The sequence below is a fragment of the Acidovorax sp. NCPPB 3576 genome, assembly GCF_028473605.1.
Classification (GTDB): domain Bacteria; phylum Pseudomonadota; class Gammaproteobacteria; order Burkholderiales; family Burkholderiaceae_C; genus Paracidovorax.
Genome location: NZ_CP097267.1, coordinates 3,245,315 through 3,299,646 on the forward strand (window position 1 = coordinate 3,245,315; position 54,332 = coordinate 3,299,646).

Annotated in this window: 57 protein-coding genes, 1 tRNA gene and 2 pseudogenes (1 of these 60 cut by a window edge); 28 read left to right on the forward strand and 32 right to left on the reverse strand. The window is 65.3% G+C overall.

Annotated features, from left to right (window positions below):
* The 4 genes from M5C98_RS14915 to M5C98_RS14930 form a co-directional block, all read right to left on the reverse strand.
* Positions 1–240: the 5' portion of a hypothetical protein gene (locus M5C98_RS14915; protein ID WP_272548228.1), read on the reverse strand. It extends 654 nt beyond the left edge of the window; only the first 240 of its 894 coding nucleotides appear in the window; its start codon is at positions 238–240; its stop codon lies off the left edge, out of view.
* On the reverse strand, positions 233–367 hold the full coding sequence (locus tag M5C98_RS14920) for a hypothetical protein (protein ID WP_272548229.1): 135 nt from the start codon (positions 365–367) through the stop codon (positions 233–235). Before M5C98_RS14920 ends, M5C98_RS14915 begins: the two co-directional genes overlap by 8 nt.
* A 7-nt stretch (positions 368–374) precedes the next feature.
* A complete protein-coding gene (locus M5C98_RS14925; RefSeq protein ID WP_272548230.1) occupies positions 375–968 on the reverse strand; it encodes a phage regulatory CII family protein in 594 nt (197 codons plus the stop codon).
* Positions 969–1,285: 317 nt separating this feature from the next.
* The gene (locus M5C98_RS14930) at positions 1,286–1,513 is read right to left on the reverse strand and encodes a helix-turn-helix domain-containing protein (protein ID WP_272548231.1); all 228 of its coding nucleotides are present in this window, start codon (positions 1,511–1,513) and stop codon (positions 1,286–1,288) included.
* An 81-nt stretch (positions 1,514–1,594) separates the two neighbouring features.
* Here M5C98_RS14930 and M5C98_RS14935 point away from each other — a divergent pair, with 81 nt between their 5' ends.
* The 6 genes and pseudogenes from M5C98_RS14935 to M5C98_RS14960 all read left to right on the forward strand — a co-directional run bounded on the left by M5C98_RS14935 (position 1,595) and on the right by M5C98_RS14960 (position 6,417).
* On the forward strand, positions 1,595–2,356 hold the full coding sequence (locus M5C98_RS14935; protein ID WP_272548232.1) for a S24 family peptidase: 762 nt from the start codon (positions 1,595–1,597) through the stop codon (positions 2,354–2,356).
* 690 nt (positions 2,357–3,046) lie between these two features.
* Complete coding sequence (locus M5C98_RS14940) at positions 3,047–3,433, forward strand: hypothetical protein (protein WP_272548233.1); 387 nt, start codon at positions 3,047–3,049, stop codon at positions 3,431–3,433.
* A 27-nt stretch (positions 3,434–3,460) separates the two neighbouring features.
* Positions 3,461–4,230, forward strand: a pseudogene (locus tag M5C98_RS14945) (DNA/RNA non-specific endonuclease).
* Positions 4,231–4,368: 138 nt separating this feature from the next.
* Positions 4,369–5,286, forward strand: coding sequence for a hypothetical protein (locus M5C98_RS14950; protein WP_272548234.1), 918 nt, complete (start codon positions 4,369–4,371; stop codon positions 5,284–5,286).
* A gap of 250 nt (positions 5,287–5,536) precedes the next feature.
* Positions 5,537–5,995, forward strand: a complete 459-nt coding sequence (locus M5C98_RS14955) for a hypothetical protein (protein ID WP_272548235.1) — start codon at positions 5,537–5,539, stop codon at positions 5,993–5,995.
* A 191-nt stretch (positions 5,996–6,186) separates the two neighbouring features.
* The gene (locus M5C98_RS14960; protein ID WP_272548236.1) at positions 6,187–6,417 is read left to right on the forward strand and encodes a hypothetical protein; all 231 of its coding nucleotides are present in this window, start codon (positions 6,187–6,189) and stop codon (positions 6,415–6,417) included.
* Between the two features lie 245 nt (positions 6,418–6,662).
* Here M5C98_RS14960 and M5C98_RS14965 read toward each other — a convergent pair whose 3' ends face one another.
* Positions 6,663–6,941: a hypothetical protein gene (locus M5C98_RS14965; RefSeq protein WP_272548237.1), complete on the reverse strand. Its 279-nt coding sequence runs from the start codon at positions 6,939–6,941 to the stop codon at positions 6,663–6,665.
* 266 nt (positions 6,942–7,207) lie between these two features.
* Between M5C98_RS14965 and M5C98_RS14970 the strand changes: the two genes are divergently transcribed.
* Complete coding sequence (locus M5C98_RS14970; RefSeq protein WP_272548238.1) at positions 7,208–7,780, forward strand: hypothetical protein; 573 nt, start codon at positions 7,208–7,210, stop codon at positions 7,778–7,780.
* Between the two features lie 716 nt (positions 7,781–8,496).
* On the opposite strand, the gene M5C98_RS14975 is transcribed toward M5C98_RS14970, so the two are convergent.
* Positions 8,497–8,727 (reverse strand): hypothetical protein, encoded by a 231-nt coding sequence (locus M5C98_RS14975; RefSeq protein WP_272548239.1) that lies wholly within the window; start codon positions 8,725–8,727, stop codon positions 8,497–8,499.
* A gap of 128 nt (positions 8,728–8,855) precedes the next feature.
* Positions 8,856–9,344 (reverse strand): Arc family DNA-binding protein, encoded by a 489-nt coding sequence (locus tag M5C98_RS14980; RefSeq protein ID WP_272548240.1) that lies wholly within the window; start codon positions 9,342–9,344, stop codon positions 8,856–8,858.
* Positions 9,345–9,367: 23 nt separating this feature from the next.
* On the opposite strand from M5C98_RS14980, the gene M5C98_RS14985 reads away from it, so the two are divergent.
* From M5C98_RS14985 to M5C98_RS15025, 9 genes are all read left to right on the forward strand, one after another.
* Positions 9,368–9,643 (forward strand): hypothetical protein, encoded by a 276-nt coding sequence (locus M5C98_RS14985; RefSeq protein ID WP_272548241.1) that lies wholly within the window; start codon positions 9,368–9,370, stop codon positions 9,641–9,643.
* Between the two features lie 137 nt (positions 9,644–9,780).
* The gene (locus M5C98_RS14990) at positions 9,781–10,611 is read left to right on the forward strand and encodes an ORF6N domain-containing protein (protein WP_272548242.1); all 831 of its coding nucleotides are present in this window, start codon (positions 9,781–9,783) and stop codon (positions 10,609–10,611) included.
* A gap of 264 nt (positions 10,612–10,875) precedes the next feature.
* Positions 10,876–11,094 (forward strand): hypothetical protein, encoded by a 219-nt coding sequence (locus M5C98_RS14995; RefSeq protein ID WP_272548243.1) that lies wholly within the window; start codon positions 10,876–10,878, stop codon positions 11,092–11,094.
* Positions 11,095–11,271: 177 nt separating this feature from the next.
* The gene (locus M5C98_RS15000) at positions 11,272–11,610 is read left to right on the forward strand and encodes a hypothetical protein (protein WP_272548244.1); all 339 of its coding nucleotides are present in this window, start codon (positions 11,272–11,274) and stop codon (positions 11,608–11,610) included.
* Between the two features lie 202 nt (positions 11,611–11,812).
* On the forward strand, positions 11,813–12,613 hold the full coding sequence (locus tag M5C98_RS15005) for a hypothetical protein (RefSeq protein WP_272548245.1): 801 nt from the start codon (positions 11,813–11,815) through the stop codon (positions 12,611–12,613).
* Positions 12,610–13,794: a hypothetical protein gene (locus tag M5C98_RS15010; RefSeq protein ID WP_272548246.1), complete on the forward strand. Its 1,185-nt coding sequence runs from the start codon at positions 12,610–12,612 to the stop codon at positions 13,792–13,794. The genes M5C98_RS15005 and M5C98_RS15010 overlap by 4 nt, the downstream gene beginning before the upstream one ends.
* Positions 13,787–14,161, forward strand: a complete 375-nt coding sequence (locus M5C98_RS15015; RefSeq protein ID WP_272548247.1) for a hypothetical protein — start codon at positions 13,787–13,789, stop codon at positions 14,159–14,161. Before M5C98_RS15010 ends, M5C98_RS15015 begins: the two co-directional genes overlap by 8 nt.
* A 97-nt stretch (positions 14,162–14,258) precedes the next feature.
* Complete coding sequence (locus M5C98_RS15020; protein ID WP_272548248.1) at positions 14,259–14,474, forward strand: excisionase; 216 nt, start codon at positions 14,259–14,261, stop codon at positions 14,472–14,474.
* A complete protein-coding gene (locus M5C98_RS15025) occupies positions 14,453–15,613 on the forward strand; it encodes a tyrosine-type recombinase/integrase (RefSeq protein WP_272548249.1) in 1,161 nt (386 codons plus the stop codon). Before M5C98_RS15020 ends, M5C98_RS15025 begins: the two co-directional genes overlap by 22 nt.
* A 90-nt stretch (positions 15,614–15,703) precedes the next feature.
* Here M5C98_RS15025 and M5C98_RS15030 read toward each other — a convergent pair.
* The 3 genes from M5C98_RS15030 to M5C98_RS15040 all read right to left on the reverse strand — a co-directional run bounded on the left by M5C98_RS15030 (position 15,704) and on the right by M5C98_RS15040 (position 19,055).
* Positions 15,704–15,780, reverse strand: a tRNA-Val gene (locus tag M5C98_RS15030).
* Between the two features lie 69 nt (positions 15,781–15,849).
* Positions 15,850–18,099, reverse strand: coding sequence for a RelA/SpoT family protein (locus M5C98_RS15035; RefSeq protein WP_442867287.1), 2,250 nt, complete (start codon positions 18,097–18,099; stop codon positions 15,850–15,852).
* A 5-nt stretch (positions 18,100–18,104) separates the two neighbouring features.
* Positions 18,105–19,055 carry an alpha/beta fold hydrolase gene (locus M5C98_RS15040; protein WP_272553296.1) on the reverse strand — a complete coding sequence of 317 codons (951 nt, stop codon included), beginning with the start codon at positions 19,053–19,055 and terminating at the stop codon, positions 18,105–18,107.
* 69 nt (positions 19,056–19,124) lie between these two features.
* Here M5C98_RS15040 and M5C98_RS15045 point away from each other — a divergent pair, with 69 nt between their 5' ends.
* Positions 19,125–19,907 (forward strand): 3-hydroxybutyrate dehydrogenase, encoded by a 783-nt coding sequence (locus M5C98_RS15045; RefSeq protein ID WP_272548250.1) that lies wholly within the window; start codon positions 19,125–19,127, stop codon positions 19,905–19,907.
* A 97-nt stretch (positions 19,908–20,004) separates the two neighbouring features.
* Here the strand turns inward: M5C98_RS15045 and M5C98_RS15050 are convergent, their stop codons facing one another.
* Positions 20,005–20,721, reverse strand: coding sequence for an SIMPL domain-containing protein (locus M5C98_RS15050; RefSeq protein WP_272548251.1), 717 nt, complete (start codon positions 20,719–20,721; stop codon positions 20,005–20,007).
* A gap of 216 nt (positions 20,722–20,937) precedes the next feature.
* Here M5C98_RS15050 and ompR point away from each other — a divergent pair, with 216 nt between their 5' ends.
* Positions 20,938–21,669, forward strand: coding sequence for an osmolarity response regulator transcription factor OmpR (ompR, locus tag M5C98_RS15055; protein WP_092745405.1), 732 nt, complete (start codon positions 20,938–20,940; stop codon positions 21,667–21,669).
* A 77-nt stretch (positions 21,670–21,746) separates the two neighbouring features.
* Positions 21,747–23,246, forward strand: a complete 1,500-nt coding sequence (locus M5C98_RS15060) for a sensor histidine kinase (RefSeq protein WP_272548252.1) — start codon at positions 21,747–21,749, stop codon at positions 23,244–23,246.
* Here the strand turns inward: M5C98_RS15060 and ispF are convergent.
* Both ispF and M5C98_RS15070 read right to left on the reverse strand, forming a co-directional pair.
* A complete protein-coding gene (ispF, locus tag M5C98_RS15065; protein ID WP_272548253.1) occupies positions 23,227–23,715 on the reverse strand; it encodes a 2-C-methyl-D-erythritol 2,4-cyclodiphosphate synthase in 489 nt (162 codons plus the stop codon). The genes M5C98_RS15060 and ispF overlap by 20 nt on opposite strands.
* Positions 23,716–23,745: 30 nt before the next feature.
* A complete protein-coding gene (locus tag M5C98_RS15070; RefSeq protein WP_272548254.1) occupies positions 23,746–24,591 on the reverse strand; it encodes an IspD/TarI family cytidylyltransferase in 846 nt (281 codons plus the stop codon).
* Positions 24,592–24,743: 152 nt separating this feature from the next.
* Here M5C98_RS15070 and mfd point away from each other — a divergent pair, with 152 nt between their 5' ends.
* The 4 genes from mfd to M5C98_RS15090 all read left to right on the forward strand — a co-directional run bounded on the left by mfd (position 24,744) and on the right by M5C98_RS15090 (position 31,361).
* Complete coding sequence (gene mfd / locus M5C98_RS15075; protein WP_272548255.1) at positions 24,744–28,217, forward strand: transcription-repair coupling factor; 3,474 nt, start codon at positions 24,744–24,746, stop codon at positions 28,215–28,217.
* A gap of 252 nt (positions 28,218–28,469) precedes the next feature.
* Entirely contained in the window at positions 28,470–29,447 is a 978-nt protein-coding gene (locus tag M5C98_RS15080; protein ID WP_272548256.1) for a Bug family tripartite tricarboxylate transporter substrate binding protein, read from the forward strand.
* Positions 29,448–29,603: 156 nt separating this feature from the next.
* Positions 29,604–30,317, forward strand: a complete 714-nt coding sequence (gene serB, locus M5C98_RS15085; protein WP_272548257.1) for a phosphoserine phosphatase SerB — start codon at positions 29,604–29,606, stop codon at positions 30,315–30,317.
* Between the two features lie 258 nt (positions 30,318–30,575).
* On the forward strand, positions 30,576–31,361 hold the full coding sequence (locus tag M5C98_RS15090; RefSeq protein ID WP_272548258.1) for a MetQ/NlpA family ABC transporter substrate-binding protein: 786 nt from the start codon (positions 30,576–30,578) through the stop codon (positions 31,359–31,361).
* 92 nt (positions 31,362–31,453) lie between these two features.
* On the opposite strand, the gene M5C98_RS15095 is transcribed toward M5C98_RS15090, so the two are convergent.
* Positions 31,454–32,119 (reverse strand): LysE/ArgO family amino acid transporter, encoded by a 666-nt coding sequence (locus M5C98_RS15095; RefSeq protein WP_272548259.1) that lies wholly within the window; start codon positions 32,117–32,119, stop codon positions 31,454–31,456.
* A gap of 78 nt (positions 32,120–32,197) precedes the next feature.
* Here M5C98_RS15095 and M5C98_RS15100 point away from each other — a divergent pair, with 78 nt between their 5' ends.
* The gene (locus M5C98_RS15100) at positions 32,198–33,136 is read left to right on the forward strand and encodes an HTH-type transcriptional regulator ArgP (RefSeq protein ID WP_272548260.1); all 939 of its coding nucleotides are present in this window, start codon (positions 32,198–32,200) and stop codon (positions 33,134–33,136) included.
* Between the two features lie 90 nt (positions 33,137–33,226).
* Complete coding sequence (locus tag M5C98_RS15105; protein ID WP_272548261.1) at positions 33,227–33,652, forward strand: group III truncated hemoglobin; 426 nt, start codon at positions 33,227–33,229, stop codon at positions 33,650–33,652.
* A gap of 19 nt (positions 33,653–33,671) precedes the next feature.
* Here M5C98_RS15105 and M5C98_RS15110 read toward each other — a convergent pair whose 3' ends face one another.
* Positions 33,672–33,911 (reverse strand): DUF3820 family protein, encoded by a 240-nt coding sequence (locus M5C98_RS15110; protein WP_272548262.1) that lies wholly within the window; start codon positions 33,909–33,911, stop codon positions 33,672–33,674.
* A 6-nt stretch (positions 33,912–33,917) separates the two neighbouring features.
* Complete coding sequence (locus M5C98_RS15115) at positions 33,918–34,277, reverse strand: translation initiation factor Sui1 (RefSeq protein ID WP_272548263.1); 360 nt, start codon at positions 34,275–34,277, stop codon at positions 33,918–33,920.
* A gap of 224 nt (positions 34,278–34,501) precedes the next feature.
* On the opposite strand from M5C98_RS15115, the gene M5C98_RS15120 reads away from it, so the two are divergent.
* Positions 34,502–35,773 carry a DEAD/DEAH box helicase gene (locus M5C98_RS15120; RefSeq protein WP_272548264.1) on the forward strand — a complete coding sequence of 424 codons (1,272 nt, stop codon included), beginning with the start codon at positions 34,502–34,504 and terminating at the stop codon, positions 35,771–35,773.
* A gap of 24 nt (positions 35,774–35,797) precedes the next feature.
* On the opposite strand, the gene M5C98_RS15125 is transcribed toward M5C98_RS15120, so the two are convergent.
* The 8 genes from M5C98_RS15125 to M5C98_RS15160 all read right to left on the reverse strand — a co-directional run bounded on the left by M5C98_RS15125 (position 35,798) and on the right by M5C98_RS15160 (position 44,084).
* Positions 35,798–36,802, reverse strand: a complete 1,005-nt coding sequence (locus M5C98_RS15125) for an aldo/keto reductase (protein ID WP_272548265.1) — start codon at positions 36,800–36,802, stop codon at positions 35,798–35,800.
* 83 nt (positions 36,803–36,885) lie between these two features.
* Entirely contained in the window at positions 36,886–37,104 is a 219-nt protein-coding gene (locus M5C98_RS15130) for a SlyX family protein (RefSeq protein ID WP_272548266.1), read from the reverse strand.
* Between the two features lie 113 nt (positions 37,105–37,217).
* A complete protein-coding gene (locus M5C98_RS15135) occupies positions 37,218–38,414 on the reverse strand; it encodes an aminotransferase-like domain-containing protein (RefSeq protein WP_272553297.1) in 1,197 nt (398 codons plus the stop codon).
* Between the two features lie 176 nt (positions 38,415–38,590).
* Positions 38,591–40,741: a prolyl oligopeptidase family serine peptidase gene (locus M5C98_RS15140; protein WP_272548267.1), complete on the reverse strand. Its 2,151-nt coding sequence runs from the start codon at positions 40,739–40,741 to the stop codon at positions 38,591–38,593.
* Positions 40,742–40,902: 161 nt separating this feature from the next.
* A complete protein-coding gene (locus M5C98_RS15145) occupies positions 40,903–42,489 on the reverse strand; it encodes a RimK family protein (RefSeq protein WP_272548268.1) in 1,587 nt (528 codons plus the stop codon).
* A gap of 1 nt (position 42,490) precedes the next feature.
* On the reverse strand, positions 42,491–43,636 hold the full coding sequence (locus M5C98_RS15150; RefSeq protein ID WP_272548269.1) for a GNAT family N-acetyltransferase/peptidase C39 family protein: 1,146 nt from the start codon (positions 43,634–43,636) through the stop codon (positions 42,491–42,493).
* A complete protein-coding gene (locus M5C98_RS15155) occupies positions 43,629–43,760 on the reverse strand; it encodes a hypothetical protein (protein WP_272548270.1) in 132 nt (43 codons plus the stop codon). Before M5C98_RS15155 ends, M5C98_RS15150 begins: the two co-directional genes overlap by 8 nt.
* 9 nt (positions 43,761–43,769) lie before the next feature.
* Positions 43,770–44,084 carry a hypothetical protein gene (locus M5C98_RS15160; RefSeq protein WP_272548271.1) on the reverse strand — a complete coding sequence of 105 codons (315 nt, stop codon included), beginning with the start codon at positions 44,082–44,084 and terminating at the stop codon, positions 43,770–43,772.
* A gap of 236 nt (positions 44,085–44,320) precedes the next feature.
* On the opposite strand from M5C98_RS15160, the gene nth reads away from it, so the two are divergent.
* Positions 44,321–44,959: an endonuclease III gene (nth, locus tag M5C98_RS15165; protein ID WP_272548272.1), complete on the forward strand. Its 639-nt coding sequence runs from the start codon at positions 44,321–44,323 to the stop codon at positions 44,957–44,959.
* Between the two features lie 132 nt (positions 44,960–45,091).
* Here the strand turns inward: nth and M5C98_RS15170 are convergent, their stop codons facing one another.
* On the reverse strand, positions 45,092–46,162 hold the full coding sequence (locus tag M5C98_RS15170) for a YcjF family protein (RefSeq protein ID WP_272548273.1): 1,071 nt from the start codon (positions 46,160–46,162) through the stop codon (positions 45,092–45,094).
* A 366-nt stretch (positions 46,163–46,528) separates the two neighbouring features.
* Here M5C98_RS15170 and M5C98_RS15175 point away from each other — a divergent pair, with 366 nt between their 5' ends.
* Positions 46,529–47,857 (forward strand): MFS family transporter, encoded by a 1,329-nt coding sequence (locus M5C98_RS15175; protein ID WP_442867184.1) that lies wholly within the window; start codon positions 46,529–46,531, stop codon positions 47,855–47,857.
* Between the two features lie 163 nt (positions 47,858–48,020).
* Here the strand turns inward: M5C98_RS15175 and M5C98_RS15180 are convergent.
* From M5C98_RS15180 to M5C98_RS15210, 7 genes and pseudogenes are all read right to left on the reverse strand, one after another.
* Positions 48,021–48,122, reverse strand: a pseudogene (locus M5C98_RS15180) (AbrB/MazE/SpoVT family DNA-binding domain-containing protein); the annotation flags it as partial.
* A 122-nt stretch (positions 48,123–48,244) separates the two neighbouring features.
* Entirely contained in the window at positions 48,245–48,994 is a 750-nt protein-coding gene (locus tag M5C98_RS15185; RefSeq protein ID WP_272548274.1) for an aspartate/glutamate racemase family protein, read from the reverse strand.
* 31 nt (positions 48,995–49,025) lie between these two features.
* The gene (locus M5C98_RS15190; protein WP_442867185.1) at positions 49,026–49,832 is read right to left on the reverse strand and encodes a GntR family transcriptional regulator; all 807 of its coding nucleotides are present in this window, start codon (positions 49,830–49,832) and stop codon (positions 49,026–49,028) included.
* The gene (locus M5C98_RS15195; protein ID WP_272548275.1) at positions 49,829–50,728 is read right to left on the reverse strand and encodes an ABC transporter permease; all 900 of its coding nucleotides are present in this window, start codon (positions 50,726–50,728) and stop codon (positions 49,829–49,831) included. Before M5C98_RS15195 ends, M5C98_RS15190 begins: the two co-directional genes overlap by 4 nt.
* Positions 50,729–50,820: 92 nt before the next feature.
* Positions 50,821–51,735: an ABC transporter permease gene (locus M5C98_RS15200; protein ID WP_272548276.1), complete on the reverse strand. Its 915-nt coding sequence runs from the start codon at positions 51,733–51,735 to the stop codon at positions 50,821–50,823.
* 87 nt (positions 51,736–51,822) lie between these two features.
* Positions 51,823–53,106, reverse strand: coding sequence for an ABC transporter substrate-binding protein (locus M5C98_RS15205; protein ID WP_272548277.1), 1,284 nt, complete (start codon positions 53,104–53,106; stop codon positions 51,823–51,825).
* Between the two features lie 109 nt (positions 53,107–53,215).
* Entirely contained in the window at positions 53,216–54,304 is a 1,089-nt protein-coding gene (locus M5C98_RS15210; RefSeq protein ID WP_272548278.1) for an ABC transporter ATP-binding protein, read from the reverse strand.
* Positions 54,305–54,332 lie beyond the last annotated feature (28 nt).

Below are 54,332 nucleotides of genomic sequence, written 5' to 3' on the forward strand. Positions count from 1 at the left end.
CGCGAGGACGAACGAGCGCGGGTCTATCCAGGACTCCAACTCACGCGTCGGGCAATCCAGATCAAGTTCGATCGCAGCGCGGTATCGGTTCCAGCCATCCAGCACTTGACCTTGGTAGATCGTGATGGCGTTCTGCACGCCCAGGTCGGTGATGCTGTCCACGAGGGTCTGGTACTCGTCGGCCGTCAGTGGAGGAAAGGCAGCCGAAAGGGGGTGCTGCTGCAGGGAGGAATCAATCACGGGCAATCTCCGCTTCTTCGTATTCGCGCACCCACAGCGCCATGGACAGGGATCGGAAATGCATGGCAAGCACTGCCAGCGTCCAGGCGCGTGACAGCGAACGGGTGAAGGTGGTCAGGATCTGCATGGCCGAGTCACTCGCTGACCAATTGATCTGTCCGCATGCTCTCGGTCGGCTGACCTCCAACCTTTGCGAATGGCGAGGCCGCTTGGCGCTCCATACGATCAAGGACAGGTAGATTCACGTGCGAGCGCTCGCTCTTTGGCTTGCCCTGCGCATTGACCGCCTGGGCAGCGCGTCGCAGTCTGCGAAGAACCTCTTCGGCCTCCGCAATCTCCTGCTCGATGCACGCCAATTCGTTGTCCGAGATCACTCCATCGCTCAGTGCTTCGATCACGATGCTGGTGACATCAGATGTCTCGCGCATCAGCCGGGATACCTTGCGCATCGGGTCGATGGAAGGTTTTGGCTCGGCCTCGTCGTCGGGGACAAAACGCCCCCCGCACTCCTGGGCCACGAACGAGGCGTAATCGAAGCAGTGCGGCGTCTTCGTCTCGACGCAAAGCCGCGCGATCGCCAACGCATCCATGGCACCCAGCTTGTGGGTCGCCGAGCCGGCAAGCTCTTTGCGCAAAACCTCGTCGGTCTTCCCAAGGCGCAGGGAGATGACTGCACGGCCACCGGGGAAGGAGTCAGCGCCACGGCGCAAGGAGTCGTGCAAGCTCATGTCCGGCTCCCGGAAACTTGGACGTGGACGGGACTTCTGGACAGCGCGACCATTGCGACCATGAGAACTACTTGCACTGCCCCTTTGAAGCCGGCCGCGACCCGCCCCTTCCACGCCAGCACGCGCACTGCGGTATCGGAAAACACCGACCCGCATACCGGCGAACGCACACAAACGTTTCTCACGTCCAGAGTGGCGCTGAGGTGGGAAAGCGGAGAACTGCGAATCAGTGGCGTTGCGACGCGGCTCGTCATGCCAGCTGTCGATCGCACGCGTCGGCCAGTGGGGCGGGGGCGGAGTTCCTTTTGAGTCATCTTTCAGACCTTGGCCGTGGGTTCCGGCAACTTCGCGTCTTCGTAGATGTGCTCGAAGGTGATCGGCAACCCTTGGGACTTACAGAACGCGATCAGCTTCCGCGCCATCGCCGGCGGCACCGTCTGCCCGTTTTCGTAGTGCCCGACGTTTCCCTGAGTGCAACCGATGCCATCGGCTACGACCCGCTGGGTGATGCCGAGCCGCTGTCTGATGATTCGGAGGTTTTGCATAGCGCCATCCTAGCGCCTCTATGTGGATTGCGCAATATCGCCAATAGTTTGTTAGTACAGCAGCGCCACTAATAATCGGGCATGGCAGAAAACAAACGTTCGAAGATGACCGCGGAGCTTCTTGAAGAGGCTGCTCGGCTGAAAGCCCTCTGGGATGATGGTCGTCCCCATAGAACCCAGGCTGTGTTCGGCGAGGTGTATGGGCTCGGCAACCAAGCCAATGTTGGCCACTACCTCAATGGGCGCAGTCCTTTAAACCCAAAAGCCGCCGCAGCATTCGCAGCGGAACTAGGATGCAGCGTTTCGGACTTCAGTCCTCGTGTAGCGAAGGAATTGGACCGACTCGCGAGCCCGCAGGCCCATGCAATTGAGGTGTCAGGAGAGCGCGGCGGATTGCAAGATGTCGTGATCGCGCAGTACGACACCGGCGGTGCGATGGGCCATGGGTTCAACCTGACCGACCACCCACCCGGGATGATTAAGAGTTGGCGGGTTGACCACGATTGGCTACGCTTCAATGTGCCCACACACACTGGAGTGAAGAACTTGGCCATCGTCACTGGGTTCGGGCCATCTATGCGTCCCATGTTCAATCCAGGAGACCCGCTGCTCGTGGATACCGGGGTGAAGGTCATCGATCACGAAGGCGTGTACTTCTTCCGCGTGGGCGATGAGGGCTACATCAAACTGGTCCAGCGAGTGCCGGAGTTCGATGGCCCCGGAGTGATCCTGCGGGTGATCTCGAAAAACCCGGACTTCCCGCCCTACGATCTGTCGCCAAAGAATCCGCACTTTGAGGTGCTGGGGAAAGTGCTCACTGTTTGGCGCAGTGAGCAGTTCTAGAAGCGCGGGACCTTAGGCATGGAGCAATCCGCCCCTTGCCTCGGGCATACCCGCAAGCATGGCGAAAGGCTGACGCCGTAACATCCCGTCACAACAAGGAGGATGGGATGAAACGCTATCTGGTTTTAGCTGCTCTTGCGGCTTCGACGTTCGCTCAGGCTGCAGTGCCGCCGATCTTGGCCGAGGCGTGCAATCTCTTTCCTCAGGCGGCCAAGCGTGCCCAGTGTCTACAAGCGGCTGACCAGCAGCCTGGTGGAATGGCGGGCTCCAGCCAGCAACGCAGCCTTGCATCACAGACGCCCTCGAAGGCGGGTTCCACGCAGTCTTCACTGGCCGCGAAGCAATCAAAAGCCCGTACCGGCGCTGGAGGCAGCACCTGTTACACAGGCCCACGAGGTGGCACGTACACAATCACGCCAAGCGGGCGGAAGAACTACAACGGGTGCTAGGTCTGGGAAAGAATCAACAAAAGGAGAGAGGGATGGACGACTTTGTAAGGACGTGCCGGTATGGGCACGGACCCCTTGAAAAAGAGGCTGACGTTTGGCGGCTTCCGTGTTTCCAATTGGATGAGGACATAGAGGACAGGGACCCATTCGAAATGCCGGATGACGTTGTCTACACAGTTCGCCTCTGGCGGTGCTTGAAGTGCGGCTATGTCGAGATGACCGATGCAGATTGGACAAAGTGATGGGTGTTCACAAATTCCCTATTGATAGACCGGACTCAGGAAACGATGAGCCGCCGCATAATGCGGGCATGGAAGACCGCGTGAAGACCCTTGAGCAGTTCGCCTTCGAAGCGAATGGCCGACTTGCGCGCATCGAGACCACCCTGGACCATGTGAACAAGGAGGTCAGCCAGTTCAAATGGTGGGTAGCTGGGTCTGCCGTCGCCATCATCTTGTCCATGATCGCCGCAGTGCTCGGCACCGGCGTGGCAATCCAGCAGATGACCGTGGCGACTTTCCAAGGGGCCGCGCAGGTCGCAAAGGAATCTGCCCCTGTTGCAGCGCCTCAGCAGCCCATCATCATCAACGTGCCGGCCGCCGCTACGCCCGCGCAGCCTGCAAAGTAACAATGTCATCCGGGTTCTAATCCCCGGATGACATCGAAGCGTAAGAAGAAGCCGGCCCAAGCGTCGGCAGCAACCCTGATCCATCGCACCTCCGGCAAGGCCCGGCGTCTCCTGATTTCCCTCTTCACGTCTGCCGTGGTCGGCCTGCAGGTCACCAGCTGCGGCGTGGCGCCCGGCGTGGGGCCCGCCCAGGCCCGGCCACCCTCCTCTACCTTAGGCACTGGGTTTGCCTCATGCCCCCAGCACTTCGCCGGCGGCGTGCCGCCCGTTACGCCAGCAGCGCCCAAGCTGCGCGAGCTGTGCTTCGACGCGTTTGCCATCTTGCATTCGGGCAACACGAAGACCCCGGTGTATGTGGCGCAGCGGCTCAACCGCCAGATCCTGCAAGCTACAAAGGGTCGGGCTACTCCCGCGGCCACATGGCCCCAGCTGGCGACATGGGCACGCCGGAGGCAATGGCCCAGTCGTTCAGCCTGGCCAACATGGTGCCCCAGGACCGCGCGCAGAACAGCGGGCCCTGGGCAAAGATTGAAGAGGACACCAGGCGCTATGTGATGCGGGCACGGGGCGACGTGTACGTGATCACGGGGCCCGTGTTCGAGGCAGGCGCGCAGCGGATCGGCCCAGGCGGCGTGGCCGTGCCGTCGCATATTTTCAAACTCGTGTTCGACCCATCAACGGGCAAGTCTTGGGCGCACTGGCAAGAGAACAATTCAAGCGCCACTGTCGGGCGGCCGATTTCATTGGAGGAGGTGACTCGACGGACAGGCTTGGGTTTCGCACAGCATTCTGATTGATGGCCTGCCACTCACTACTCACCGTTACACGTCGCACCCAATAGACACACAAACGTTCATGTGCCAAGATTCCGACAGGCGGCACACGGAGAGGCAGGAGGTGGCCGCCTAAAATCCAATTAAATCAAGGACTTAGGCATGAAAACAGGTATCCAGGTGGCCGGCGAAAAACAGATACCACTCGACTTGGGCATCGAGGTTCAGAAAGACATCAACGGAATAGAAATGGGTGTTCTTGGAAACGGCATACCCTATCTTACCCAGCGGGGCCTTTCAGGAGTGACCGGGGTCAATCGAAGCGTTATCCAAGCAATAACAAAAGAATGGGAAGAGCAGTTTGAAAATCCAATCATTGGCAAAGATCGGAATTCCTTCCTGAAGCAGCATCTTTTCAAAAACGGCTATAACGAATCCAAACTGCACCTAGAGACAGTTCAAAACGGGGTCATCAATTATGCCTACCCTGACGTGGTATGCATGGCACTTTTAGAATACTATGCATTTGAATCCAAATCAGACAATAAAGATGCGGTAGAAAATTACCGACGATTTGCTGCGTATGGCCTGCGTAAATTCATTTACGATTCGCTTGAATATACTCCTGAAGACAAATGGAAGTATCACCATGACCGTATCTCCTTGCTCAAGGACAGTACGCCAATTGGATATTTCACGATTTTTCAAGAGACCACCGGCCTAATTGTAGACCTTATTTCTGCAGACTTAACGGTTAACAACCATACTGTAGCAGACATCAGCATCGGGCAGCATTGGGGAAAATACTGGAAAGAAAATAGTATGGAAAGCCAATTTGGCGCACGCATTCCATACGAGCACAACTATCCATCATATTATCCGCAGGCAGCCAGCAATCCGCAAGCGGCAAACGCATATCCTGACTCGGCATTGCCTGTATTTCGTCAATGGTTTAGACAGGAATACCTGCCAACGAAATTCCCAAAATACATACTAACCAAAGCTAACATTTTGCCCGGCGACAAAGACGCCGCCCTCCAAATAGGGAATATGTATCAGCCTAAGAAACTGCAAAATTAGCACCGGGATTAATAACTGACACGCGTTCAAGCCCATCCCGCGCGGGCTTTTTTATGCCGCCATTGGCCATAATCATCCAATTCCAATGACACCAACCAACCAGCAAGCCTGAAAGCCGGTTGGTTGAGTTCGACGTGTCGCAGGCGCCAATTTTAGGTAGCCGCCTGCACTATAGCTGTGGTCTTAAATACCAGATATCTGCACCCGTAGTTGATAAGATTGCCGCAAGCCAAAATACGCAGGAGTTCAAATGTTTGCAGAATTATCCGCAGCCCTAGGAGCTGCAAGGGCGATGCTTGATTTCACCAAAGCAGCAAGTGACATGGCGAAGCAGGGCGAATTAGCAGCGCTCGCCCTCGATTTCAACCAGAAGCTCATTGCATTGACGGACACGTGCAATAAATTGCTTGATGAAAATCAATCATTGAAACGAGCTGTCTCTGATCTTGAAAACGACTTGCAGGAGCGCGGTGATTTTGAAAATCAAGCATTGACATTCGAACTCAAGGAGGTCGCATCCGGCGTTTTTGCCCACGTACCAAAGGGAACGACCAATCCAGGCGCGTCTACGCTAAAGTACTGCGCAACCTGTTTTAAGCGTTACAAGCTTTCTCTGCTGCAGCAGTCAGAGGAGCCTTCGCGTCAAATCGGACTTACTTGCAGTGACTGCACAGCGAAGGTAGTGTTTAAGTACTACATTTTGCAGTAGAAGCACAATCAGCCGCCCTGCCCCCGCTTGGTGCGAGATTTTTCACGCCTCCAACTCTCAGCCTACCGTGAGCCATTTGGCGGCCGGCACATCTCGGCCTACGCCACCGCCGGGTAGCGTCCCACTGCCTTAGGGCTGCGGCGGATGCCTTATGGCTACAGGCATTCCCGCCTCGCCCCAAGGAGCAAATCATGACCACCAAGCCCGAAGACCTTCCGTTTGCCACTCAGCCCCCGAACCCTGGTCCAAAGACCCAGCACGAGCAATCGGTGGCGGGAGAGGAAGATCCGGGATCAGCGCTTGATGAGTCGACTCCTGCCCCAGATAGAACCACCCAGACCGGTTCAGCCGAATCGCTCGGCCACGAATGGGCCAACAAGCGCTTGGGCGACGTGCTGGGAGAGAAGCCGAGCGACGGCTGAGGTGCGGCGCTCGGCAGGTCGGCCAGAGTCCTAGCCTTTGTGGCTTGCGCACTTCCCGTCGGCTTTGCGATAGCCAGGCCCACCCCGTGAGCCGCAACCACCGCGGCGTCCACCGCTTCCCCCTCCCCCACTGAAGCTGGCCCTGCGTCCTGTAGAACGACCACCGGAGCGGCCACGCGCCATTGCTTCAGCAGATGTCAGGCCCAGAAGGCTGGCGACCAGTGCTGCACCGAAGAAACGACGCTTCATTGCTTCGTTCCTTCCTTGCCCGTGTACGGGTTGACGTTGCCCTTCTGGCTCCAGTTGTCAGCCTTGCTGCCATTCGGGTTCGTCGCATGGCTGGGCGCGACATAGGTTCCATCCTTGCGGGTGTATCTACTTGTCGAATGGCTTCCACCGTAAGAATGGGTGCTACTGGAACTCGTGTGGCTGCTGGAGTGGCTGCTCGAATGGCCACCGCCCCCCTTGGCAGCAGCAATGGTGCAAAGCGACAACGCCGCGACCAGGATCAGAGTTTTCTTCATGTTGGTATTCCCTCTCACGCCGATGTTGGCGCCAGGGAATGCTGAACCGAAACATTTGGAAGCACAATGGGTTTGCGTCACGGTTCGCCCTATGATTTTCTCGTTCCTATCGGACAGCAACGCGGTCCAAATTAAACGTTGGAAAACCTCTGATTTTGGAGTCGAACACCGTGTCGGCAATTAAGCAGAAATATATTCTCGAAAAAATCCACGTTCACGAGAAACTCTGAATAAAACAGACTAACCCTTGTATTAATAATACACAAATGAAAATTAGCAATAAATCCTGGTTCACCCGCATTAACATTTGGTTGCCCTTTATTATATTAACAGGGATAGCATCCATTTCCGCCTACAAGGCATATAAAATTCATACCACCATGAATACCATAAGGGCTGAAACTTCTAAAACCGACATTCGACTATTAGCACTAAAAACCGACTTGATATTCAATGTGCTTTTAGTGTTAGCCGCATCAGGCGCATCGGTCAGTCATAATAATTTACTGCGTCAAGGCAGAGATAGCCAAGAACTCATTGCGCGCATTAACTGGACTGTTGAGAGATTAGCCGCCTTAGAGTCAAAGAAAATGCCAAGCCAACCACTTGGCGAAATTAGATGGCCATGGGGGAATCACCATACAGAAGCGCTAGGACATCTAGAGGCTGCAGCTAAACGGTTTTGGACAGACCTCTACGATCCGTCCGATCCTTCGACAGCCCCAACGAATGACATGGTCGAACGATGGCTGATCACAGAACGTGGTGTTTCAAAACAAAAGGCAGCCGCCATTGCTTCAATCCTCCGTCTTGACGGCTTGCGCACTGGGCCCAGGTGAGTTCCCCCAGTCCATCAGGTGGTTCCTGCCGATCTAACTGGGGTGGATAGGGCCTATTTATTCATTCTTTCTTTCGCCACAGTCGCTCATCTGCCGGAGCCCACACGATGCAAGGCGGGATTAAACAAAGCGACTTATGGAATCGACCGACCAATCGTATCGCCGCGAGGATGCTGCAAAGCTATTCGAAATAGCCGTTGCCACGTTTTTTCGCTGGGCCAGAGAGCGTCCAGACTTTCCTACGCCAAGAAAGCTGTCCGCTAGATGCACGGTCTTTGATCGAGATGAACTGCTGGACTGGAGAGATGCGGCCTTGCACACCCAGCGAAGCTACATCACTACCGCAGACTGCCCAAAAAAGTAAGGCCGACATATGTCGGCCTTAGGAAAAAAACACGCATCGGCTCAAATAACTCCTGGAAGCGACACAGTAATAAGCATCGGGATCATTAATACAAAGGACAAGAGGCCATTGGAATCACATTTCTGAACCGATTGACCAGCATGCGTCGCTCAGCGGGCTCAAAGTGTTTGGGGACTGCTGCCTGGGCAGCCGACCTCAGGTAACACAGCCGCTGAGCCTTGTTCTGTTGCCGCGTACACAAGACACGATTGCACGATATCAAGACACTGGAAATATGAACCGCACGATCTCACACAGAGCCCTCGCCACATGTCGGCGTAGGCCTATGACATTTCAAGCATTGCGAGCCCCCTCAGAAGGGCGCATCGGGTCCCAAGCTATCAGGTTCGTGGTTCGCTTGGACCGCGAAACTTGCCTGCCAAGCGCCCTCGCCGCTCATAAGTCTCTCAGCCGTGCAGAGCGGTGGATGCTCAATTCCGTTTATGGTTACCTTGACCTCCCGGCCAGTGAGCGCACTCAAGGCTTTGGCCACGCTCTCTTCGATTTGCGCGAGAGAAAAGTTCTTCAAGGATTTATCGGTCATAGGGTGGTCGCGCTGGATATCTGGGAAAACACTGTGCTCCGTAGCGGATGCCCTTCGGCGCTGGCTTGGCGGGCTGTGTGATGGCGAACTCAGCCAGTGTCGGCTACCACGAATCTTTCGTAGTGGGGTCAGGCCTTGTTCCCGCGCGGCTTCTTGGGCAAGCTCTTGGAAGCGTTAGCGCTCTTCCGTGGCCCGTATGGCTCATTGCCCCGCGGCTTCAACTCTGGCTCTTGGCCGCCCGGGAAGGATGCATTCGCTCGAGCGCCGCGCAGAATTATGTTCGCGTAGAAATCGTCGTACACACTTCGGAAGTCAGGCGATCTATCGAGGTTGTTTGGAATGACGACTTTGGTAGGAGTGTTGCGCTTTTTGCGCCCTTCGAGACGCTCCACCACCTTGTCAGCGATCTCATCTGCATTGAACTCAAAGCGCTTCTCTTGCGCGCCTGGCATCACTCGCGCTTCAACAGTGGTAACGACAGTCTCGTCGTAGGTCGCTTGAAGGCGCGCGACGATCTCGCTGTTCATGCTGCGCCCCGCCGCCTCGGCCGAACGCTCAATCTTGGCCTTCAACGCTTCCGGGAGGCGAATTTTCAACTGTGGGTCTTCGCGGCTCATGGGCCGAATGATAGACCACGGTGGTGCAAAACCCCCACGCCCACATCAACCAATTGCAGGATGGACCACGGTGGTTTACATTTCAAATCATGGACCACGGTGGTTCAGAAAGGCTCAGAGTGATCGCGATAAAGCCTGAAACGTGCCAATTCAAGGTGCGAGTGCAGAAGCCGCTTAAAGACTGGCTTCAGCAACAAGCGAGTGCGGCGAAACGCAGCCTCACGGCCGAAATTGAGCTGCGCCTAGAAGCCAGCCGCAAGACCGACCAGCAGCTCCAGCAGAAAGGACAGCAGCAATGAGTCAATTCGTTTTTTATAGCGCGCAATCCTTTGTCAGCAGGGGCTTTCAGACAATCAACCCCGGAGCCCCCCAGTAGGGTTTTCCGAAAGCAACCTTCCTATTGACAATTTCCGAACCGCAACTTCAAGGAAATCAGATGCCCGATATCGTGACCATCGGCGGCGTGGAGTCCACGCTCATCACGTACAAGGACCGCCCGGTTTGCACTACGTTTCAACTCGCGCAGTTCTATGACTGCTCGGAAAAGAACCTGAGCGACAACTACGGCAACAACCGCGAGAGGTTCGAGGAGGACAAGCATTTCGTGCTGCTCGAAGGGGAAATGCTGCGCGCGTTCAAGGTGGGGTTGCCCGACCAAATCGGGGAACCTCTGAAGTTTGCTCCGAAAGTCATTCTCTGGACTGAGTTGGGCGCAGCTCGCCACGCCAAGATGCTTACTACCGACAGGGCCTGGGATATTTTCGAGCAGCTAGAAGACGCGTACTTTCGCGCTGAGACCGGCACCTACACCGCTAGTATCACTCCGCTCAAGGCAACGGCCGAAGCGGCGAAGGCGCTCCCCCATCTGGTACGCGCTGCCCGCCTGTTCGGCTGCGACAAGAACGCTGCGGCGATTTCCGCCAACCAAGCCATCTACTCGATGACCAAAATTAACCTGATGCAGCAACTCGGGCACACGCACCTAGAAGCTGAAAAGCAGGATCACTGGTACTCGCCGACCGAGTTGGGCAAGCAGATGACTCCGCCTGTCTCAGCACGTCAGGTCAATCTGCTTCTGGCTGAAGCTGGCCTGCAGTTCAAGCGCGGTGATGTGTGGGAGGCAACCGAGGCGGGGAAAGACTTCGCGCGGGTCTACGACACCGGCAAGCGCCATGGCAGCGGAGTTCCGGTCACGCAGATGAAGTGGTCGGCCACAGTGATGGCCGTAATGCAGGCCCTTCCCGCAGAGCAGAAAGAGGCCGCATGAAAACGAAGCATGTACGAAGTCGAGAGGGCCCGCCCCGACCACTAGACATATGGTGTAAACCGGGAAGGTGCACCCCTGAAAAAGCGAAGCCGGTAAGCGCTTGGACCCGCAAACCGGCTTCTAGACCAAAAACCCCGTTGAAAAAGGATCGGATCTATGTCTGAGGTTACCACTCGCCCCTACGCAGGCGCAATCCCGCCCGCGGCTGCCGCATCTGAAGGCGCCTCCCACCCTTCCCTTTCTTCTCTATCTGGCAGTCAGCTCTTGACCGTGCTGCAAGCGATCGCCAGCCAGATGGAAACCCTTCACCAGCTGCTCATCCAGGCAAATACGCCCAGTGAGGCTGCGCGCGCCGAGGTGCTCATCGATGCGGCGCAGTCCATCTGTGTGCTCGTGGGCGGCATGGCAGACCACGCCTCCGGCTGCGGCGTGTGTGGCGACTACGACGCGTGGAACTACGGCCAAAACTTTTCTGGTCTGTGACTCGATGAATAGCAGTAGCGCTATTGATTAAATTAAGTATCAGCGCTATTATTCATCCCATCAAAGCACTCCACAGGAGCGAAAAATGCAAGCCTCCAACCGTCACCAGAATTCGCGAGCGGGCGCCTTGCTCCAGCCAGAAGCGCTGCGAATCCGTATGCCGAAAGGTGCTCTGGCATGAACACGCTTTCTAGCTTTCTCAAGACCGCTCACGCCCGAGCATGCAGCCAAGAAGCCCTGATGCTGGAACAGGCCGCGAAGAAAGCCATGGGCGCGCTGCAGTGGCGCTTGGCGGCCGAGCTGTACACACAGGCTGCCGACTGTCTGCCAAAGGACCCGCACACTGGCGGAGACACGATCCAAGCGCAAGCACATCGACGCGCCGCTGCGAACTGCACCGCGATGGGGAAGACGCGCACGCCCAACCAGTTGATCAAGGACGCACCGGACTACGGGCACATGACACGAGCAGCGATCGCTGAACACGACGCCGAATGGAAAGGATATGGACGATGAAACACATCACCTTGTTGTGCCGCCTGGCTGGCATGCGACACCGCACTGGCGCAGGGACTGTCGAGTCCGTCACTTGGGCTGCAGGCCTGCTGTGGCGCACTCGAAGCACTCGCACCTAACTCTCCCAAAAGGCGAAACCCGGGCGCTCTGACCTGCCCGGGCTTCTAGAAACCACCCACCATTTCACAGAAGGAGTTCCTTTATGGATGCTACCGTAGCTGCGCCCGTGCGCGCAAAAAAAGCCCTCGCCCGCCGCAAGGCAACACCAGTCCGTGTCGCGGCACCTGCTGATCAGACACCCCAGTCGAAAAGGCTCACCGCAAGCGAGCAGACGGTGGCCGCTGCTGGTGCCGGGTTGCTCGGACAAGCGGCTGGACTAATTCACGAGGAAGATGGCGACGCCTACGCTTCAACCCTCTTGCAACTTGGGCAGAAGGTGTTGCTCCAGGCTTCTGAGGGCTCTGTTGCGCTGGGCAAGCCACAAGATGTTTTCTTCTTCGCAGCTGGCGCATGCTCAGGCGCTCTCGCTATCGAGCGGCAGACTGCCCCGGGCTCGATCCACCGGCATGAGCTGATCACCTCCGCTTTCGAGTTGCTGAACAACACAGCCCTCGGATACGACCTCCATCTGCATCCATGCGTGGAGGCTGCGGCAGCAATCGAAGCCGGCGCACGCGCAAACGATCCCACGCCGAAACGCCGCCGCGGCCCCTCGGACATGGACATCGCCAAAGCGACCGGTTCTTACGCTGCCTTCGGCCGCAACCTGCCGGGCCATGTGATCTTTGACGACCGTGCAGAACTGGAGCGGTTCGTCTCCACTAGCGCTGCACAAGTTGCCTGCCTCAACGTGATGCTTCAGGCCGCGGTGAGAAATGAGGGGGTAGCGACATACGGCAGCGCTTCCGAATTTCTTCCCGACTTCGCAGAATTCGTCAGCGATCAAGCCTATGAGCATCAGCAAGCAGTAGAAGCGCTGATCAACGCCGGAGAAGCAGAATGACCGCAGCCACCATCACCCGGCCGACTACTCGAAAGGTCGCAAAACCGGCAGTCAGCAAGACCCCGGCCTCCTCGGTTGAGCGCGACTTCATCAAGGGCCGCGACTCGGCCATTGGCTGCTTGGAGGAAGCTCAGCACTTCCATGACGCCCAGTCCGAAGAGCCGAATCGGATGCGCTGGATTCGCAAGGGAAAGCCCCAGGACAACTTCGTGCACGGCTGGATCGCTGACGCCGCGGGGGGAGACTCGGCTCTACAAAACGATGCGCTCCGCGGCTTCTGCGCGGTGCTCTCGGACTACATCTCCAACCCGGCTGGGACGATGTATCCACACGCCTACAGGATCCCCTACGCCGAGTACCTGGGCGGCGAAATTGGTGCCGATGGCACCCAGGCCGTGCCGGCTGAGCTTCAAGACGATCCTAGCGACAGCGACGAGGTAGAGCCAGCGCCGGCTTCCGTAGCAGCCTCGATCAAGGCGCTCACGCACGCGATCGACGCCGCATGGCGCGCCACAGACGTGGAAGAGCGCGCTGACGACGCCAGCCATATCTTGCTCGCCGCGCTCAACGTGGCTGAAACGCTGGATGACGTCGAGACCGACTCGGAGAGCGAGAGCCTCCTCACGATCAGGGCGCTCGTCCACGCAGCGAATCACACGGATGGCGAAGCGCCAACCCGAGAGCGGGTCGCATCCATCCAGACCGCTTTCCTTCATCTGGATTCGCTGATTGGTGAACAGCCGTACCAGGGAGGGGCTGCGCATTTGCCCACTTCACGCTCGGCACCAGTGGCAGCGACTGCAACCGAACCTCCTGCAGTGTTGGCAGCACGCACTGCCGCACGCGCCGTCATCGGCCATATCCAAGCCGCCTGCGAGGTTCTCCGCATGGCCCAGAACGAGAATGGGCCAACAGAGGTGTTCGCGATAGGCGAGCTGATGGACATGCTGCACGAAAAGCACGCTGATGCTGGTGAGGCGAAAGAGTTCGGCGATGCGTGGACAGGGGTTCTGCCGGATCTTCAGGGCACAGCTTGCAACGTCATTGCACTCTGCAAGCGGGTGAACTCAAACGGTCTGGACAGCCAGAGTCTCCATGCAGTCACCTATCTCCTGGAATCCGCTTACCGCATTGCATCGGACGCGCTCGATGCTTTGCCATCGGGAGGTGCGCATGCTTGACCGCGTTGAAATCCACCCTGGCGTCTTCCGCTCATCTGGCTATGGGTCGATGGTCTACCGCGGCACCGCCGAAGCGCTGGTCGCTGCAGGGGTGGTGGAGCAGAGCGAACTGCCCGGACAGCCCGGCAATCCCAAGACCATGTGCACGTTCACGCCGGATGGCAGACGCGCCGGACGCGGAACGGGTAACTACTGCGGTGCCGAGCCGGGCCGCAAGCGCATCTTCAAAGATCGGAACGGTTTCACTGTCGATGTGCAACTGAGCCTCGATCTCATCGCAGCTGCGGAGGCAGCGAAGGCACGGCTGCAAGCATGCTGGCCGTTCCCTCTGGTCGGCGGTATGGCGTTTCTCCAGGGGAATGCATGAAGCAACCCCAGTTGAACCTGATGCGCCCAGTCGACATTACAGCCGACCCTGTCCAGTTAACGAGACGTGAGCAGCAACCTGCAGGAGGAGCAGAACCATGACAGCCGAAGTGACGACCCAGCCGTTCGTGCAGTCGGCTCGGTTTGTGACCATCAAACTGTGCGCCGCCATGACAGGGCTTTCACCGGCGGCCATCGAAAAGCGTATCGAACGAGGCTTGTGGCTGGAAAAGAAGGAATGGCGACGCGGGCGCGACGGTCGCATTTGGATCGACACCAAGGGGATAGAGGCATGGGTTTTAGAGACGGAGTAGAGGTTCGGGAAAGAAGCATCCGACTGTTCTTCGTGCACGATGGCGCGCGGTGCCGCGAGACTCTGACGATGGCTGGCAAACCGCTCGCACCCACGGCTGCCAACGTGAAGCACGCACACCGTATTGCTGCCGAGATCCGGGACAAGATTCGGCTGGGAACCTTCGTGCTGGCCGACTTCTTCCCCGGTAGCCCGAGAGCTGCCAGCGTGGCCCCGGCCGCCGAGCAAAGGAATTTCGGCAAGTGGTGCGAACTGTGGCTGCAGACTAAAGGGCGCTTGGCCAAACGCACCCTCAGCCAGTATGAAAACGCCCTTGCCATCTGGCAGGGCCTGCTGGGGGCAGAGTCACCGATGGAGAAACTCACCCATGCCACGGTGGCCGCCAAGGTCGGCGGCTACCCATGGAAGTCTGCCAAGCTGCTGAACAACTACCTGATACCCCTGCGTGGGGTGTTCATGTTGGCTGGGCGAGAACTGAAGACGGAAAACCCCATGGAAGGCATCGAGAACTCCAAGCACCAGGCGGCCGCACCTGATCCGCTATCGACTGCGGAGATGGAGCGCATCCTCGCCGACTTGAGGGAACGCTACGACCAGCGCGTGCACGCCTATTTCGAATTCGCCTTTCTCACCGGCATGCGGCCGGAAGAGCTGATCGCTTTGCAGTGGGGTGACGTGGACTGGAACCACGGGACCATTCGCGTGGAGCGCGCCCGCACCGCAGGCGAAGAGAAGGAATTGAAGACGTATAACGCGCGGGACGTGGACCTTGTGGCGCGGGCCGTCGCCGCGCTGCAAACAATGAAGCCCTGGACATGCATGGGCGGAGTGGATTCGGCCATTTTCCAGAACCCGGTGACCAACCGCCCGTGGCATGACGAGCGAAGCCAGCGCGACCACTACTGGACCCCTAGCTTGCGCCGTCTGGGCATCCGTCGCCGGCGCGCATACCAAACGCGGCACACCTATGCCGCCAATGCGCTCGCGGCGGGGGTGAACCCCGCGTACATCGCAAGGCAGATGGGGCATAAGAATGCCAAGATGCTATTCAGCGTCTATGCCAAGTGGATCGACGGGGCAGACCGTGGGAGGGAAAAAGCGAAGTTGGAAGCTGCACTCAGAAACGAAAAAGCCGCCTAGGAAAAGGCGGCTTAATCTGAATGGGAACCTGTGAAGTTCCCTGCAAGTTCCCCGAGATTCTGAAAGCTGGTTCCTTTCAGTGGAGAAACTTGGTAGGCGCGATTGGACTCGAACCAACGACCCCCACCATGTCAAGGTGGTGCTCTAACCAGCTGAGCTACGCGCCTGTGTGTATTCGAGAAGCGAGATTGTAGCAGTAAAAAATACGCGTTCCGAACACGTTTGCAGGCTTTCTTTCAACGGCGCCGGGCAGAGCGCACGCCCTGCACCGTGGCTACGATGCCGAGTACTTTGTTCAGCCGTCCGGAATCCGACACCTCCACGGTGAACGTCATCCATGCGGTACCTTTCACGGACTGCGTCTGAACGCCGATCACGTTGGTTTTTTCTCTGGCGAAGACTTCGGAAATATCGCGCAGCAGGCCTTGCCGGTCTGCCGCCTCGACGGACACATCCACGGGGTAAACCGAAGGGCCGGCACCGGCTGCGGCCTTGGACTGCCCCCACTCCACTTCGATGACGCGTTCGGCACTTCGCGCTGCCATCTCGCGAAAATTACTGCAGTCGGCACGGTGCACGCTCACCCCCTTGCCGCGCGTGACGAAGCCCCGGATGCTGTCGGGCGGCGCGGGCTTGCAGCACTTGGCCAGCTGGGTCATCAGCGAATCGATGCCCACCACCAACACCCCGCCCTTGGGGGCCGTTTCGGAGGTGCGCGACTTCTTGAGCAACAGGTAGTCGTCGGGCTGCAGCACGGGCTCCGGCGGGCGCAGCAGCGTTTCGATGGTGCGCAGCGAAAACTCGTCCTTGCCCACCACTTCGAACAAGGCGTCTGCGGTCTTGAAGCCCAGTTGCACGGCCAGGTCGTCGAGCTTGACGGCCGTCTTGCCCTCGCGCTGCAGCAACTTTTCCACGGCCTCGCGGCCCCGCGCCGTGGTTTCGTGCGTGGCCTGCGCATTGAACCAAGCGCGCACCTTGGCGCGAGCCCGGTGGCTGGTGAGGTAGCCCAACTCGGCATTGAGCCAGTCGCGCGACGGGCGGCCTTCCTTGACGGTGGTGATCTCCACGGTCTGCCCATTCTGCAGCGGCGTGTTGAGCGGCACCATGGCCCCATCCACGCGCGCACCGCGGCACCGGTGGCCGACGCTGGTGTGCACCGCATAGGCGAAATCGACGGGGGTGGCGCCCTGCGGCAACTCCACCACGGCGGCGTCCGGCGTGAGCACGTAGATGCGGTCCTCGAACAGCCCTCCGTGCTGCACGGTGCCCGCCATGTCCCGCTCCCAGGCCAGCAACTGGCGCAGCACCGCGATCTTGGCGTCGTATTCGCCGGAGGCCGAAACGCCCGCATAGCCCTTGGTGCCCGCCTCCTTGTAGGCCCAGTGGGCGGCCACGCCGTGCTCGGCGTGGTCGTTCATGGCCTGGGTGCGAATCTGGATTTCGATGGCCTTGCCCGTCTCGTCGCGCACGACCGTGTGCAGCGACTGGTAGCCGTTGGGCTTGGGCTTGGCGATGTAGTCGTCGAACTCAGCGTCGATGGGCTTGAAATGCTCGTGCACCCACGACAGCGCGGCATAGCAATCCTTCACCGAAGGCACCACCACCCGCAGCGCCCGAATGTCGAACACATGCTCGAAGTCGAGCGACTTGCCGCGCATCTTCTTGACGATGCTGTAGATGTGCTTGGGCCGGCCCTGCACGCTGGCGCTGATGCTGCGAGCCCGCAGTTCGGACTCCAGCCGGCCGCGCAGCTGCTCCATGTACACCTCGCGCTCGGCCCGCTTTTCGTCCAGCAGCCGGGCGACCTGTTTATAGGTCTCCGGCTCCAGGAACCGAAAGGACAGGTCTTCCAGTTCCCACTTCATCTGCCAGATGCCGAGCCGGTTGGCCAGCGGGGCGAATACCTGCAGCGCTTCGCGCGCGATGCCGGGTGACACCGCGCGCTTGGAAGCGGCGTAGAACCGCAGGGTCTGCAGACGCGACGCCAGCCGCAGCATCACCACGCGCAGGTCGCGGGAGAAAGCAAGCAGCATCTTGCGCACGTTCTCGGTCTGCGTGGCGGGGTCGTCCACCGGCTGCCCGGCAAGCTGGGCTTCGCGCGCCTGCTGCTGCACACGCATGAGCTTGGTGGTCTCCACAGCCAGGGCGGCAAAGTTCTGCCCGAAGGCTTTGGCGATGACCTCCTCGGGCTTGTTCAAGTGCGAGCAGGCATGCACCAGATAGCTGGCCGCCTGCATGGCTTCCGACCCACCGATGTTCTTGAGGATGGAGGCGACGGCTTCGGCATGCGCAAAGGTGTTCTCACCGGTCTCCAGCGTCTCGCTGGACAGCAGCGGTTCCGCAAAGGCCCGGGCCCGCGCCAGCGCGCCCGCCTGCTCAGGCAGCGACAGCGCCGTGGCAGCGATGAGCTGCGGCACGGCATCGGACCGGGGCGACGCGCTCCCCGCGCCCCCCTGGCCCAGCGTGGCGGGAGGTGCGGTGGACAGGCTCTTCACAGCCCACCTCTTTCGCTGGGATCGAAGAGGAACGCTTCGACCACATCCACCTGTTCGCCCGCCACCAGCGTCGGGGCGTGCCCCACACCGCCCCACTCCACCACCTGGGCTCGGGGCCCGCGTTGCGACATGGCTTGCGCCGTCGAGGGCGAGAGCAGATCCGACTGCGCGCCACGCAGCAGCAGCGTGCGCGCGCTGATTTGGTCATACAGCTGCCACAGCTGCGCCTCGCCTGCGAGGGCTGCCTCTTGCGTCATCGCGCGAAACGGCAGGGCGATGGCCGGGTCGTAATGCAGTACGAACCCGCCCTCGGGTGCGGGCCGGAGCATGGCGCTCGACAACGCCAGCCACTGCGCCGGCGTATGGGGGCCGAAGCTGGAGGAAATCGCCCACAAGGCGTCTGCCGCCTGCTGCTCCGTTGCGAAATGGGCGGGCCGCCCGAGGTACTGGCCGATGCGCTGGAGCGCGCTCCATTCGATCACCGGCCCCACATCGTTGAGGACCAGCCTGCGCACCGGCACGGGAAGCGGCAGCCCCGGCTGGCCGCACAGCGCCATGCCGATCAGCCCGCCCATGCTGGTGCCCACCCAGTCCAGGTGCTGGATGGATGCCTGGCCCTGCACCTGCGAGAGCAGGGCCAGCATGTCGGCGGCATACACCGGCACCTGATAGGCCATGGGGTCGGCGAACCAGTCGCTGCGGCCGCGGCCGGCCACGTCGGGACAGATCACACGGGCATGACGGGACAGGCGACGGGCCAGCACATCGAAATCGCGCCCCTGGCGCGACAGGCCATGCACGCAAACCGCCACATGGGGATGGTCCGGCTGGCCCGTCGCGTTCCATTCCCAATAGGCCATGCGATGGCTGGCGGCTGCACTGTCCACCGCGGCCTCCTTGGCAGCGATTCCAGGGCAATTCACGTAATTCAGCGTAGGCTCGGTCATGGGAACGAATTCGTCACGGGGGCGCTCGATAATGGTTGCGTTCATCCTAATTCATTCGGAGAGACTCACATGCTTCAAGGCAAAACCGCCCTCGTCACCGGCTCCACGAGCGGCATCGGACTGGGCATCGCCAAGGCGCTCGCGCGCCAGGGCGCCAACGTCGTGCTCAATGGTTTCGGCGATGTGGACGGCCCCCGAGCCGAAGTGCTGGCGGCCGGCGAAAGCCGCGGCGCTCAGGTGGCCTACCACGGCGCCGACATGAGCCGCGCAGCGGACATCGAAGACATGATGAAGTACAGCGCCAGCCAGTTCGGGCGCGTGGACATCCTGGTCAACAACGCGGGCATCCAGCACGTGGCGAACGTGGAGGACTTTCCCGTCGAGAAGTGGGACGCCATCCTGGCGATCAACCTGACCAGCGCCTTCCACACCTCGCGCCTGGTCCTGCCTCCGATGAAGGCGGCCAACTGGGGACGCATCATCAACATCGCCTCGGTGCACGGGCTGGTGGCTTCGGCCCAGAAGGCAGCCTATGTGGCGGCCAAGCATGGCCTCGTGGGCCTGACGAAAGTGACTGCGCTGGAAACCGCCACCACGGGCGTGACCTGCAATGCGATATGCCCCGGCTGGGTGCTCACGCCGCTGGTGCAAAAACAGGTCGATGCCAAGGCCGCCGAACAGGGCCTGTCGAACGAAGACGCCAAGAAGCAGTTGCTGAGCGAAAAGGAACCCTCGCTGCAGTTCACCACGCCCGAAGAGCTGGGCGAACTGGCGGTGTTCTTCTGCTCGTCGGCGGCCAGCAATGTCCGCGGCGCCGCCTGGAACATGGATGGCGGCTGGGCCGCACAGTAATAGCGAAAATCCCATTCGCCGCCCGATTGCCGGGGGGCCCCTGCCCTGGCAGCCTGGGCAGGAGACGATCCGGCGCGGGCGTCAGCCCGCCAACCCCTCAGCGCAGTTGCACGGCGCCGGAGACGTTCACCACCACCTGCGCCTTGCCGGCTTCCACTGGTACGGGCGCATCGGCGGACATCGACGACATCTTGGCTTCCATGGCCATCATGCGCGGCCGGGGGCCCGGAATCATCTCGTTGCTATTCACCGCCACCTCGCGCAGCGTGTAGCCGCTGAAGCCGAAGCCCCGCGCCAGTTCATTGGCGCGAGACTTGAACTGCTCGATGGCCTTGGTCTGCGCCTCGCCTTCCACCTTCTCGCGGGCCTCGCGCGACAGATCGAAGGCGATCTGGCTGATCGGCATGGACTGGATCTTGCCGGCGGTGGTAGTGATGCGCGAGAAATCACGGCCTTGCAGGATCAGCTCGGCGCGGCCTTGCCAGCCGTTGATCTTGCCTTCCTTGCCGTAGCGCGGGTACATGCCGAACGCGCCGGTCCGCACGTCCATCTGGTCCGGCTGGGCCGCGCGCTTGGCTTCTGCCAACGCGGAGTCCAGCGCTTGCTTGAGCTGGGTCTGCACCGTTGCCGCGTCCGCACCCTCTTTGTTGGTGGCCAGCGTGAGCACCAGCAAGTCCTGCTGCACCTCCACGGTGCCGGTGGCGGACAACTGCAGCACATTCTGCGGCGGCGGCTGCATGGTGTTTTGAGAAAAAGAGGCACCAGCGCAAGCCAACAATGCACCAGCAGCTATTATTTTTGTAGCAATTTTCATTTTTTGAATCCTTCCGAGGGAATGGTTGGCGGATGTATCGAACACCCTGGAGCGCCACAGTAACCGGTCTGCATCAATCGGCGGTAAAGGCCCGATAGCGTCTTTGCGTGGCTGGGCAAAACTTGTAACAGTTAGTCAGGTATCTGGCAAAAACCCGAACTTCGCGGTTCAAGGTGGTCAGAATCGGCTCTGTTACAAATAGGACTTGGGAAACAAATGGCCTCAACAACCAACCGTACCGACAAGATTCTCGTGGTGGATGACGACGCCCGCATTCGCGATTTGCTGCGGCGCTATCTCACGCAAGAAGGCTTCGAAGTCATGGTTGCGGAAGACGGCAAGGCCCTCAACCGCATTCTGCTGCGCGAAACCGTGGACCTCATCGTGCTCGACCTGATGATGCCCGGCGAAGACGGCCTATCGATCTGCCGCCGCCTTCGCGCGGCCAACGATCGCACTCCCATCATCATGCTGACCGCCAAAGGCGAGGACGTGGACCGCATCGTGGGCCTGGAAGTGGGCGCCGACGACTACCTGGGCAAGCCGTTCAACCCCCGCGAACTGCTGGCCCGCATCCATGCGGTGCTGCGCCGCAGGCCGCCACAGGAGGCGCCCGGTGCCCCGTCGGGCGACAACGAGGTCGTCACCTTCGGTCCTTTCACGTTCGATCTCGGTACGCGCGCATTGCAGCGCAATGGTGAAGAGCTTCCGCTCACCACCGGCGAGTTCGCCATGCTGAAAGCGCTGGTCCGCCACCCGCGGCAGCCCCTGTCTCGGGAAAAGCTGGCCCTGCTGGCGCGTGGCCGTGAATTCGAGCCGTTCGACCGCAGCCTGGACGTGCAGGTGTCCCGCTTGCGCAAGCTGGTCGAGGTGGACGCTGCGGCGCCCCGCTACATCCAGACCGTTTGGGGCGTAGGCTACGTGTTCGTGCCGGACGGCACGAGCTGATGGACCCATTTGCCGAGGGCCGCGTTCAAGCCGTGGCGCCCACTGGCCTTCGGCAATTTCCTGATGATTTTCACGACATGAGCGCCAACCACGAAGCCGCGTCATCCGACGCCACCAGCCCGGCCCCCCTGGAGGCCCCCGTGTACCTGCGGGCGCAGCGTGCGCGGGTGGGGCTGAATCTTTTCTGGCGCACTTTTTTCCTGCTGGCGCTGCTGCTGGTGGGCAGCATCCTGGCGTGGCTGCAGACGCTGCGCGCGCTGGAGTTCGAGCCGCGCACCCTGCAAACAGCGCAGCAGATCGCATCGCTGGTGAACCTGAGCCGCGCCGCGCTGGTGCATGCCGATGCGATCGCACGCGTCTCGCTGATCAAGACCATGGCCGACCAGGAAGGCGTTCGCATCCTGCCGCGCGAGCCGTCCGACCGCTTCGACCTGCTGGACGCCTCGGCGCTCGGCATGCGGCTGACCGAAGAACTCACCACCCGGCTCGGGCCGGGCACCATCGTGGCGAGCAACGTCAATGGCGAAAGCGGCCTGTGGGTGGGCTTCACCATCAACGGCGACCCCAACTGGCTGCTGATGGACCGATCCCGCCTGAGTGCGGCTGGCGGCAAGACGTGGATGATCTGGCTCATCACCGCCGCAGCCCTGTCGCTGGCGGGCGCTGCCGCCATCGCGCGCCTGATCAACCGGCCGCTCAAGCAGCTGTCGTATGCCGCCAACCGCGTGCGCGATGGCGACTTCGCCGCCAGCCAGCTCGACGAAGAAGCCGTGACCAGTGAAATCCGCGAGGTGAACATCGGCTTCAACCGCATGGCGCAAAAGCTCGCCAAGCTGGAGCAGGACCGCGCCGTGATGCTGGCCGGCATCTCGCACGATTTGCGCACGCCGCTGGCCCGCTTGCGGCTGGAAACCGAGATGAGCGTGTCGGACAACGTGGCCCGCGAGCACATGGTGGCCGACATCGTGCAGCTCGACGCCACCATCGACAAGTTCCTCGACTACGCCCGGCCCGACAACGTGACCCTGAACCCGGTCAACCTGCATGGCGTGGTGTCGTCGTGCGTGTACGCCGTGCAGGACCACCGTGAACTTCAGATCTCGATGAACGTGCCCGAAGACCTGAACGTGCTGGCCGACGAGGTGGAGCTGGCGCGCGTGATCTCCAACCTGCTGGAGAACGCCCGCCGCTACGGCAAGACGCACGACAGCGGTACGGCCACCGTGGACATCGCGGCCAAGGGGCGCGAGAAATGGGTGCTCATCAAGGTGCGCGACCACGGCCCGGGCGTGCCGCCGGAGCAGCTGGCCAACCTCACCAAGCCTTTTTTCCGCGGCAACTCGGCCCGCACGGCGGCCGCCGGCGCGGGGCTGGGCCTGTCCATCGTGGACAAGACGGTGCAACGCATGGGCGGCATCTTCGCCCTGGCCAATTCGGGATCGGGCGGGCTCGTGGCCCACATCCAGTTGCAGCGGGCGGCCGATCTGCCCGGCGGCAAGGACCCCAAGCAGCGCCTGCAGCGCCCTCAGATCAAGCGCAACCTGCCTCCGCGGCGTCCTAAGCCGGCGAAGGTCTGAACAGCAGCGTCGCAGCCCGGGCCTCCATAGCGAGGCCCTGCCCGACCGGGCCCAGCCGCTCGGCGGTCTTGGCCTTCACGTTGACCTGATCTTCTTGGAGTGACAGCGCCTGCGCGATGCGGGCCCGCATCGCGGGGATGTGGGCGGCCAGGCGTGGTGCCTGCGCGATCACCGTGCTGTCGATGTTGCCGATCTCGTACCCCTGGGCGCGCACGCGCCGCGCAGCCTCCACCAGCAGCGCCACGGAATCGGCCCCCTTGAACGTGGGGTCGGTGTCCGGGAAGTGGCTGCCGATGTCCCCCAGGGCGGCCGCGCCCAGCAGCGCATCGGTGATGGCGTGCAGCAGCACGTCGGCATCGGAATGGCCGAGCAGGCCCATGGTGTGCGGCACGTCCACGCCGCCGATGACGAGGCGGCGCCCCGGCACCAGCGCGTGCACGTCCCAGCCTTCGCCGATTCGGATGTTCATCGTTTGGGTTCCTGCAGGCGCTCCGCGCGCCTAAAAAATCGTCTTGCCCGGCACGGCCGAGGCTTCGCCCCGGACGCCGCCGAAGCGGTCCAGGGTGGCGGCATGCATGCGCTGCGCCAGCACCGCCTCGGCCAGCGCGAAGTCGGCCGGGTAGGTCACCTTGAAGTTCTGCGCACCGCCTGGCACCAGGCGCGGGTGCAGGCCCATGGCCTCCATGGCGCTCGCTTCGTCGGTGGCAGCAGGCCCCAGGTGCTCCAGCGCCTGCCGCAGCGGCCCGAGGCGGAACATCTGGGGCGTCTGGGCGAGCCATTTGTCGGTGCGGTCCACCGTGGAGGACACGCGCACGCCGCCCGGGCCGTCGATCGCGGTCTTGAGCGTATCGGCCAGCTTGTGGGCCAGCAGCCCGCCCACGGCGTCGTCGGCGCAGGCGTCGATCAACGCGTCGATCTGCGCCGTGGTGACGAGGCAGCGCGCCGCGTCGTGCACCAGCACCCAGTCCTCGGGCAGCGCGCCGCGCTCTTCCAGCACCCGCAGGCCGCCCAGCACCGTCGCCGCGCGGGTGGCGCCCCCGCAGGGCGCCACGAAGAAGGTGGGCTGCGGCTGGCCGTCGAAAAAACCGTCGCCCGGGGCCACGGCCACCAGCGTGCCGAGCAGCCGCCCCACGCCGGCGAACGCGGCCAGGGTGTGCAGCACCATGGGATGCCCGGCCACCGGCTGGTACTGCTTGGGCAGCACCGGCCCCTGGCCTGGCGCGCCCCGGTCCATCCCCGAAGGCGCTACCGCGCGGGCGCCCACGCCGGCACAGGGCACCAGGGCCCAGAAGCGCCCCTGGCCGGAGAGCGGTGGCGGCGAAAGGTGCGGGAGCAGATCGGTCATGGGGCGGCCATTGTAGGAGCGGCGGGCGTCCCCATCTGGCAACGTGCGCCGAGAGCCCGGCCGCCTAGAATTGCCACTCGCCCACACCGCCCGACCGCCGCGCACACCGCGCCCCCGGGGCCGGTGGCCCGGGCACGACGCACCGCCACCGCATGGACCTCCCCAAACTCATCCCCGGAAAACGTTTCACTCTGCCACGCCCGGTCGGCAGCGCCGATGCCCTGCTGCTGGCGCGCCTGGGCGAGCGAGAAAAAGCCGCGCGGCGCACCACCGCCATCGTGACGGCCGACGCGACCGATGCGCGGCGCCTCATCGAAGAGATGGCGTTCTTCGCCCCCGAACTGCGCTGCGCGCTGTTTCCCGACTGGGAGACGCTGCCCTACGACACGTTCTCCCCGCACCAGGACCTGATCAGCGAGCGCCTGGCCACGCTGTGGCGCATCAGCCAGGGCGAAGCGGACGTGGTGCTGGTGCCAGCCACCACGGCGCTGTACCGGGTGGCGCCGCCCTCGTTCCTGGCGGGCTATACCTTCCACTTCAAGGTCAAGCAGAAGCTGGACGAGGCGAAGTTCAAGGCGCAGCTCACGCTGGCGGGCTACTCCCATGTGTCGCAGGTGGTGAGCCCGGGCGAATACGCGGTGCGCGGCGGGCTGATCGACCTCTTTCCCATGGGCTCGCTCGTGCCCTACCGCGTGGACCTGTTCGACGACGAGATCGACAGCATCCGCACCTTCGATCCGGACAGCCAGCGCAGCCTGTACCCCGTGCCGGAAGTGCGCCTGCTGCCGGGCCGCGAATTCCCGATGGACGACGAAGCGCGGGCCAAATTCCGCGGCCGCTGGCGCGAGATGCTGGAGGGCGACCCGACCAAGAGCCGCATCTACAAGGACATGGGCAACGGCGTGGCCACCGCGGGCATCGAGTACTACCTGCCGCTCTTCTTCGACGAGACGGCGACCGTGTTCGACTACCTCGGCGCCGAGGCCACCGTGGTGCTGCACGGCGACCTGGAGCCGGCCTTCCAGCGGTTCTGGCAGGACACGAAGGACCGCTATCGCCTGATCCAGGGCGACCCGGACCGCCCGGCCCTGCCGCCCGAGACGCTGTTCCTCACCACCGAGCAGTTCTATACCCGGGCCAACGCGCACGCGCAGCTCGCCTTGCGCCCGGGGGTGGAGGACATCGCCGACAACGCCCATTTCCAGAAGCTGGGCGACCTGTCGGTGGCGCGCGGCGCCGAAGACCCGCTGGCGCGCCTGCACGCCCACATCCGCAACACCCCGCACCGCGTGCTGCTGCTGGCGGAAAGCGCCGGGCGGCGCGAGAGCCTGCTCGATTTCCTGCGCGCTTCCCAATTGAGCCCGCCGGCCTTCGATTCGCTGGCCGAGTTCCAGGCCCATGCCGAGGAAAAGGTGGGCATTGCCACCGCCGCCGTCACCACGGGCTTCAGCTGGCTCGGCGACGGCATCGACTTCGTGACCGAGACCGAGCTGTTCGCCGCCGGCGCCACCACGCGCCGGCGCAAGAAGCAGGAGCAGGTGAGCGATGTCGAGGCCCTGATCAAGGACCTGTCCGAGCTCAACGTGGGCGACCCGGTGGTGCACAGCGCGCATGGCATCGGCCGCTACCACGGGCTCATCAACATGGACGTGGGCCAGAAGAACCCCGACGGCACGCCCGCGCTGCAGGAATTTTTGCACCTCGAATACGCCGACAAGGCGGTGCTGTACGTGCCCGTCAGCCAGCTGCAGCTCATCAGCCGCTACACGGGCGTGAGCGCCGACGAGGCGCCGCTGCACAAGCTGGGCAGCGGCCAGTGGGAGAAGGCCAAGCGCAAGGCGGCCGAGCAGGTGCGCGACTCCGCGGCCGAACTGCTCAACATCTACGCCCGCCGCGCGGCGCGCGAAGGCCACGCCTTCCGCTACTCGCCGCAGGACTACGAGCAGTTCGCCAACGACTTCGGCTTCGAGGAAACGGCCGACCAGAACGCCGCCATCCACGCCGTCATCCAGGACATGATCTCGCCCCGCCCCATGGACCGCCTGGTCTGCGGCGACGTGGGCTTCGGCAAAACCGAGGTGGCCCTGCGCGCGGCCTTCGTGGCCGTCACGGGCGGCAAGCAGGTGGCGTTCCTCGCACCCACCACGCTGCTGGCCGAGCAGCACTACCAGACGCTGATGGACCGCTTCGGCAAATGGCCGGTGAAGGTGGCCGAGGTGTCGCGCTTTCGTTCGGGCAAGGAGATCACGGCCGCCATCAAGGGCATCGGCGACGGCACGGTGGACATCGTGGTGGGCACGCACAAGCTGCTCTCCGAATCCACAAAATTCCACAACCTGGGGCTGCTCATCATCGACGAGGAGCACCGCTTCGGCGTGCGCCACAAGGAGCAGATGAAGGCGCTGCGCGCCGAGGTGGACGTGCTCACCCTGACCGCCACGCCCATTCCGCGCACGCTGGGCATGGCACTGGAAGGCCTGCGCGACCTGTCCGTGATCGCCACGGCGCCCCAGCGCCGCCTGGCCATCAAGACCTTCGTGCGCAACGAGGGCACGGGCGTGATCCGCGAGGCCGTGCTGCGCGAATTGAAGCGCGGCGGGCAGTGCTACTTCCTGCACAACGAGGTGGAGACCATCGAGAACCGGCGCCAGAAGCTGGAAGAGATATTGCCCGAGGCCCGCATCGCCGTGGCGCACGGCCAGATGCCCGAGCGCGAGCTGGAAAAGGTCATGCGCGATTTCGTGGCGCAGCGCTACAACATCCTGCTGTGCTCGACCATCATCGAGACCGGCATCGACGTGCCCACGGCCAACACCATCATCATGAGCCGAGCCGACAAGTTCGGCCTGGCGCAGCTGCACCAGCTGCGCGGCCGCGTGGGCCGCAGCCACCACCAGGCCTATGCCTACCTCATGGTGCCGGACATCGAGGGCCTGACCAAGCATGCCGCGCAGCGGCTCGACGCCATCCAGCAGATGGAAGAGCTGGGCAGCGGCTTCTACCTGGCCATGCACGACCTGGAGATCCGCGGCGCGGGCGAAGTGCTCGGCGAAAACCAGAGCGGCAACATGCTGGAGGTGGGATTCCAGCTCTACAACGAGATGCTGTCGGAGGCGGTGCGCTCGCTCAAGGCCGGCAAGGAGCCCGACCTGCTGGCGCCGCTGTCCGTCACCACCGACATCAACCTGCACGCGCCCGCGCTGCTGCCCAGCGACTACTGCGGCGACGTGCACCTGCGCCTGTCGTTCTACAAGAAGCTCGCCACCGCCAGGACCACCGACCAGATCGACAGCCTGCTGGAGGAGATCGTGGACCGCTTCGGCAAGCTGCCGCCGCAGGCGCAGACCCTGATCGACGTGCACCGCCTGCGTGCCTTAAGCCAGCCCTATGGCGTGGTCAAGGTGGATGCGGCGCCCGGCGTGATCCACATCACCTTCAAGCCGAAGCCGCCGATCGATCCGATGAACATCATCCACCTGATCCAGAAGAACAAGCACATCAAGCTGGCGGGCAACGAGAAGCTGCGCATCGAACGCGAGCTACCCGAGCCCAAGGACCGGGTACAGATGGTGCGCGACGTGCTGCGCAGCCTGGGGCAGCCGCTGGCGCAGGGCGCTCCCGCCTGACGGAGGGCTTGGGGCGATGGCCGTGGCGACCGAGGCAGGCCCCTTGTCCAGACCCTTTTTAATTGGAGCGAAATCAGCCCTGAGCGCAATTGGTACCAGGGCATGGCGCTATAAAAATAATAGCGTCCGGATCACAGATCGATGGAACGGCTGCCTTCGCACCGCGGACGGGTGCAGGAATTGCTTGGACCCTGGAACGCGCCGGGATGGCACCGGCGGCCATTCGTTCCAACCGATCCAAGGAGTCCGCCCATGCGTGTTGCACGCCCGATCCCGGCATTTTTCTGCGCCCTCGGCCTCGTGGCCACGGCAGCGCCCGCGCTGGCCCAGGGCACCTACCCGGACCGCCCGGTGAAAGTGATTGTCGCGCTGCCCGCCGGCGGCAGCGCCGACATGATCGCGCGCATGGTCAGCCAGAAGATGGCGGCCGAACTGGGCCAGCCGTTCGTGGTGGACAACAAGGCGGGCGCTTCGGGCCAGATCGGCACGCCCATGGTGGCCCGTGCGGCGCCGGACGGCTACACCATCATGGTCTCGCCCGCGTCGTTCCTGACCACCAACAAGAGCATCTTCAAGACCCTGCCCTATGACCCGCAGGCCGACTTCGTGCCCATCACCAAGCTGGTGAACCAGCCCATGGTGCTGGTGGCCAAGGACGCGCAAAAGTTTCCGAGCGTGGCCGCCGTGCTGCAGGCGGCCCGGGCCGCGCCGGGCCGGGTGACCTACGCGTCGTCGGGCGACGGCAGCCCGCAGCACCTGGCGGCGCTGATGTTCGGCACCCGCACGCAATCGAGCATGCTGCATGTGCCGTACAAGGGCGGCGCCCCGGCCATCAACGACACGCTGGCGGGCAACGTGGACCTCATGTTCGCCGTGCTGCCGGAAGCGTTGCCGCACATCCAGTCGGGCAAGCTGCAGGCGCTGGCGGTGATGAGCGCGCAGCGCTCGGCGGTGCTGCCGCAGGTGCCCACCATGGCGGAAAGCGGCGTGCCGCAGGTGGAACTGTCGGCCTGGGTCGGCCTGCTGGCGCCGGCCAGGACGCCGCAGCCCGTCATCGACCGGCTGCGCAGCGCCGCCCATGCCGCCTTGGCGGGCGACACCCAGACCCGGCTGGCGGCCAGCGGCATGGAGGTGGCGCCGGGCACCACCCAGCAACTGCAGGACAGCATCGCCGCGGAAATGAAACTGCACGCCGAACTGGTCAAGGCGGCCGGGCTGGCGCCCCAGTGAAGCAACGGCGGGAGCGGCAGCGTAACGGCAGAGGCAGGCAGGGGCAGGCGACCTGGGGATAATCCCCGCTGTTTCCCGGAACGCCGCTGCTGCGCGCCGGGCAGTCCCCTCCCCCTTCCTTTTGTCTTCGCCGCAGGATCTTTCCTCCCCCCTCCCATGAGTGCCGCCACCGAATTCGCTCCCGGCCTTGTCGTCCAAGGCCTTTCCACCCCGCTGTCCCTGTCGGACTTCAAGCTCATCGCCTTCGACATGGACTCCACCCTGATCAACATCGAGTGCGTGGACGAGATCGCCGATGCGGCCGGCCGCAAGGCCGAAGTGGCCGCCATCACCGAAGCCGCCATGCAGGGCCTGATCACCGACTACAAGGAAAGCCTGCGCCAGCGCGTGGCCCTGCTGCGCGGCGTGACCGTCGGGCACCTGGAACACGTGTTCGCCGAACGTCTGCGCTTCAATCCCGGCGCCAGGGAACTGGTGGCCGCGGCCCGCTCCGCGGGCTTGACCACGCTGCTGGTCTCGGGCGGCTTCACGTTCTTCGCCGACCGGGTGCGTGCCGGGCTGGGCATCGATCTCGCGCGATCGAACCAGCTGGAGGTCGAAGACGGCGTGCTCACCGGCCGCATGGTGGACCAGGCCTGGGGCGACATCTGCGACGGCGCCGAAAAACGCCGGACGCTGCTGGAGGTGGCCTCGCTCCTGGGCATTTCGCCGAGCCAGGCCATTGCCGTGGGCGACGGCGCCAACGACCTGCCCATGATGGGTGCCGCGGGCCTGTCGGTGGCCTACCACGCCAAGCCGGCGGTGCGGGCCCAAGCCAAGGTGGCGATCAACGAAGGTGGGCTGGATCGTCTGCTGGAAGTGCTGCGCTGACGCCCTGGCGGGCCTTTCGACCCGCCATCCCATCTGCTATTTTTTCAATAGCAATCAAGGCAATAAATACTACGGCGACGACCTCTTTTCATTCGAATGGCGAGCCATCGAACCGCATAAGAGGATAGCCTGTTATATCGATATGAGAATAAAAGAGTGGCGCATTCCTGCGCCTTTCTTTACATTCGCGTCTTCCAACGGCGCGCGCTTGGGCGCCCCGCCGACCGATCCAATCGACTGAAATAGAAAGCCCCCTCCATGCTGAAGAAAACGCTGTCCGCCCTGGCCGTCGCCACCCTGGCCTTCTCGGCGCATGCCGCCGATGTGCTCAAGGTCGCGGCCTCGGCGGTGCCGCATGCGGAAATCCTGAACTTCGTGAAGCCGCAGCTCAAGGCCCAGGGCGTGGACCTGCAGATCAAGGAATTCAGCGACTACATCCAGCCCAATGCCGCGGTGGAAGACAAGCAGCTGGACGCCAACTTCTTCCAGCACCAGCCCTACCTGGACAGCTACAACAAGGACCGCAAGAGCAGCATCGTCGCCGTGCCCGACGGCAAGGTGCACGTGGAGCCCTTCGGCGCCTACTCCCGGAAGATCAAGGCCGTGAGCGAGCTCAAGGAAGGCGCCTTGATCGCCATCCCCAACGACCCGTCCAACGCCGGCCGCGCGCTGCTCCTGCTGCAAAAGCAGGGCCTGATCGAGCTGAAGGACCCCAAGAACATCACGGCCACCCCGATCGACATCGTGAAGAACCCCAAGAAGCTCAAATTCCGCGAACTCGAAGCCGCCCTGCTGCCGCGCGCGCTGCAGGACGTGGACCTGGCGCTCATCAACACCAACTACGCCATCGAGGCCAAGCTCAACCCCACCAAGGACGCGCTGTTCATCGAAGGCGCCGACTCGCCCTATGCCAACCTGGTGGCCGCGCGCGCAGACCGCGCCAACGACCCCCGCATCCAGAAGCTGGTGAAGGCGCTGCACACGCCGCAAGTGAAGAAGTTCATCCAGGACAAGTACCAGGGCGCCGTGGTGCCCGCGTTCTGACCCGGGTGCCTTGAAAATCCGAAGGGGGCGAGTGCGGGATGGCCAAGCCGTCCGCACCGCCCCCTTTCGCATGAAGGCCACAGCGGCGGACGTCAGGCCGCTGGCTGAAGCGCCCCGGCCGCGACCCAGGCCGACAGCGCCAGCATCACCGTTCCCGTGAGCCCGTCCAGCACCCGCCAGGCCATGGGCCGCGCGAACACCGCCTGGAGCCTGCGCCCGGCCACCGCCAGCAGGACGAACCACAGCAGGCTGGCCGACGCCGCCCCGGCCACGAACACCCATTTGAGCCCCCCTTCCTGCCGCGCACCAATGGAGCCCATGAGCACCATGGTGTCCAGGTACACGTGCGGGTTGACCAGGGTGATGAGCGCGAGGGTGCCCACCACGCCCCAGGCGCTGCGCTGCGCCCGGTCGGGCCCGCCCGTGCTCAAGGCCTGGCCGCCCGACCACAACGCGCGGTACCAGGCGAAGAGGCCATAGGCCAGCAGGAACACGGCGCCGCCCAGGGTGAGGGCCTGCGCCAGGGCGGGCGATTGTCCGAGCAGCGCCGCCGCGCCCGCCACGCCCAGCCCGATCAGCAGCGCGTCCGACACGACACACAGCGCCACGCAGGCACGCACGCATTCGCCCTGCACGGCCTGCCGCAGCACATAGGCGTTCTGCGCGCCGATGGAGACGATGAGCGAAAGGCAGACCGTGAAGCCGGCCAGCCAGGAAGTCGATGCCGCGCCCGCAGCGGGGAAGAAAGGGGTCCACATGCGGCCGATTCTGGCCATCGCCCCGGTTTAAGTACACTTAAAAAGCCTTAACATTGTGAAGCAAAACTTCATCCCGCCATGTTCGACTACGCCGGTCTGGAAGCCCTCGCTGCGGTGGTGCGCGAAGGCAGCTTCGAGCGCGCCGCGCGGCGCCTGCACGTCACCCCGTCGGCCGTGTCCCAGCGGGTCAAGCAGTTGGAAGAGCGCGCCGGCCAGGTGCTGGTGCAGCGCGGCACGCCCTGCACGGGCACCGAGGCCGGCCGGCGCCTGTGCCTGCACCTGGACCAGGTCGCCCTGCTGGAAAACGAACTGCGCCGCACCAACCCCGCCCTGGCGCCCGACGGCCCCACGGCCGCGCCCACGCTCAAGCTGGCGGTGAACGCGGATTCGCTGTCCACCTGGTTCATGGACGCGATGGCGGACTTCACGGCCGGCGGCAACGAGCTGCTGGACATCCGCATCGACGACCAGGAGCACACCGCGCAGCGCATCCGCGAAGGCGAGGTGATCGCCGCCGTCACCGCCAGCGCGGGCAGCATCGCGGGCTGCAACACCTGGCCGCTGGGCGCCATGCACTACGTGGCGGTCGGCAGCCCGCAATTCGTGGCGCGCCACTTCGGCGGCGGCGTGACGCCCGAGACCGCGGCGCTCGCGCCCATGATGGTCTATGGCCGCAACGACCGCCTGCAGGACCAGTGGCTGCAGCGCCAGGGCCTGGCCTCGCGCCGCCACCCGCCCCGCCACTTCATGCCGTCCAACCAGGGGTTTCTGCGCAGCTGCGAGGTCGGCATGGGCTGGGGCATGCACCCCACGGTGCTGATCGAGCGGCAACTGGCCGATGGCACGCTGGTGGAGCTGCGGCCGCAGGCGGGGATGGACGTGCCCCTGTACTGGGCACTGCCGCGGTCGGCCCAGGCGGGGCTGGAGCGGCTCACTCGCTGCGTGATGGCGGCGGCGGGGGCCTGGCTGGGCAACGGCACGGCGGGACCATCGCTTGCTGCGCGTCAAACCCCTTGACGCCGGAACGGGCATGCTCTGCCCCGGCCCAACCCACCCGACTACCAGACCGCTCGACTTCACCACCGCGCAGCGATACGCGCCGACCCGATGGATTCACCTGCTCCCCTTCAGCCCCCCGTTCGGCACACCCTGGACCTGGCGGGCATCACCGACCTCGTGCACGGCTTCTATGCCGACGTGCGTGCCGATGCCCTGCTGGGCCCCGTGTTCGACGCGGCGCTGCAGGACTGCTGGGAGTCGCACCTGGCGCGCATGGTGGACTTCTGGAGCACGGTGGCGCTGGGCAGCCGGCGCTACCGCCGCAACGTGCTCGCGCGGCACGGCGCTCTGGAGGGCGTGACGCCGGCGCATTTCGCGGCCTGGGTGGGGCTGTGGCGGCGGCACACCGAGCGCCGCTTCGCGCCCGAGGTCGCGCAGTCGCTGCAGCTGGCCGCGCACGGCGTGGCCCGCGCGCTGTTCCGCCAATGCTTTGGGCACCTGCCGGCCTTCGACATGCCGGCCGGCGGCCACTGACGGCGCGCGCGGCGGCGGCTCAGCGCCGGGACGCCGGGCCCTGCCCGGCCTGGGCGCGCAGTGGCTCCAGCAGGGCCGACAGGCCGTTGTGGTCGATCTCGTGCATGAGGGCCAGCAGCCGGCCCAGATCGCCGCGCGGAAAGCCTTCGCGGGCGAACCAGTTCAGGTAGTTGCCCGGCAGGTCCGCAATGGCGTGGCCCTTGTACTTGCCGTAGGGCATCTGCACGGTCAGCAGGCGCTGCAGTTGTTCCGGGTCCATGGCGGCTCAGCCCCCGGCCCGCTTGACGGTGTGGCCCCGTTGCCGCAGCGCGTCCATCACGCGCTCGACATGGTCGCCCTGCACCTCGATCACGCCATCCTTCACCGTACCGCCGCTGCCGCACGCGGCCTTGAGCTGCTTGCCCAGCAGCGCCAGCGCGGCCTCGTCCAGCGCCACGCCCTTCACCACCGTGACCGCCTTGCCGCCACGGCCCTTGGTCTCGCGCGAGACCCGCACGGTGCCATCGCCCGCCGGCACCGCGCGGGCCGCCTGGCAGGCGCACTGCGCCACGGGCTGGCGGCAGCCGGGGCACATGCGGCCGGACTCGGTCGAATAGACGAGGCCACCCAGATCGCTCAGGCGCATGGCGGCCCCCCCGGTGGGTCGAAGAAAACGGCGGCAGTGGCAATCAGGCGCATGGCGAGGGGCCCGGGGCGCGGGCGAAGGACAGCGGGCGAGGAATGGAGGCGGGAAATAGAGAGAGGCGGGAAATGGGCATGAAAGGCCTCAAAGACCGCGAATTATCCGCATCCCGCCCCAGGGCGGCACAATCGCGGGTTCCCTCTTTCGCGCCCCGGTGCGCGCCTGCCATGCCTTTTGCTTCCCTCGGCCTATCGCCCGCCCTCGTCCACGCCGCCGATGCGATGGGCTTCACCACGCCCACGGCGGTCCAGGCCGAGGCCATTCCGGCCGTGCTGCGCGGCGCCGACGTGCGGGCCTGCGCGCAGACCGGTTCGGGCAAGACCGCCGCCTTCGCATTGCCTCTGCTGCAGCAATGCCTGCCGCACACGCTGGCCCAGCCTGGGCGGGGTGCGCGCCGCGTGCGGGCCCTGGTACTGGTGCCCACGCGCGAGCTGGCGGAGCAGGTCGGCGAGGTCCTGCGCGACCTGGCGCGGCACCTGCTGCCGCAGCGCCTGGCGGTCGCCGTGGTGTTCGGCGGCGTGTCGATCAACCCGCAGATGATGGGCCTGCGCAGCGGGGCCGACATCGTCGTCGCCACGCCGGGCCGCCTGCTGGACCTGGTGGACCACAACGCGGTGGCGCTCTCCGCCGTGCAGACCCTGGTGCTGGACGAGGCCGACCGCCTGCTCGACTTAGGGTTTGCCGAGGAACTGAACCGCGTGCTGGCGCTGTTGCCCGTTGAGCGGCAGAACCTGCTGTTTTCGGCCACCTTCGCGCCGGCGGTGGCCGCGCTGGCGGACGGCCTGCTGCGCGAGCCGGTGCGCATCGAGATCGCCCACTCGCCCGAGACCACGCCGGACATCGCCCAGCGCGCGATCGCGGTGGACCCAGGCCGGCGCACGCAGCTGCTGCGCCACCTGGTGCAGACGCACGAATGGTCGCGCGTGCTGGTATTCGTGGCCACGCAGTACGCGGCCGAGCACGTGGCCGAAAAGCTCTACCAGGCGGGCATCTTCGCCTCGCCCTTCCACGGCGGCCTGAGCCAGGGCGCGCGCAAGCAGGTGCTGCAGGAGTTCAAGGACGACCGCTGGCAGGTGGTGGTGACGACCGACCTCGCCTCGCGCGGGATCGACATCGCGCAGTTGCCCGTGGTGGTCAACTTCGACCTGCCCCGCTCCGTGACCGATTACGTGCACCGCATCGGCCGCACCGGCCGCGCGGGCGAGACCGGCGTGGCCGTGAGCTTCGTCAGTCCCAGCACCGAAGCGCACTGGCGCCTGATCGAAAAGCGCCAGCGCATGGCCCTGCCGCTGGAGCAGATTCCGGGCTTCGAGCCCACCGAGGCCGCGCCCGCCGCACCGCCGGGCAACGGCGGCATCAAGGGCAAGCGCCCAAGCAAGAAAGACAAGCTGCGCGCGGCCGCGGCCCGCCAGGGCCAAGGGGGCGGCGAGGACGACTGAGCCGCGCCAGCCGTCGTCGCTCGATCAGCCCCGGGTGCGCGGGTACAGCGGGTAGGCCGGGTCGGTGTAGCCCGGGGTGGACGGATGGCCCGGGGCCACCAGGTCGTTCACCAGCGCTTCGTCCTGCGCGGTGATCTGCACGCCCAGCGCGGGCGCGTAGTCCTGCCACTGCGCCAGGGTGCGCGGGCCGGCGATCACGGCGCTCACCGCGCGGTGTGCCAGCACCCAGGCCGTGGCGAACTGGGCCAGCGTCACGCCGCGCTCTTCGGCATGCGTTTTCAGCCGCTGCGCGATCTGCAGCGATTCCTCGCGAAACTCGGTCTCGGCCATGCGCTTGTCGCCGCGCGCCGCGCGCGTGCCCTCGGCGGGCGGCTGGCCCGGCAGGTACTTGCCGGTGAGCACGCCGCGCGCGATCGGACTGTAGGGCACCACGCCCACGCCGTGGTGCGCGCAGGCCGGCAGGATCTCGACCTCGGGCATGCGGTTGAGCAGGTTGTAGTACGGCTGGCACACCACAGGGCCCGGCAGGCCCATGCGCGCCGCCAGGTGCACCAGCTCGGTGATGCGCCAGGCGCGGAAGTTGGACACGCCCCAGTAGCGGATCTTGCCGGCGCGCAGCAGCGCATCGATGGCGAACAGCGGCTCCTGCAGGTCCATGTCGTTGACGTCGCGGTGCAGGTACAGGATGTCCACGTGGTCGGTCTGCAGCCGGACCAGGCTGGCGTCCACCTCGCGCAGCATCCAGGTGCGGGAATACTGCGATTCGTTCACCCGGTCGGACATCTTGTTGCCCAGCTTGGTCGCCAGCACCCAGTCGTGGCGCTGGCCCTTGATCAGCTCGCCCAGCAGGGTCTCCGAGGCGCCCCGGGTGTACACGTCGGCCGTGTCGATGAAGTTCACGCCGCGCTCGCGCGCATCGGCCACGATGGCCGCGGCCTCGTCGCGCCCTGTCTGGTCACCGAACATCATGGTGCCCAGGCACAGGGCGGAGACTTGCAGGTTGCTGCGGCCAAGGCGGCGGTATTGCATGGCAAAAACCTTTCGATGAAGAAACGGGGAAAAGGAAGGAAAAAAGAAGGAAAGCGGCGGGCGGGCGAGGCCGGACTTTCAGTTCAGTAGTGCGGCGGCAGCTCGTCGCGCAGGCTGCGCGCGGCCCCGCCGCCGCCTTCGGGCATCTGCTGGCGCAACTGGGACACCTCGGCGAGGAGCCGGTCGATCTGCTGCTGTTGCCGGTAGATGGTGAGGTTGAGCTGGTCGAGCAGGTCTTCGGTGAAGCTGGCCTTGATCTCCAGATCGTTCAGGCGCTGGTCGGTGGGGTTGGTATCGGACATGGCCTCTATTGAAACCGATCGGCCACCGCATCGACCGCCATGCGCGGCAAGTCCCAGTAAAAAGGGCGCCGAAGCGCCCTGTCTTTTCGGCCTTTTTTCGGACCGCCGGGCGCTCAGGCGCGCACCGCCTGTCCCAGCCGGGCCACGCCTTCGCGGATCTTGTCCACATCGGCCGTGGCGAACGACAGGCGCAGCGTGGCGTGGTCGGGCTGCGCGCAGAAGAACGGCGTGCCGGGCACGAAAGCCACGCCCTGCTCGATGGCCTTCTTGGCCAGCACGTTGCCATCGGCCACCTGGCCGCGCGCGCCGGTGAGGCGCGCCCACACGAACAGGCCGCCCTGCGGCTGCACGAAAGCGATGGCATCGCCCAGTTCCTTGCGCAGCGCATCGCCCATGGCCTGGGCGCGCTCGGCATACACCGCGCGCACCTTGGCCAGCGTGGCGGGCATGCGGCCGGCCTTGAGGTACTGCGCGGCCGTGGCCTGCGCGAAGGTGCTGGTGTGCGCGTCGCTGAACTGCTTGCACATGGTGGCCTTGGCCAGCAGCTCGGCCGGGGCGATGAGCCAGCCCACGCGCAGGCCGGGGCTCAGCACCTTGCTCAAGGAGCCGCAGTGCACCAGCAGGTCGCGGCTGCCGGGCACGTCGGCCGACAGCGCCAGCAGGCTGGGGGGCGGCGCCTCGCCGAAGTACAGGTCGCCGTAGGGGTCATCCTCGACGATCAGCGTCTGGTGGCGCACGGCCATCTCCAGCACCTTCTTGCGGCGCGAAAGGCCCAGCAGCGCGCCGCTGGGGTTGCCGAAGGTGGGGATGAGATAGACGAACTTGGGGCGGTGCTCGGCGATGAGCTTTTCCAGCGCGTCGGTGTCCACGCCTTCGCCATCGACCGGCGCGCTGATCAGCTCGGCGCCGTACAGCCGAAAGCACTGGATGGTGGCCAGGAAGGTCGGGCCTTCCACGATCACCTTGTCGCCAGGGCTGATGAGCGTCTTGCCCAGCAGGTCCAGCGCCTGCTGGCTGCCGGTGGTGACGATGAGGTTGTCGATCGCCACGTCCCTGGCGCCCTTGCTGGCCATGAAGGCGGCGAGCTGCTCGCGCAAGGGGTTGTAGCCCTCGGTGGCGCCGTACTGCAGCGCCGCGCCCGGCTCCTCGGTCAGCGCCTGGTTAGCGGCCTCTCGGATGCCGTCCACATCGAACATCGCGCTGTCCGGAAACCCCCCGGCGAAGCTGATGATGCCGGGCTTGCCCAGCAGCTTGAAAAGCTCGCGGATGGCGGAGGTTTCTACGTTGTTCAGTCGGTCGGCGAATTGCAGGGGCATGGTCGGGGTCTCACTTTCTGGATGCGATTGTCGCCAAATCGGCGCGGCGTTTTCCTGCGTGTGGTGCCTGCCCAGGCGGGCGATGCGCCGGGGCCGCAGCGCCCCGCCCCGGAATCGGCGGCGAAATGCTGCGCCGATGCCGTGGCTGGGAGCGTTCTCCGGCGGCGGCTTTACCCGGCAGTGGAGGCCGCTGCCGACCCGGCGCCCAATTGCTGCCACAGGTAGGCGAACTCCAGCGCCAGCAGGTGGGCGCGCTGCGCGTTGTCGGCCGCGCCGCCGTGGCCGCCCTCGGTGTTCTCGTAGTACAGCAGGTCGTGCCCCTGGGCCAGCATGCGCGCGGCCATCTTGCGCGCGTGGCCGGGGTGCACCCGGTCGTCGCGCGTGGAGGTGGTGAAAAGCACCCGCGGATAGCGCGCATCGGCCCGCACCTGGTGGTAGGGGCTGTAGCGCGCCAGGAAGGCCCAGTCGGCCGGATCGTCCGGATCGCCGTACTCGGCCATCCACGACGCGCCCGCCAGCAGCGTGTGGTAGCGCCGCATGTCCAGCAGCGGCACCTGGCACACCACGGCGTTGAACAGGTCGGGCCGCTGCACCATCACCGCGCCCACCAGCAGCCCGCCATTGCTGCCGCCCTGGATGCCCAGGTGCGCGGGCCGGGTCACGCCGCGTGCTATCAAATCCTGCGCGATGGCGATCAGGTCGTCGTAGCTGCGCTGCTTGTGTTCGCGCACCGCCGCCTGGTGCCATGCCGGGCCGTACTCCCCGCCGCCGCGCAGGTTGGCCACCACCAGCACGCCGCCCTGCTCGCACCAGGCCCGGCCGTAGTCGGCCGCGTACCAGGGCGTGAGCGCATGCTCGAAGCCGCCGTAGCCGTAGATCAGCGTGGGGTTGTTGCCATCGGCCTGTGCGCCGCGCGGCCACAGCACGAAATACGGCACCCGCGTGCCGTCGGCCGAGGTGGCGAAGCACTGCTCGGTGCGCATGCCTTCGGCATCGAAGCGCGCCGGCCCGGCCTTGAGCAACTCGCGCTCGTCATGGGCGGTGCTGGCCAGAAACAGCGAAGCGGGCGTGGTGAAGTCGGTGTACGACAGCAGGTAATGCTCGGCCAGCGGATCGTCGGCCAGCAGCGGGTCGTACAGGGCCGTCACGCCCAGCTGGCCGGGGAACGGCGTGTCCACTGCGCGGCCCACGAAGGGGCCGCCCTCGCCATCACCCTCGCCCCCGGGACGGTGCCACAGCTCCAGCCGCTCGGCCACGTTGTCCATCACCTGCAGCAGCACATGGCCGCGCGTGGTGTCGTAGCCGGCCAGCGAGCGCGTCGCCGTGGGCGTGAACAGGGCGGTGGCAGCACGTTCGCCGCGCAGCCAGGCGGCCGCATCGGCATGCACCAGCGAGCCCGCGGAAAAGCGCTCGGACCCCAGCACCAGATCGCTGCGCAATTGCAGCAGCAGCGTGCCGCGCAAAAAATCGGGAATGGCGTCGTCCGGCACGTCCAGCCGCACGGGGGCGGCATCCGGCCCGTCCACAGGCCCTTCGATCAGCCAGACCTCGTGGCGGTAGAAGTCGATCATGCGGGTGAACACGGTGCGCTCGAAGCCCGGCGTGCGGTCCACGCCGACCCCCACTCCCACGTCCGACGCATCGCCTTCGAACACCGTCACGGCGCTGGCCAGCGGCGTGCCGCGCCGCCAGCGCTTGACGATGCGGGGGTAGCCCGATTCGGTCATCGAGCCTTCGCCGAAATCGGTGCTCACGTACACCGTTTCGGCGTCGATCCAGGTCAGCTCCGACTTGGCCTCGGGCAGGGCGAAGCCGCCTTCGACGAACTGCCGCGACGCCAGATCGAATTCGCGGATCACCGTGGCGTCGGCCCCGCCGCGCGAGAGCGACACCAGGGCGTGGCGGTACTCCGGACCCAGCACCTCGGCCCCGCCCCAGACCCAGTTCTCGCCCTCGGCCAGGGCCAGGGCATCGAGATCGAGCACGGTCTCCCAAGCAGGTTCGGGCGTGCGGTAATCGGCCAGCGTGGTGCGCCGCCACAGGCCACGGCGGTGGTGCCCGTCCTGCCACAGGTTGTAGAGCCAGTCGCCCCGCCGCACCACGCTGGGAATGCGGTCCTTCGCATCGAGGATGGCCAGCAACTGCTCGCGCGTGGGGGCGTATTCGGGCCGGGCCGTCAGCACCGCCTCGGAGTGCGCATTGCGCTCGCGCACCCAGGCCAGGGCGCGCTCGCTGTCCACCTCTTCGAGCCACTGGTGGGGATCTTCGTCCTGCGCGCAGGGGTGAACGGGCGTTGCGATGGGCAGCGTGGGTTCGGACATGGGTTCCTTGGGGTATGACGTTCCGGGCCGGCACTGCCGGGCGCCAGCGATTTTCGCTGCCCTCGGCTTGCCCTGCGCCCGGCCGGGATTTGGCCTGACTGCCGGCCCGGCCGGCCCAGAAGACCCAGCAGGAGCGGCACGGCCTGCCGCAAGGCATCGGGCTACCTTGCGGGAACGGCCCCGCCGCTGATGGCAGGCCCGGGCCACCGCGCGATCTCCCGGCACGTGCCTGGGTGCCCATCCGCGGGCACGCTGCGGGCGGGCGCGGCACCCTCCCGGTGCAGCCGCCAATCCATGCGCATGAGCAGATGGCCCAGCAGCGTGTGGTAGAGCGCATCGCCCACCAACGCATCCTCCACGCCTGCATCCAGGTTCGGGTTGTCGTTGATCTCGATCACATGGACCCCGGCCGCGTTGCATTTGAGGTCCACGCCGTAGAAGCCGTCGCCGACCAGCCGTGCAGCCTGCATGGCAACCTGCATCACCTGCGGCGGTACGGCATCCAGGGGCACGGCCTGCGTGCGGCCCTCCACGTACTGGCCGTTTTCGCCATGCCGCAGGATCTGCCAGTGGCCATCGCACATGAAGTATTTCGCAGCGAACAGGGGCTGCCCGCCGATCAGGCCGATGCGCCAGTCAAAGTCGGTGTACATGAATTCCTGGACCAGGATGATTTCGGACTCCCGGAACATGTCCCGTGCGATGGCGCGCAGCGCCTCGGCGCTCTCGGCCTTCTTGACACTGCGGCTGAACGAGCCGTCCGGGACTTTCACGACCACCGGGTAGGCCAGGCCATGCGGCAGATCACCGAGCGTGCGGCGGCTTACCAAGTGCGTGCGCGGGGTGGCGATTCCGTGGCCTTTGAGCAGTTCGGCCAGATACGCCTTGTTGGTGCAGCGCAGGATGGACACCGGATCGTCGATCACCGGCATGCCCTCGGCCGTGGCCTTCTTGGCGAATTGGAAAGTATGGTGATTGACCGCCGTGGTCTCGCGGATGAAAAGCGCGTCGAACTGGGTCAGGCGCGCAAAATCCTTCTTCTCGATCAGCTCGACCGCAATGCCCATGCCGTGGCCCACGTCCACGATTTTCTGCAGCGTGCGGCGGCTGGAAGGCGGCAGCGGATCGTTCGGGTCATGCAGGATGGCCAGGTCCATGCGCGGAGCGGCCACCACGGCCGCCGGACGCCAGTTGCGGCGCGTGAAATGCGCGAGGGCCTCGTCGAACAACCCGCCGCGGTGGGCCCCCACGTCGCGCGGATCGAGCGATTGCAGCGCGCAGACATGCCAGCCGGGCGACGGTTCGCGCCGCTGGAGCTGCAGCCGCAACAGCGGGCAGCGGAACAGCTCGAAGCTCTTGCGCGCCAGGGCGGTCAGTTCCGCATCCTCGGTGCGGCCGAAAAACACGTCCAGGGCGAGCGTGCTGACCGATTGGGGCACGCTCGCCAGCGGACCGATCAAGCGGTCGAGCGCAGCCAGCGAGGCCGCCTGCTGCTTTCCGCGCTGCAGGTTCACGATGGTCTCCACGCTGGGCGTGACCCGGTCACCCCGCGCTTCGGCCAGCAGCGAGCAGTAGTAGCCCATGCCCAGGTAGCTGTAGTTGCGGCACAGGTTGGTGACCTTGCGCGCCCGCGCTCGCGGGCGCGGCTCCTCGGCGATGAACGCTTCCGCGGTGACGATGCGCACCCCGGGGTCGCTCCAGCGGAAGTCCGAGCGTCTTTCCACCACGATCACATGTTCTGAAGTCACTTCAAGGCTTTCTGGACAGGATGACGGCCGCTGTCCGGCGGCGGCGCCCGTAGCGGGCCATCTTCTTGAATTCGGACAGGCTCACCGACACGCCGCCATCGCCCTCGCCCGACCGGGCCATGGGGTCCAGCACCCGGAAGACCGCGCCGTCGAAGCCGGTGATGACGACCCAGTGCGGCGCCTTTTCCCGGTGCAGGCGCCACAGGCTGATGAGCACGATGGGCACATGCCCGTGGCGCAACTGCTCGATCACGCCCTCGGGAGAGACGGGCAGCGCGAACACCGGTGCGCCCTGCCCGACCAGTTCGGCGCGGAAATCGTCCTCCACGCGCTGGATCACGCGCTTCTTGTGGGGCTCGCGCACGCTGTCGATGAAGAGCGACGAGCCCGCGGCGGCGTACACCGCCACACCGAAACCACGGCGCAAGGCGGCGCAGGCCAGGCCGAACGGGCCGCAGCCGCCATGGCCCGCGGCCATGAACACCGTGGTCGCCTCGCGCCACAGGCGGATCTCGGCGGCCTGGTCCAGCACGGTGTCCGGCGCCAGGGCGGACATGGCGATCAGCAGCGCGCAAGGGCCGCAGGTGAAGTCCAGTGTCTGTCCGTAGTGCCGGGCCCCTGGCAGCATGAGTCGGTCCTGGCGGTGGCCGTCGAACACGTCCTTTTCGAAGCGGATCGCATCCGCGCCGTCCGCGTAGTAGGCGGGCGCGCGGCCCACCGCCACGAACCCGAAGCGCTGGAACAGCCGGTGGGCGGCCACATTCTCGGCCCGGCTCTCCAGGCGCAGCAGTGCGCAGCCCCAACGGCGCGCGCAGTCCAGCGCCTCGGCCAGAAACGCACTGGCGATGCCGCCATGGCGCGCCTGGGGCACGACAGCGATGGAATACAGCCGCGCCACCGAGGTGCCCCGCCGGCGCAGGACCACGCAGGCGCCCAGCAGCGTGCCGCCGCCCGGGGCCGCGCCCGCCGCCGGCCGCGCCACCATCACGCGGGCCGAACGGCTGCGCAACAGGCGCCGCCAGCTCGGCAGCGAGATGCGGTCTCCCAGGAACGAGGCGCGCTCGATCGCCTCCAGCGCCCGGGCATCGGCGGGCGCACCGGCGTCGATCGACAACCCGGACGCAGCGCCTGGTCGGCCCTTACTCATGGTTGCGCGCGCTGCCCGGACGCGCGGCGGGGCGCTCCATCCAGCACAGCAGGCCCCAGGCGGCGCCGAGCGGCATGAAAACCACCAGCAGGGCAAGGAAGAGATGCAAGGCAACGTCAGGCATGGAGCAGCCTCAGTGCATCCAGTGGGAAGGCTTGGCGACGCGGCCGAATTCCGCGCAGGGCATGCCAGCCGTCAGCAGGCGCAGGCATGCGGCCAGTTCGCCGCGGCGCACGTTCATCTCGATGAGGATGCAGTGCCGGGCGGCATCCACGTCGATGCGGTAGCCCTGAAGCCGCTGGCCCAAAAGCCGATGCAGGGAGCGGCGGCCTTCCAGCACGTCGGTGTGAAAGAGGCGCAGCGGCAGCACGACGATGTCGCTGTCGGCTGGCGGCCGGGCCTCCAGGGCCACGCGGTGAAGGGTGGGATAAGCGCAGGAATGCGGCATGGTGCGACGTGGCGCCACCGGGCAGGCTGTGAGAGAGCGAGCGGTGGCGGGCAGCGGGTGGAACATGGCCTGCAGTCTAGGAAGACCGGCGTAAAAACGCCGTAAAAGATGCGCCAGCGCCTGTCAATTCGCCGTCAACCCGCGCGGGCGGCGGCCCGCCGCCGTGCCGGCAGACGGCCGGCCGACCGGCTGCGGGACAATGCGGCTCCCCGCCTGCCCAAAACGACATTGCCACCATGAAGACCGCGCAGATCGAACCCTTCTTCGCCACCTTGAAGGCCGCCAACCCCATGCCCAACACGGAGCTGGAATACACCACGGTGTTCGAGCTGCTGGCCGCCGTGCTGCTCTCGGCCCAGGCCACCGACGTGGGCGTGAACAAGGCCACGCGCAAGCTCTTTCCGGTGGCGGGCACGCCGCAGGCCATCCTCGATCTGGGGCTGGAAGGGCTGGAGGGCTACATCAAGACCATCGGCCTGTACCGCAGCAAGGCCCGGCACCTGATGGCCACCTGCCGCATCCTGGTGGAGCAGCACGGCGGCGTGGTGCCCCGCACCCGCGAGGCGCTGGAGGCCCTGCCCGGCGTGGGCCGCAAGACGGCCAACGTGGTGCTGAACGTGGCGTTCGGCCAGCCCACCATGGCGGTGGACACGCACATCTTCCGGGTCAGCAACCGCACGGGTCTCGCGCCCGGCAAGAACCCGCTGGCGGTGGAACTGCAGCTCATGAAGCGTGTTCCTGCGGCCTACGCGGTGGACTCGCACCACTGGCTGATCCTGCTGGGCCGCTACGTGTGCCAGGCGCGCAAGCCGCGCTGCTGGGAATGCGTGGTGGCGCCGTACTGCGACTACCAGCCAAAGACCCCGCCGCCGTGACAGACGGCTGGGCATCAAAAGTGCCTCCAGCGCAATCAATACTAGGGCGTATAGCTATATTTTTCATAGCAAAACACCCCTTGCGCCCGGGGTGGCGGATTCACCCCATGGCCGGCACCGCGCGCCGCCGGATCAGGCGCGCAGCTCGCGCAGCAGCTTGCCCACATCGAGGCCCTGCGCACGTTGCTGGATCTGCGGCGCGTAGCGCTGCTGCAGGTTGCGTGCCTCGTCCACCGTGCGCGAGAAGGAGGATTTGAGCGCGTCCTTGCCCAGCGTGCGGCCCCCGGCGTAGTAGCGCTGCGCCACTTTGCCCAGCGCGTACGTGGTGGCGAACGAGAACGCCGAGCCCGTGGCGGCGCTGCCCACCGCGCGGCCCATGCCGCCCATCACCTTGCCCAGCAGCCCGCCCACCAGCTTGCGGCCGAACTGCTCCACATACTGCGAGGTCAGGCCCACGCCCACCGTGGCGAGGAAGTCGGTGATGTGGCCCTTGTCCAGCTCGTAGCCGTACAGCTTGCCGATGCGATAGACCAGCCGCGTCTGCAGCGGAATGATGGCCATGGACGCCAGCGACTGCGGCAGCAGCTCCAGCGCCCCGTTCAGGATGGAGGCGTTCAGCACCATGGAGTCGATCTCTGCCGCATGGGGATCGATGGCCGGCGCCGGCGTGCCAACGGGCACGGGCGCCAGTGCCTGGCCCGGGGCGGAGACGGCCGCGGTGCCCGCCGCCACCGCCGCAGCGGCACCCGCACCCGCCACGGCGATCGCGGCAGGCTCGGCCCAACCCTGCGATGCGCCTTGCGAATCAACGGGCGCATCGCGCAGCGGCGCAGCCGCCAGCGCATCGGCTTCGCGCACCACGGCGGCGGCTTCGTCCGGCGCCATCTGCAGGGCCGTGCCCAGGCGTTGCAGAAAGGCCTTTTCCTGGGCATTGCATACGCCGTCGGCATCGCACACGCCCACGGCCATTTCGTAGGCCAGCTGGCGCAGCGCGGGCGTGTCCAGCGCCAGGGCCGCGTCTTCGATGCGCACGCGCTGCAGCAGCACGTCCTGGTAGAGCTTCATCAGGTCCAGGCCGGTGCCGGCGCTCAGCGACTCGGCCAGCTGGCGCAGGTGTTCGCGCTCGCGCTCGTCCTTGTGTTCGTCGGCAAAGGCCGCCATCAGGCTGATGGCCATCACGGCGCGGGTGTGTTCGGGTTGCATGGATCGGTGTTCCTCGGGTGGCAAAAACGAAAAGGCGTCAAACAAACGGGGGGAGGGAGGCCATCGGACGGCGCCGCGTGGCCGGGCCGCCGGCCTCCAACAGGCTGGCGGGCCGGCGCGGTGCCGATCCGGGTTCCCGCTGCGCTGTGTGCTTTGGTTTTTGCAGAGGAAGGAGGGCCGGCCGCCGCAATGGCAGAGCGATCCCCGGGGCTGCATCTAGGAGCGAAAGCGCGGTTTTCAATAGGCGGCGGCGCGCAATGCCGGATTTGACTGACAGGCAGGGCTTCGTCGTCCCAACGACAATGCGGCCTGCCACAACAACACACCCTGCATGCCCCGCATGCGGACCAGAAAGGCCCGTCTTCCATGACTGCATCCGTCCCTACCGAGGCCGACGCCGACGCGCCGGCGCCCCGCGCCTACACCGCCGAGGAGAAACGCCACCGCGTCTTCTCCATCATGGCGGCTTCGTCGGGCAACCTCGTCGAATGGTTCGACTTCTACGTGTACGCCTTCTCGGCGCTGTACTTCGCGCCGGCCTTCTTCCCCAAATCGGACCCCACCGCCCAGTTGCTGAACACCGCCGGCGTGTTCGCCGCGGGCTTTCTCATGCGGCCCATCGGCGGATGGCTGTTCGGGCGCATCGCGGACAAATACGGGCGCAAGACCTCGATGCTGATTTCGGTCACCATGATGTGCGCGGGCTCGCTGGTCATCGCCGGCCTGCCGACGTACGCCGCCATCGGTGCCTGGGCGCCCTTCCTGCTGCTGATGTGCCGCCTGTTCCAGGGGCTGTCGGTGGGCGGCGAATACGGCACCACCGCCACCTACATGAGCGAGGTGGCGCTGCGCGGCCAGCGCGGCTTCTTCTCCTCGTTCCAGTACGTGACGCTGATCGGCGGGCAACTGCTGGCGGTGCTGGTCATCGTGATTTTGGAGACGCTGCTGAGCGAGGCCGAGCTGAAAGCCTGGGGCTGGCGCATCCCGTTCGTGATCGGCGCCATCTCGGCCGTGGTCGCGCTGCTGCTGCGCCGCACCCTGCACGAGACGCAGACCGACGCCGCCCGGCAGAACAAGGAGGCCGGCACCATGGGCGCGCTGTTCCGCCACCACAAGGCCGCCTTCTTCACTGTGCTGGGCTACACGGCCGGCGGCTCGCTGATCTTCTACACGTTCACCACCTACATGCAGAAGTACCTGGTGAACACGGTGGGCCTTCCCATCAAGACCACCAGCTACGTGATGACGTGCGCGCTGTTCGTGTACATGTGCATGCAGCCGCTGTTCGGGGCGCTGTCGGACCGCATCGGCCGGCGCAACAACATGCTGCTGTTCGGCGCGCTGGGCGCCCTGGGCACCGTGCCCATCCTCACGGCGCTGCAGCACACGACCAGCCCCTACGTCGCCTTCGTGCTGATCGCGCTGGCCCTGGCCATCGTGAGCTTCTACACCTCCATCAGCGGCATCGTGAAGGCCGAGATGTTCCCGCCCGAGGTGCGCGCGCTGGGCGTGGGCCTGGCCTACGCAGTGGCCAACGCGATCTTCGGCGGCTCGGCCGAATATGTGGCGCTGGGGCTCAAATCCATCGGCCATGAGACGGTGTTCTTCTGGTACGTGACCGGCATGATGGTGCTGGCGTTCGTGGTCAGCCTGCGCCTGCCGCGCCAGGCGAGCTATCTGCACCACGACCATTGATGGACGATCCATGGCCCGCGACGCTTTGCGGGCCTGGCCGGCCCGCCGCCTCACGCGCGCGGCACGGTGTGCGCCCGCAGCCAATCCGCAAAGGCCTGTTCGGACAAGTCACCCGCCGCGACCGACAACATGGTCACGGTGGCTTCTGCCTGGGTCGCCTGCAGAAAACAGACTCTCCTCTGCGCAGCTTCAAGCGGGCCAATGCCTCTTTGGGAAGGACGACGCCAACGGAATTTCCGACCTGGGTCAGTTTGAGCCTATGCATGGGCATCTCCGCCCAACAACGCCTGTAATACCAAACACCCGGCAGATACCGTCAAACCTCACGGTGTTCATCCACTGAATCGCATCGCAGGCCATTGCAGCCAGCAGCGGGTGGAACGGTCGCTACCGGCCATCGTGTCCCAGCCCCAGAGCCGCAAGCTCCGGCGACACCTGCTCCCAGGCCACGTCGCATCGGGGCTGCGTGCGCTCGCACGGCAGCGCATGCGTGCGCAGCGCCCATTGCGCGCCGGCCACCACGCTGTCGATCAACGGCACACCCACTTCGGACTGGATCGCGCCGGCCATGCCGGCCAGGCCCGCGCCGCCCAGGATGACGGCCTGCACGCCCATCTGCCGCACGACGTCGCGGCAGGCCTGGGCGAGCAGCGCCCGCGCCGCTGTGGGGTCTGCCGCCAGTTGCGCGCCGGTGGGCGCCACGGTGTGGATGCCCGCCAGCATGGGCGCGTGCCCCAGTGCCTGCGCCAGGCGCTGCAACATCGGGCCCCAGCGCTCGCCGCCGGTGACGATGCCGAAGCGCCCTTGCCGCGCCGCGGTAATGAACGACGCCTCGGCGAGTCCGGTCACCGGCACGGGACTGCTCTCGCGCAGCGCCATCAGGCCCGGGTCGCCGAAGCAGCCGACCAGCACCGCATCGGGCGCGCTGCCGCCGTCCGCCAGCGCCGCGGCCCAGGCATCCAGCGCCGCGTGCGAGGCTACCGCGTAGCTGGCCTCGCACGCGATGTAGGGCGCACCGAACCGGGCCGTGGCCGTGCGCACCTGCACGTGCGATCCGGCGGCAGCCTGCACGTGGCGCTGCAGCAAGGCGCTGACGCTGGCCGAAGTGTTGGGGTTGATGACGAGCAGTTGGCGCATGCGTTGCCTTGTTGTTCGGATGCGCGGCGCCTCAGGCCGCGCGGCCCGCGCCCAGCAGCTGCACCAGGTCCGGCGCCGCGTCCTGCGGGGGCGTGAATTCGAGCTGCGATTCGATGCGCGCCAGGTGGTCGAGCATGCGCCGCGCGGCCTCGCCCGCATCGCGCAGGCGGATCGCGTCGATCAGCGCACGGTGCTCGCGGCAGCCGCAGGCCGTGGCCTCTTCGCGGGCCTGCACATGGCTGGGGCTGTAGGTCATGAGAATCAGCGAGGTGCGCGACACCAGCTCGCGCAGGATGCGCCCCAGCGTCTGGTGGCCGGCCGCCTGCGCGATGTGCAGGTGGAAGTCCCCCGACAGCCGGATCGCGCGGCGCATGTCGCCCGCCTGGCGCGCGGCCTCTTCGTCGGCCACGCTCTGCACCAGCCAGGCCACGTCCTGCGCGGTGGCCGTCTCCACGAAGAGCGACACCAGGCGCGGCTCGATCAGGCGGCGCGCCTCGAACACCTCGCGCGCCTCCTGCACCGTGGGCTGGGCGATGGAGGCGCCGCGGCGCGGCGTGAGGGTGACGACCTGCTCGCCCGCCAGGCGCACCAGCACCGGCCGCACGCGGGTGCGCGACACGCCGAAGGCCATGGCCAGCTTGTCTTCCACCAGCTTGGTGCCGGGCGGCAGGCGATGGTCCAGGATCGCCGAGACCATGCGCTCGTACATGTCGTTGTCGCTCAGCAGGCCGTCGTCGGCACCGGTCGCGGGCAGCGCGGCGGTGCGCGGGGCCGCGGCACGACGGCGCGGCGCGGCCGCCGCACGGGGGGCGCGGCCGGCGGGTGCGGGAGGCTTCATCGGTCGGCCCTCGCACGGCGCCCGCGCCCGAGCAGCCACACCAGCGCCAGCGTGAGCCCCATCACCACGAACGAGACCACCGTGGTCAGCGTGCCCAGCGCGTAGATCGACGGCGTGGTCACGGTCGATGTCAGCCCCTGCAGTTCCAGCGGCAGCGTGTTCACGTCGCCGATGGCCTGCGAGGTGCGGGCGATCTCGTCCCAGCTCAGCGTGAAGCCGAACATGCCGATGCCCACCACCGACGGCGCCACCAGCGGCAGCACCACGTGCGCGAAGCCCTGCCACGGCGTGGCGCCCAGGTCCCGCGCCGCCTCTTCGTACGCCGGGTTGAAGCGGTTGAACACCGCGAACATGATGAGCAGGCCGAACGGCAGCGTCCACGTGAGGTGCGCGCCCAGGGCCGAGGTGAACAGGCCCAGCGAGGTGCCGAAGCCCTCCAGCGTCTCCTGCAGTCCCAGCCAGCCCAGCACCGCCTTGATGGCGGTATCGACCAGGCGGAACTCCAGCCCGATGCCCAGCGACACGATGATGGACGGCATGATGAGGCTGGCCACCACCACGAAGAACAGCGTGTTGCCGCCCGCCAGCCGCTTGCGAAAGGCCAGGCCCGCCAGCACCGACAGCACCACGGTGCACGCCATCACGGCCAGCCCCAGGCCGAGCGAACGCCTCAGCGCCGCGCCGATGTCCACCACGCCCAGCCCCTCGGCCAGCTGGCGGAACCAGTGCAGCGACAGGCCGCGCATCGGAAAGGTCAGCCCGCCCTCGGGGCCCTGGAAGCTCAGCACGAAGATGACCAGCATGGGCCCGTACATGAACAGCACGAACAGGACGAACACCATCGCCAGCAGCCAGAAGCTGAGCGGGCGCGGCTCGCGCAGGCGCGCTTTTTTCATGGAAGGGCCCTCCATGCCATGGGGAAGACGAAGGGGGCGGCGCCTGCGCGGGGCACTGCGGAAAAGGATGTGAGTGCGTGAACGGCCATGGTTCAAAGCTCCTTGCGGATGTCCACCAGCCGCGTGAGACCGTAGATGATCATCAGCACGACGGCCAGCAGGATCACGGCGTTGGCGGCCGCCAGCGGAAACTGCAGGTACGAGGTCTGCACCTGGATGATCTTGCCCACCGAGGCGATCTGCTGCCCGCCCATCACGCCGATGGTGACGAAGTCGCCCATGACGATGGTGATGACGAAGATCGAGCCGATGATGATCCCGGTGCGCGACAGCGGCACGATCACGTTCCACAGCGTCTGCCAGCCCGAGGCGCCGGAGTCGCTCGCGGCCTCCAGCAGGCTGCGGTCGATGCGCATCATGCTGTTGAAGATCGGCACGATCATGAACATGGTGTACAGGTGCACGAAGGCCAGCACCACGGAAAAATCGGAGAACAGCAGCCACTCGATCGGGGTCTGGATCAGGTGCAGGTCGATCAGCGTCTGGTTCACCAGCCCGTTGCGCCCCAGCAGCGGAACCCACGAGATCATGCGGATCACGTTGGAGGTCCAGAACGGGATGGTGCACAGCACGAACAGCAGCGTCTGCATGCCGGGCGAACGCACGTGGAAGGCCAGGAAGTACGCCACCGCGAAGCCCAGCACCAGCGTGATGCCCCACACCAGCAGGCTGAACTTGAGGGTGGACAGGTAGGTGCGCAACGTGGTGCACAGGTCGGCCGTGTTGCCGCAGCCCTCGAACACCGACAGGTAGTTCTTGAAGGTGAAGCCGGGCAGCAGCTCGTATTCGTTGAAGTCCCAGAAGCTCACCATCAGGATGAGCCCGAGCGGAACCAGAAAGAACAGCACGAACACCGCGGTGAACGGCGCAGCCTGCCACCAGGCCGCGATCCCGCGGCCGGGCGCGGCGGCCACGGCAGCGGTATGGGAGGTCGAAGGAGGGCTCATGGTGCGGTGGAACGTGCTTAAAGGAAAGGGCTTCTGGGACTCGCCGATCGGTGAGCCCGGGCAGCGGATGCCGCCCGGCTTCATCGGTCAGGCCGCGACGAATTCATTCCATTTCTGGACCATGTAGTTGTTCTCGTCCATCAGCGCGTTCCAGCAGGCGATGCCGCCCATGCGCGACTCGTAGCTGCCGCCGTCGCGCACGCTGCCCGCCTTGGCCAGCAGGTCGCCATTCGGGCTCTTGATGTCCTGCGCTGCAGGCTTGCCCTCCATCCAGTAGGCCCATTCGTAGGCTTGCATCTTGGCCTTGGCGGTCTCCAGCACGGCGCTGTAGTAGCCCTGGCGGTTGAGGTACGCGCCGGCCCAGCCGTCGAGGAACCAGTTGATGAACTCGTACGCGCCGTCCAGCTTCTTGCCCGACAGCGTGGCCGGCAGCCCGAAGCCCGCGGCCCAGGCGCGGTAGCCCTCCTTGAGCGGCTGGAAGTTGCAGGCGATGCCCTTGGTGCGCACCGCCGTCACGGCCGGGCTCCACATGGACTGGATCACCACCTCGCCCGAGGCCATCAGGTTGACCGACTCGTTGAAGTCCTTCCACAGCGCGCGGAACTGGCCGGCGCGCTTGGCTTCGATCAAGGTCTTGATCGTGAGGTCGATCTCCTTCTTGGTCATGTTGCCCTTGTCGGGGTACTTGTACAGGCCCATGGCCTCGACCACCATCGCCGCATCCATGATGCCGATGGAAGGAATGTTCAGGATGGCCGTCTTGCCCTTGAACTCGGGGTTCAGCAGCTCGGCCCAGGAATCGATGGGACGCTTGATGAGGTCGGGGCGGATGCCCAGCGTGTCGGCGTTGTACACGGTGGGAATCAGGCTCATGAACTGCGTTGGACTCTTGGCGAACACCTTGCTCTTTTCGCCTTCGAGGTAGATCACCTTCTTGGGCGCGGTGCCCTGCTCGCCCACCGCCTTGCCGCCCACCATGCCGGTGGTGAACAGCGGGGTGATCTTGTCGGCATTCTTGATGCGCTTGGTGTCGATGCCCTTCAAGTTGCCCGTGGGCACGATCTTCTTGAGCGAGAAGTACTCGGTGTCGATCAGGTCGAAGCTGTTGGGCGCGGTGACGGCGCGCTTGGTCACGTCGTCCGTGGTCACGGCCACATACTGGATCTCGATGCCCGTGTCCGCCTTGAATTTTTCAGCGATGGCCTTGTCCTGGTTCACCGCCGTGCCCAGGTAGCGCAGCACGATCTTCTCCTGCGCATGGATGGCCGGGAACATGCCGGCGGCCAGGATGCCGGCCGTGCCCTTGAGCAGCGAGCGGCGCTGCACGGCGGACGATGGGGCAGCGAGGGATTCGGAAGACGCATCGGACATGGAAAGCTCCTAGGTTGAACGAAGGGACAGGGGGAGGAAATCTTTTTTTCGGGCACGGGCAGCGGGAACCATGACGCCCGGTGGGTGGCGGTCGCCGGCCTGCAGCGCCTCAGGCCGGCACCGCGACGACAGCGCCCGCCGAGGTCGGCCCGGAAGGCGCCTGCAGCGGATGCGCGCGCTCAGGCCGCCAGTGCAGGCGCACCGCATCGCCCACTTGATAAGGCCGGGCGGCATAGGCGTCTTCGGACACCATCACGGAATACGCGGCGGTGGTGCTGGACGACACCACGGCGCCTTCGTCCTGCAGGCCCAGCAGCACGTAGGTGCCCTGGTACTCCACATCGGTCACCACCGCGCCGATGTGGCTCGACCCGGCCGGCAGCGCCTCGCCCACCGCGGCGATCTGCAGGTGGTCGGTGCGCACGCCCACTGGGCCGGACGGTGTGGCGATCACGTTGTGCCCGCCCATGAAGCGCGCCACGAACTCGCTCGCGGGCCGGTTGTAGATCGTGTGCGGCGAGCCCACCTGCTCGATGCGGCCATGGTTCATCACCACCATCGTGTCGGCGAGGGCCATGGCCTCTTCCTGCGAATGGGTCACGTGGATGAAGGTCAGCCCCAGCTCCTTTTGCCAGCGCCGCAGCTCGGCGCGCATCTGGATGCGCAGGAACGGGTCCAGCGCGGACAGCGGCTCGTCCAGCAGCAGCACGCGCGGCTCGGTGATGAGTGCGCGCGCCAACGCCACGCGCTGCTGCTGCCCGCCCGACAGCTCCGCCGGCTTGCGGTCGGCCAGGTGCCCCATCGCCACGCGCTCCAGCAGCGCCCGCGCCCTGCCCTGCCGCTCGGCCTTGCCCACGCCCTTCATCTTGAGACTGAACGCCACGTTGTCCAGCGCGGACAGATGGGGAAACAGCGCGAAGCTCTGGAACATCATCGCCGTGCCCCGCTCGGCCGCCGGCAGATCGGTGATGTTGCGGTTTTCCAGCAGCACATCGCCACTGGTCACCGACTCGTGCCCCGCGATCATGCGCAGCGTGGTGCTCTTACCGCAGCCCGAAGGCCCCAGCAGGCAGCAGTAGCTGCCGCTGGCAATGCGCAGATCGATGCCATCGACGGCAGGCTTGCCCTGCGCATAGCGCTTGGTCAGCGCGACGATTTCGATGGCGGCGGGGGCCGAGGGGTGGGAGGTGGCATCCATGCCGGGGCATCACGCAAACGCCATGCCA

Coding starts and splice junctions, on each gene's coding strand:
- M5C98_RS15080 (WP_272548256.1), top strand. CDS start 28,470: ATGCGTGTTGCACGCCCGATCCCGGCATTTTTCTGCGCCCTCGGCCTC.
- M5C98_RS15090 (WP_272548258.1), top strand. CDS start 30,576: ATGCTGAAGAAAACGCTGTCCGCCCTGGCCGTCGCCACCCTGGCCTTC.
- ispF (WP_272548253.1), bottom strand. CDS start 23,715: ATGAACATCCGAATCGGCGAAGGCTGGGACGTGCACGCGCTGGTGCCG.
- M5C98_RS15175 (WP_442867184.1), top strand. CDS start 46,529: ATGACTGCATCCGTCCCTACCGAGGCCGACGCCGACGCGCCGGCGCCC.
- M5C98_RS14925 (WP_272548230.1), bottom strand. CDS start 968: ATGAGCTTGCACGACTCCTTGCGCCGTGGCGCTGACTCCTTCCCCGGT.
- M5C98_RS15130 (WP_272548266.1), bottom strand. CDS start 37,104: ATGTCCGATACCAACCCCACCGACCAGCGCCTGAACGATCTGGAGATC.
- M5C98_RS14970 (WP_272548238.1), top strand. CDS start 7,208: ATGAAAATTAGCAATAAATCCTGGTTCACCCGCATTAACATTTGGTTG.
- M5C98_RS15060 (WP_272548252.1), top strand. CDS start 21,747: ATGAGCGCCAACCACGAAGCCGCGTCATCCGACGCCACCAGCCCGGCC.
- M5C98_RS15100 (WP_272548260.1), top strand. CDS start 32,198: ATGTTCGACTACGCCGGTCTGGAAGCCCTCGCTGCGGTGGTGCGCGAA.
- M5C98_RS14960 (WP_272548236.1), top strand. CDS start 6,187: ATGACCACCAAGCCCGAAGACCTTCCGTTTGCCACTCAGCCCCCGAAC.
- M5C98_RS15160 (WP_272548271.1), bottom strand. CDS start 44,084: ATGCCGCATTCCTGCGCTTATCCCACCCTTCACCGCGTGGCCCTGGAG.
- M5C98_RS15000 (WP_272548244.1), top strand. CDS start 11,272: ATGAACACGCTTTCTAGCTTTCTCAAGACCGCTCACGCCCGAGCATGC.
- M5C98_RS14950 (WP_272548234.1), top strand. CDS start 4,369: ATGAAAACAGGTATCCAGGTGGCCGGCGAAAAACAGATACCACTCGAC.
- M5C98_RS15205 (WP_272548277.1), bottom strand. CDS start 53,106: ATGTCCGATGCGTCTTCCGAATCCCTCGCTGCCCCATCGTCCGCCGTG.
- M5C98_RS15140 (WP_272548267.1), bottom strand. CDS start 40,741: ATGTCCGAACCCACGCTGCCCATCGCAACGCCCGTTCACCCCTGCGCG.
- M5C98_RS15125 (WP_272548265.1), bottom strand. CDS start 36,802: ATGCAATACCGCCGCCTTGGCCGCAGCAACCTGCAAGTCTCCGCCCTG.
- M5C98_RS15195 (WP_272548275.1), bottom strand. CDS start 50,728: ATGAAAAAAGCGCGCCTGCGCGAGCCGCGCCCGCTCAGCTTCTGGCTG.
- M5C98_RS15155 (WP_272548270.1), bottom strand. CDS start 43,760: ATGCCTGACGTTGCCTTGCATCTCTTCCTTGCCCTGCTGGTGGTTTTC.
- M5C98_RS14930 (WP_272548231.1), bottom strand. CDS start 1,513: ATGCAAAACCTCCGAATCATCAGACAGCGGCTCGGCATCACCCAGCGG.
- M5C98_RS15070 (WP_272548254.1), bottom strand. CDS start 24,591: ATGACCGATCTGCTCCCGCACCTTTCGCCGCCACCGCTCTCCGGCCAG.
- M5C98_RS15190 (WP_442867185.1), bottom strand. CDS start 49,832: ATGAAGCCTCCCGCACCCGCCGGCCGCGCCCCCCGTGCGGCGGCCGCG.
- mfd (WP_272548255.1), top strand. CDS start 24,744: ATGGACCTCCCCAAACTCATCCCCGGAAAACGTTTCACTCTGCCACGC.
- ompR (WP_092745405.1), top strand. CDS start 20,938: ATGGCCTCAACAACCAACCGTACCGACAAGATTCTCGTGGTGGATGAC.
- M5C98_RS15095 (WP_272548259.1), bottom strand. CDS start 32,119: ATGTGGACCCCTTTCTTCCCCGCTGCGGGCGCGGCATCGACTTCCTGG.
- M5C98_RS15105 (WP_272548261.1), top strand. CDS start 33,227: ATGGATTCACCTGCTCCCCTTCAGCCCCCCGTTCGGCACACCCTGGAC.
- M5C98_RS15210 (WP_272548278.1), bottom strand. CDS start 54,304: ATGGATGCCACCTCCCACCCCTCGGCCCCCGCCGCCATCGAAATCGTC.
- M5C98_RS15120 (WP_272548264.1), top strand. CDS start 34,502: ATGCCTTTTGCTTCCCTCGGCCTATCGCCCGCCCTCGTCCACGCCGCC.
- M5C98_RS15170 (WP_272548273.1), bottom strand. CDS start 46,162: ATGCAACCCGAACACACCCGCGCCGTGATGGCCATCAGCCTGATGGCG.
- M5C98_RS15050 (WP_272548251.1), bottom strand. CDS start 20,721: ATGAAAATTGCTACAAAAATAATAGCTGCTGGTGCATTGTTGGCTTGC.
- M5C98_RS14940 (WP_272548233.1), top strand. CDS start 3,047: ATGGGTGTTCACAAATTCCCTATTGATAGACCGGACTCAGGAAACGAT.
- M5C98_RS15010 (WP_272548246.1), top strand. CDS start 12,610: ATGACCGCAGCCACCATCACCCGGCCGACTACTCGAAAGGTCGCAAAA.
- nth (WP_272548272.1), top strand. CDS start 44,321: ATGAAGACCGCGCAGATCGAACCCTTCTTCGCCACCTTGAAGGCCGCC.
- M5C98_RS15015 (WP_272548247.1), top strand. CDS start 13,787: ATGCTTGACCGCGTTGAAATCCACCCTGGCGTCTTCCGCTCATCTGGC.
- M5C98_RS15110 (WP_272548262.1), bottom strand. CDS start 33,911: ATGGACCCGGAACAACTGCAGCGCCTGCTGACCGTGCAGATGCCCTAC.
- M5C98_RS15200 (WP_272548276.1), bottom strand. CDS start 51,735: ATGAGCCCTCCTTCGACCTCCCATACCGCTGCCGTGGCCGCCGCGCCC.
- serB (WP_272548257.1), top strand. CDS start 29,604: ATGAGTGCCGCCACCGAATTCGCTCCCGGCCTTGTCGTCCAAGGCCTT.
- M5C98_RS15115 (WP_272548263.1), bottom strand. CDS start 34,277: ATGCGCCTGAGCGATCTGGGTGGCCTCGTCTATTCGACCGAGTCCGGC.
- M5C98_RS14975 (WP_272548239.1), bottom strand. CDS start 8,727: ATGACCGATAAATCCTTGAAGAACTTTTCTCTCGCGCAAATCGAAGAG.
- M5C98_RS15045 (WP_272548250.1), top strand. CDS start 19,125: ATGCTTCAAGGCAAAACCGCCCTCGTCACCGGCTCCACGAGCGGCATC.
- M5C98_RS15150 (WP_272548269.1), bottom strand. CDS start 43,636: ATGAGTAAGGGCCGACCAGGCGCTGCGTCCGGGTTGTCGATCGACGCC.
- M5C98_RS15025 (WP_272548249.1), top strand. CDS start 14,453: ATGGGTTTTAGAGACGGAGTAGAGGTTCGGGAAAGAAGCATCCGACTG.
- M5C98_RS15005 (WP_272548245.1), top strand. CDS start 11,813: ATGGATGCTACCGTAGCTGCGCCCGTGCGCGCAAAAAAAGCCCTCGCC.
- M5C98_RS14980 (WP_272548240.1), bottom strand. CDS start 9,344: ATGAGCCGCGAAGACCCACAGTTGAAAATTCGCCTCCCGGAAGCGTTG.
- M5C98_RS15020 (WP_272548248.1), top strand. CDS start 14,259: ATGACAGCCGAAGTGACGACCCAGCCGTTCGTGCAGTCGGCTCGGTTT.
- M5C98_RS14920 (WP_272548229.1), bottom strand. CDS start 367: ATGCAGATCCTGACCACCTTCACCCGTTCGCTGTCACGCGCCTGGACG.
- M5C98_RS15185 (WP_272548274.1), bottom strand. CDS start 48,994: ATGCGCCAACTGCTCGTCATCAACCCCAACACTTCGGCCAGCGTCAGC.
- M5C98_RS14935 (WP_272548232.1), top strand. CDS start 1,595: ATGGCAGAAAACAAACGTTCGAAGATGACCGCGGAGCTTCTTGAAGAG.
- M5C98_RS14990 (WP_272548242.1), top strand. CDS start 9,781: ATGCCCGATATCGTGACCATCGGCGGCGTGGAGTCCACGCTCATCACG.
- M5C98_RS15040 (WP_272553296.1), bottom strand. CDS start 19,055: ATGACCGAGCCTACGCTGAATTACGTGAATTGCCCTGGAATCGCTGCC.
- M5C98_RS14955 (WP_272548235.1), top strand. CDS start 5,537: ATGTTTGCAGAATTATCCGCAGCCCTAGGAGCTGCAAGGGCGATGCTT.
- M5C98_RS14965 (WP_272548237.1), bottom strand. CDS start 6,941: ATGAAGAAAACTCTGATCCTGGTCGCGGCGTTGTCGCTTTGCACCATT.